Source organism: Actinocrispum sp. NPDC049592 (assembly GCF_040675465.1).
In the GTDB taxonomy this organism is placed as follows: Bacteria; Actinomycetota; Actinomycetes; order Mycobacteriales; family Pseudonocardiaceae; genus Kibdelosporangium.
The window spans coordinates 112,235-165,117 of the sequence record NZ_JBFAPA010000027.1; the positions used below are offsets into that span (position 1 = coordinate 112,235).

The 52,883-nt window shown below is 68.8% G+C and carries 53 protein-coding genes and 1 pseudogene; 24 read left to right on the forward strand and 30 right to left on the reverse strand.

The features are described from left to right. The coding region (locus AB0J95_RS47540) for a hypothetical protein (RefSeq protein WP_364773076.1) at positions 1-299 on the forward strand (299 nt) is incomplete at its 5' end. On the opposite strand, the gene AB0J95_RS47545 is transcribed toward AB0J95_RS47540, so the two are convergent. Next, positions 296-940: a response regulator transcription factor gene (locus tag AB0J95_RS47545; protein WP_364772982.1), complete on the reverse strand. Its 645-nt coding sequence runs from the start codon at positions 938-940 to the stop codon at positions 296-298. The two genes, AB0J95_RS47540 and AB0J95_RS47545, sit on opposite strands and share 4 nt — an antisense overlap. After that, positions 937-2,052, reverse strand: a complete 1,116-nt coding sequence (locus AB0J95_RS47550; RefSeq protein ID WP_364772983.1) for a sensor histidine kinase — start codon at positions 2,050-2,052, stop codon at positions 937-939. The genes AB0J95_RS47545 and AB0J95_RS47550 overlap by 4 nt, the downstream gene beginning before the upstream one ends. Before the next feature lie 133 nt (positions 2,053-2,185). Between AB0J95_RS47550 and AB0J95_RS47555 the strand changes: the two genes are divergently transcribed. After that, positions 2,186-3,229 carry an alpha/beta hydrolase gene (locus AB0J95_RS47555; RefSeq protein ID WP_364772985.1) on the forward strand — a complete coding sequence of 348 codons (1,044 nt, stop codon included), beginning with the start codon at positions 2,186-2,188 and terminating at the stop codon, positions 3,227-3,229. 71 nt (positions 3,230-3,300) lie between these two features. Continuing rightward, a pseudogene (locus AB0J95_RS47560) lies at positions 3,301-4,282 on the forward strand (acyltransferase). Here the strand turns inward: AB0J95_RS47560 and AB0J95_RS47565 are convergent. The 3 genes from AB0J95_RS47565 to AB0J95_RS47575 form a co-directional block, all read right to left on the reverse strand. After that, positions 4,255-5,289, reverse strand: coding sequence for a Gfo/Idh/MocA family oxidoreductase (locus AB0J95_RS47565; RefSeq protein WP_364772987.1), 1,035 nt, complete (start codon positions 5,287-5,289; stop codon positions 4,255-4,257). The pseudogene AB0J95_RS47560 and the gene AB0J95_RS47565 sit on opposite strands and share 28 nt — an antisense overlap. A gap of 41 nt (positions 5,290-5,330) precedes the next feature. After that, on the reverse strand, positions 5,331-5,882 hold the full coding sequence (locus AB0J95_RS47570) for a hypothetical protein (protein WP_364772989.1): 552 nt from the start codon (positions 5,880-5,882) through the stop codon (positions 5,331-5,333). 145 nt (positions 5,883-6,027) lie between these two features. Further along, a complete protein-coding gene (locus AB0J95_RS47575) occupies positions 6,028-6,840 on the reverse strand; it encodes an NTP transferase domain-containing protein (protein ID WP_364772991.1) in 813 nt (270 codons plus the stop codon). 151 nt (positions 6,841-6,991) lie between these two features. Between AB0J95_RS47575 and AB0J95_RS47580 the strand changes: the two genes are divergently transcribed. Together AB0J95_RS47580 and AB0J95_RS47585 are read left to right on the forward strand one after the other, a co-directional pair. After that, complete coding sequence (locus AB0J95_RS47580; RefSeq protein WP_364772993.1) at positions 6,992-8,101, forward strand: phosphotransferase; 1,110 nt, start codon at positions 6,992-6,994, stop codon at positions 8,099-8,101. Positions 8,102-8,126: 25 nt separating this feature from the next. Next, positions 8,127-8,630: a hypothetical protein gene (locus tag AB0J95_RS47585; protein ID WP_364772995.1), complete on the forward strand. Its 504-nt coding sequence runs from the start codon at positions 8,127-8,129 to the stop codon at positions 8,628-8,630. Position 8,631: 1 nt separating this feature from the next. Here AB0J95_RS47585 and AB0J95_RS47590 read toward each other — a convergent pair whose 3' ends face one another. After that, on the reverse strand, positions 8,632-9,945 hold the full coding sequence (locus tag AB0J95_RS47590; RefSeq protein ID WP_364772997.1) for an NlpC/P60 family protein: 1,314 nt from the start codon (positions 9,943-9,945) through the stop codon (positions 8,632-8,634). Between the two features lie 125 nt (positions 9,946-10,070). On the opposite strand from AB0J95_RS47590, the gene AB0J95_RS47595 reads away from it, so the two are divergent. Further along, the gene (locus AB0J95_RS47595) at positions 10,071-10,517 is read left to right on the forward strand and encodes a hypothetical protein (RefSeq protein ID WP_364772999.1); all 447 of its coding nucleotides are present in this window, start codon (positions 10,071-10,073) and stop codon (positions 10,515-10,517) included. After that, the gene (locus AB0J95_RS47600) at positions 10,514-11,959 is read left to right on the forward strand and encodes a flagellar basal body protein FliL (RefSeq protein ID WP_364773000.1); all 1,446 of its coding nucleotides are present in this window, start codon (positions 10,514-10,516) and stop codon (positions 11,957-11,959) included. The genes AB0J95_RS47595 and AB0J95_RS47600 overlap by 4 nt, the downstream gene beginning before the upstream one ends. On the opposite strand, the gene AB0J95_RS47605 is transcribed toward AB0J95_RS47600, so the two are convergent. After that, positions 11,956-12,321, reverse strand: a complete 366-nt coding sequence (locus AB0J95_RS47605) for a VOC family protein (RefSeq protein ID WP_364773002.1) — start codon at positions 12,319-12,321, stop codon at positions 11,956-11,958. The genes AB0J95_RS47600 and AB0J95_RS47605 overlap by 4 nt on opposite strands. A 160-nt stretch (positions 12,322-12,481) precedes the next feature. Here AB0J95_RS47605 and AB0J95_RS47610 point away from each other — a divergent pair, with 160 nt between their 5' ends. Next, positions 12,482-15,331, forward strand: coding sequence for an aconitate hydratase (locus AB0J95_RS47610; RefSeq protein WP_364773004.1), 2,850 nt, complete (start codon positions 12,482-12,484; stop codon positions 15,329-15,331). Positions 15,332-15,383: 52 nt separating this feature from the next. Here the strand turns inward: AB0J95_RS47610 and AB0J95_RS47615 are convergent, their stop codons facing one another. Both AB0J95_RS47615 and AB0J95_RS47620 read right to left on the reverse strand, forming a co-directional pair. After that, entirely contained in the window at positions 15,384-16,184 is an 801-nt protein-coding gene (locus tag AB0J95_RS47615) for a hypothetical protein (protein ID WP_364773005.1), read from the reverse strand. Further along, positions 16,177-16,518, reverse strand: a complete 342-nt coding sequence (locus AB0J95_RS47620) for a hypothetical protein (protein WP_364773006.1) — start codon at positions 16,516-16,518, stop codon at positions 16,177-16,179. The genes AB0J95_RS47615 and AB0J95_RS47620 overlap by 8 nt, the downstream gene beginning before the upstream one ends. A 353-nt stretch (positions 16,519-16,871) precedes the next feature. On the opposite strand from AB0J95_RS47620, the gene AB0J95_RS47625 reads away from it, so the two are divergent. Further along, positions 16,872-17,480: a hypothetical protein gene (locus AB0J95_RS47625; RefSeq protein WP_364773008.1), complete on the forward strand. Its 609-nt coding sequence runs from the start codon at positions 16,872-16,874 to the stop codon at positions 17,478-17,480. A 70-nt stretch (positions 17,481-17,550) separates the two neighbouring features. Beyond that, positions 17,551-20,379 carry an alpha-L-fucosidase gene (locus AB0J95_RS47630; protein ID WP_364773009.1) on the forward strand — a complete coding sequence of 943 codons (2,829 nt, stop codon included), beginning with the start codon at positions 17,551-17,553 and terminating at the stop codon, positions 20,377-20,379. Here the strand turns inward: AB0J95_RS47630 and AB0J95_RS47635 are convergent. The 7 genes from AB0J95_RS47635 to AB0J95_RS47665 form a co-directional block, all read right to left on the reverse strand. Next, a complete protein-coding gene (locus AB0J95_RS47635; RefSeq protein ID WP_364773011.1) occupies positions 20,376-20,579 on the reverse strand; it encodes a hypothetical protein in 204 nt (67 codons plus the stop codon). The two genes, AB0J95_RS47630 and AB0J95_RS47635, sit on opposite strands and share 4 nt — an antisense overlap. 357 nt (positions 20,580-20,936) lie before the next feature. Beyond that, positions 20,937-21,203, reverse strand: coding sequence for a hypothetical protein (locus tag AB0J95_RS47640; RefSeq protein ID WP_364773013.1), 267 nt, complete (start codon positions 21,201-21,203; stop codon positions 20,937-20,939). Between the two features lie 10 nt (positions 21,204-21,213). Next, positions 21,214-21,369, reverse strand: coding sequence for a hypothetical protein (locus tag AB0J95_RS47645; protein ID WP_364773014.1), 156 nt, complete (start codon positions 21,367-21,369; stop codon positions 21,214-21,216). 72 nt (positions 21,370-21,441) lie between these two features. After that, complete coding sequence (locus tag AB0J95_RS47650) at positions 21,442-22,011, reverse strand: hypothetical protein (RefSeq protein WP_364773016.1); 570 nt, start codon at positions 22,009-22,011, stop codon at positions 21,442-21,444. Positions 22,012-22,102: 91 nt separating this feature from the next. Continuing rightward, positions 22,103-22,561: a helix-turn-helix domain-containing protein gene (locus tag AB0J95_RS47655; protein ID WP_364773018.1), complete on the reverse strand. Its 459-nt coding sequence runs from the start codon at positions 22,559-22,561 to the stop codon at positions 22,103-22,105. Next, positions 22,558-23,556, reverse strand: coding sequence for an NADP-dependent oxidoreductase (locus AB0J95_RS47660; protein ID WP_364773020.1), 999 nt, complete (start codon positions 23,554-23,556; stop codon positions 22,558-22,560). The genes AB0J95_RS47655 and AB0J95_RS47660 overlap by 4 nt, the downstream gene beginning before the upstream one ends. Positions 23,557-23,563: 7 nt before the next feature. Next, positions 23,564-24,721 carry an acyl-CoA dehydrogenase family protein gene (locus tag AB0J95_RS47665; RefSeq protein WP_364773021.1) on the reverse strand — a complete coding sequence of 386 codons (1,158 nt, stop codon included), beginning with the start codon at positions 24,719-24,721 and terminating at the stop codon, positions 23,564-23,566. A gap of 104 nt (positions 24,722-24,825) precedes the next feature. On the opposite strand from AB0J95_RS47665, the gene AB0J95_RS47670 reads away from it, so the two are divergent. Next, positions 24,826-25,221, forward strand: coding sequence for a VOC family protein (locus tag AB0J95_RS47670; protein WP_364773023.1), 396 nt, complete (start codon positions 24,826-24,828; stop codon positions 25,219-25,221). A gap of 189 nt (positions 25,222-25,410) precedes the next feature. Here AB0J95_RS47670 and AB0J95_RS47675 read toward each other — a convergent pair whose 3' ends face one another. Further along, on the reverse strand, positions 25,411-26,397 hold the full coding sequence (locus AB0J95_RS47675) for a zinc-binding alcohol dehydrogenase family protein (protein ID WP_364773024.1): 987 nt from the start codon (positions 26,395-26,397) through the stop codon (positions 25,411-25,413). Between the two features lie 87 nt (positions 26,398-26,484). On the opposite strand from AB0J95_RS47675, the gene AB0J95_RS47680 reads away from it, so the two are divergent. From AB0J95_RS47680 to AB0J95_RS47690, 3 genes are all read left to right on the forward strand, one after another. After that, positions 26,485-27,810 carry a GAF domain-containing protein gene (locus AB0J95_RS47680; RefSeq protein ID WP_364773025.1) on the forward strand — a complete coding sequence of 442 codons (1,326 nt, stop codon included), beginning with the start codon at positions 26,485-26,487 and terminating at the stop codon, positions 27,808-27,810. Between the two features lie 332 nt (positions 27,811-28,142). Next, the gene (locus AB0J95_RS47685) at positions 28,143-28,547 is read left to right on the forward strand and encodes a pyridoxamine 5'-phosphate oxidase family protein (RefSeq protein ID WP_364773027.1); all 405 of its coding nucleotides are present in this window, start codon (positions 28,143-28,145) and stop codon (positions 28,545-28,547) included. Between the two features lie 376 nt (positions 28,548-28,923). Next, the gene (locus AB0J95_RS47690) at positions 28,924-29,781 is read left to right on the forward strand and encodes an NADP-dependent oxidoreductase (RefSeq protein WP_364773029.1); all 858 of its coding nucleotides are present in this window, start codon (positions 28,924-28,926) and stop codon (positions 29,779-29,781) included. On the opposite strand, the gene AB0J95_RS47695 is transcribed toward AB0J95_RS47690, so the two are convergent. The 6 genes from AB0J95_RS47695 to AB0J95_RS47720 form a co-directional block, all read right to left on the reverse strand. Continuing rightward, entirely contained in the window at positions 29,757-30,338 is a 582-nt protein-coding gene (locus AB0J95_RS47695) for a TetR/AcrR family transcriptional regulator (RefSeq protein WP_364773031.1), read from the reverse strand. The genes AB0J95_RS47690 and AB0J95_RS47695 overlap by 25 nt on opposite strands. A gap of 95 nt (positions 30,339-30,433) precedes the next feature. After that, positions 30,434-31,405, reverse strand: a complete 972-nt coding sequence (gene egtD / locus AB0J95_RS47700) for an L-histidine N(alpha)-methyltransferase (protein WP_364773033.1) — start codon at positions 31,403-31,405, stop codon at positions 30,434-30,436. Beyond that, complete coding sequence (gene egtC / locus AB0J95_RS47705; protein ID WP_364773035.1) at positions 31,398-32,171, reverse strand: ergothioneine biosynthesis protein EgtC; 774 nt, start codon at positions 32,169-32,171, stop codon at positions 31,398-31,400. The genes egtD and egtC overlap by 8 nt, the downstream gene beginning before the upstream one ends. A gap of 3 nt (positions 32,172-32,174) precedes the next feature. Next, positions 32,175-33,515, reverse strand: coding sequence for an ergothioneine biosynthesis protein EgtB (gene egtB, locus AB0J95_RS47710; protein ID WP_364773037.1), 1,341 nt, complete (start codon positions 33,513-33,515; stop codon positions 32,175-32,177). Beyond that, positions 33,512-34,720 (reverse strand): ergothioneine biosynthesis glutamate--cysteine ligase EgtA, encoded by a 1,209-nt coding sequence (gene egtA / locus AB0J95_RS47715; protein WP_364773073.1) that lies wholly within the window; start codon positions 34,718-34,720, stop codon positions 33,512-33,514. Before egtA ends, egtB begins: the two co-directional genes overlap by 4 nt. Before the next feature lie 110 nt (positions 34,721-34,830). Then, entirely contained in the window at positions 34,831-35,247 is a 417-nt protein-coding gene (locus tag AB0J95_RS47720; RefSeq protein ID WP_364773039.1) for an FAD-dependent monooxygenase, read from the reverse strand. A 309-nt stretch (positions 35,248-35,556) separates the two neighbouring features. Here AB0J95_RS47720 and AB0J95_RS47725 point away from each other — a divergent pair, with 309 nt between their 5' ends. The 6 genes from AB0J95_RS47725 to AB0J95_RS47750 all read left to right on the forward strand — a co-directional run bounded on the left by AB0J95_RS47725 (position 35,557) and on the right by AB0J95_RS47750 (position 39,699). Next, on the forward strand, positions 35,557-36,123 hold the full coding sequence (locus AB0J95_RS47725; protein ID WP_364773041.1) for a TetR family transcriptional regulator: 567 nt from the start codon (positions 35,557-35,559) through the stop codon (positions 36,121-36,123). Positions 36,124-36,156: 33 nt separating this feature from the next. After that, on the forward strand, positions 36,157-36,528 hold the full coding sequence (locus AB0J95_RS47730; protein WP_364773042.1) for a metalloregulator ArsR/SmtB family transcription factor: 372 nt from the start codon (positions 36,157-36,159) through the stop codon (positions 36,526-36,528). Between the two features lie 118 nt (positions 36,529-36,646). Then, complete coding sequence (locus AB0J95_RS47735) at positions 36,647-37,180, forward strand: SRPBCC family protein (protein WP_364773044.1); 534 nt, start codon at positions 36,647-36,649, stop codon at positions 37,178-37,180. 51 nt (positions 37,181-37,231) lie between these two features. Continuing rightward, a complete protein-coding gene (locus tag AB0J95_RS47740) occupies positions 37,232-37,870 on the forward strand; it encodes a cytidylate kinase family protein (protein ID WP_364773045.1) in 639 nt (212 codons plus the stop codon). Next, the gene (locus AB0J95_RS47745; RefSeq protein ID WP_364773075.1) at positions 37,870-38,340 is read left to right on the forward strand and encodes an NUDIX hydrolase; all 471 of its coding nucleotides are present in this window, start codon (positions 37,870-37,872) and stop codon (positions 38,338-38,340) included. Before AB0J95_RS47740 ends, AB0J95_RS47745 begins: the two co-directional genes overlap by 1 nt. A 15-nt stretch (positions 38,341-38,355) precedes the next feature. Continuing rightward, complete coding sequence (locus AB0J95_RS47750; RefSeq protein ID WP_364773047.1) at positions 38,356-39,699, forward strand: coproporphyrinogen-III oxidase family protein; 1,344 nt, start codon at positions 38,356-38,358, stop codon at positions 39,697-39,699. On the opposite strand, the gene AB0J95_RS47755 is transcribed toward AB0J95_RS47750, so the two are convergent. Then, positions 39,683-40,303 carry a hypothetical protein gene (locus AB0J95_RS47755; RefSeq protein ID WP_364773049.1) on the reverse strand — a complete coding sequence of 207 codons (621 nt, stop codon included), beginning with the start codon at positions 40,301-40,303 and terminating at the stop codon, positions 39,683-39,685. The two genes, AB0J95_RS47750 and AB0J95_RS47755, sit on opposite strands and share 17 nt — an antisense overlap. A 76-nt stretch (positions 40,304-40,379) precedes the next feature. Here AB0J95_RS47755 and AB0J95_RS47760 point away from each other — a divergent pair, with 76 nt between their 5' ends. Further along, positions 40,380-40,967, forward strand: coding sequence for a DUF4406 domain-containing protein (locus AB0J95_RS47760; RefSeq protein WP_364773050.1), 588 nt, complete (start codon positions 40,380-40,382; stop codon positions 40,965-40,967). Here AB0J95_RS47760 and AB0J95_RS47765 read toward each other — a convergent pair. Then, positions 40,923-43,325 carry a hypothetical protein gene (locus tag AB0J95_RS47765; RefSeq protein ID WP_364773052.1) on the reverse strand — a complete coding sequence of 801 codons (2,403 nt, stop codon included), beginning with the start codon at positions 43,323-43,325 and terminating at the stop codon, positions 40,923-40,925. The two genes, AB0J95_RS47760 and AB0J95_RS47765, sit on opposite strands and share 45 nt — an antisense overlap. Before the next feature lie 152 nt (positions 43,326-43,477). Next, a complete protein-coding gene (locus tag AB0J95_RS47770; RefSeq protein WP_364773053.1) occupies positions 43,478-46,390 on the reverse strand; it encodes a PQQ-dependent sugar dehydrogenase in 2,913 nt (970 codons plus the stop codon). 250 nt (positions 46,391-46,640) lie between these two features. Here AB0J95_RS47770 and AB0J95_RS47775 point away from each other — a divergent pair, with 250 nt between their 5' ends. Next, complete coding sequence (locus tag AB0J95_RS47775; protein WP_364773055.1) at positions 46,641-47,222, forward strand: helix-turn-helix domain-containing protein; 582 nt, start codon at positions 46,641-46,643, stop codon at positions 47,220-47,222. Here AB0J95_RS47775 and AB0J95_RS47780 read toward each other — a convergent pair. The 4 genes from AB0J95_RS47780 to AB0J95_RS47795 all read right to left on the reverse strand — a co-directional run bounded on the left by AB0J95_RS47780 (position 47,219) and on the right by AB0J95_RS47795 (position 51,640). Beyond that, entirely contained in the window at positions 47,219-49,441 is a 2,223-nt protein-coding gene (locus AB0J95_RS47780; RefSeq protein WP_364773057.1) for a molybdopterin oxidoreductase family protein, read from the reverse strand. The two genes, AB0J95_RS47775 and AB0J95_RS47780, sit on opposite strands and share 4 nt — an antisense overlap. Before the next feature lie 112 nt (positions 49,442-49,553). Further along, positions 49,554-50,393, reverse strand: a complete 840-nt coding sequence (locus AB0J95_RS47785; RefSeq protein ID WP_364773058.1) for a MerR family transcriptional regulator — start codon at positions 50,391-50,393, stop codon at positions 49,554-49,556. Between the two features lie 269 nt (positions 50,394-50,662). Beyond that, positions 50,663-51,229 (reverse strand): TIGR03086 family metal-binding protein, encoded by a 567-nt coding sequence (locus AB0J95_RS47790; RefSeq protein ID WP_364773059.1) that lies wholly within the window; start codon positions 51,227-51,229, stop codon positions 50,663-50,665. Between the two features lie 36 nt (positions 51,230-51,265). Continuing rightward, positions 51,266-51,640: a cupin domain-containing protein gene (locus tag AB0J95_RS47795; protein ID WP_364773060.1), complete on the reverse strand. Its 375-nt coding sequence runs from the start codon at positions 51,638-51,640 to the stop codon at positions 51,266-51,268. 82 nt (positions 51,641-51,722) lie between these two features. On the opposite strand from AB0J95_RS47795, the gene AB0J95_RS47800 reads away from it, so the two are divergent. Further along, the gene (locus AB0J95_RS47800; RefSeq protein WP_364773062.1) at positions 51,723-52,181 is read left to right on the forward strand and encodes a MarR family winged helix-turn-helix transcriptional regulator; all 459 of its coding nucleotides are present in this window, start codon (positions 51,723-51,725) and stop codon (positions 52,179-52,181) included. 45 nt (positions 52,182-52,226) lie between these two features. Further along, on the forward strand, positions 52,227-52,772 hold the full coding sequence (locus AB0J95_RS47805) for a DUF1707 domain-containing protein (protein WP_364773064.1): 546 nt from the start codon (positions 52,227-52,229) through the stop codon (positions 52,770-52,772). Positions 52,773-52,883: the final 111 nt, after the last annotated feature.

Consider the following 52,883-nt stretch of genomic DNA (forward strand, 5'->3'; position numbering starts at 1 on the left):
CCGCGCAGCCGACCGGGCGGTTGGGCATCACCATCGTCCAGCCGGTGACCGACTCGATCGGGTTCGACGTTCGCGAGGCCGATGTGCACCGTGGTCAGATTCGGGCCGAGCAGGCAGGCGATGCGGGCCGGTCCCCATCGTCGGACCCGCCGGACCTTGATGATCCGTCACTCAGCGCGCCCTTCCGGGGCACTGGTGCGGATATCGCAATCCACTCTGGACCAGGGCGCTCCTTCCGCATTCCAAGATCATCGATCACGTGTCGCAACGTTCACTTTCTTTCAGGGCAGTACACCTAACCGACCAAGCCCATCTCGTAGGCGATGATCACGAGGTGGACGCGGTCGCGGGCGTCTAGTTTGGTGAACAGCCGCGCCACATGCGCCTTCGCGGTCGCCACCGTGATGTACAACTCGGCCGCGATCTCGCTGTTGGACCGGCCGAGGCCGACGAGGGTCAGCACCTCGGTTTCCCGTTCGGTGATGCCGTCGGTCGAACGCCTGGCGGTCTTGGCGGGGCGGCCGACGAAGTCCGCGATCAGGCGCCGCGTGACGCTCGGCGCGATCAGCGCGTCCCCGGCGGCGACCACGCGGATCGCGCCCAGGATGTCCTCCAGGGCCATGTCCTTCACCAGGAACCCACTCGCCCCGGCCTGCAGTGCGCCATACACGTACTCGTCCTCGTCAAAAGTCGTCAGCACCAGCACGTGCGGCGGTTCGGGGGCCGCGACGATCTTCTGCGTTGCCTCGATGCCGTTCACGCCGGGCATCCGGACGTCCATCACCACCACATCAGGCCGGAGGTCCTGGACGAGCTGGATCGCCTCGGCGCCGTTCGAGGCCTCACCGACCACTTCGAGGTCGTCGGTGTCGGCGATGAGCACACGCAGGCCGTTGCGGATCAACGGCTGGTCGTCGGCGAGAACGATGCGGACCGTCACCGCACCCCCATCGGCACCGGGATGCGGGCGGACACCTTGAACCCGCCCTCCGGCCTGGGCCCGGCGGAGAAGTCGCCGTCGAGCAGGGCGACCCGTTCGCGCATCCCGGGAATGCCATACCCGGCGCCCTCGCTGCCGCCCCGGCCCTCGTCGGTCACCTCGATCAACACCTCCTCGTCCCGCTGGTCGATGAGCACGTCACATCTTGACGTGCCCGCGTGCCGCACCACGTTGGTCACGGCTTCCTGGATGATCCGGAACGCCGACAGGTCGATGTCCGGCAGGAGCGGGCGTCGGTCGCCACGCCACTCGATGTCGACCTTCACGCCCGCTTGCCGGGAGCGCGCGACCAGACCGTCGAGATCGGCCAAGCCCACCGCGGCCGGCACGGGGTCGTCGCGGCGCAGTGCGGTGAGCATCCGGCGGAGCCCAGCGAGGGTGTCCCGGCTGGTCTCCTCGATGGCGCGTAAGGCATTGCGGGCCTCGGCGGGCTGGGTGTCGATCACCCGGCCGCCCATCCCGGCCTGGAACGCGATCACGCCGATGCTGTGCGCGATCATGTCGTGCAGCTCCCGCGCGATCCGCAGCCGCTCGGCCTGCACCGCCTGGATCTCGGCCTGTTCCCGCTGGGCGTCGCGGTACTGGCGGCGCAGGCGGATCGCGGTCCCGGTCAGCCACATCGTGATCATCAGCAGACCGATGGAGGTCGCCACACTGCTGGTGTTGCCCGGGTCCTTGACGGCGGACACGGTGAGCTGGGCGGCGAACGTCAGGACCGCGGCCGGGATCGACACGCGTGGCCGGACCCGGGCCGTGATGGTGGCCACGACCAGGTCCATCGTCATCATCTGGACGTACCGGAGGTTGGCGTCGGCCCCGGGCACGGACGCCACCGCGACCAGCAGCAACTCGGCGAACTGCACGCCCAGCACGACCCACGGCCAGCGGCGCAGACCGAAGAACGGCAGCACCAGCGCCACCAGGAACAGCAGGTACGGCGTGCCGTCGAACGCGATCGGCACGGCCAGCGCGACCGGCGAGAGCGCGACCGTGATCCCTGCTGTCACGGTCCGCACCTGTGCCGGGATTCTGCTGGTCAACGAGGCGGACATGCGGCGATCGTAACGAGGCGGCCGGCGGCCGGGCATCGGCTCGCGGACGTACGCCCACGGGCTACATCCGGCCCTGGCCAATGTGATCGCCGGGCCGATGATTCGCCGGCCACGAACCGGCAGTGTTTTCGCCGTGATCAAACGACGCCGACTGCTGACCGCCCTTGCCGCCGCCATGGTGACCGCGGCTCCGGCGGCGGCCACCGTACTGGCCGCGCCGGGCGATGTGCTGCTGACGCCACCCACCGGAACCGCCGGGTGGCTGGCCGACCGCCGGCATCTGCCCGATCCTTCGTCGGCCGATCCCGTTGCGGTGTCGGGGTTTCTGACGGCCGCGGGGGAGGCCGAGCAACGCGATCTGGTCACCGCTTACCCAGGGGTCGTAGGCGCGTTGGACGGCGCTCCGCCTGCGTTGCGGTACGAGGCGAACCGGCGGGCGATGCAGGCGGCCGGGGCGCCGTACGACCAGCAGGCCGGGCAGTTCCTGCTGTTCGACCCGCGCGGTGATGGCTTGGTGGCGCAGGTGTTCGGCGACCTGTCCACGGCCGACCGGATCGCCGTCCTGGTGCCCGGGGTGAGCACCAGGGCGGTCGACTTCTGGACGGGTTTAGGCGGCCGGCGCTACCGGTCGTTGGCAGTGCAGGCTTCGGACTTGTACCGGTCGGCCGGTTCGGATCGGTTCGCCGTGATCGCGTGGCTGGGCTACGACACTCCGGATGGATTGGGCCTGGCCGCCGTCCGGGAGGATGTTGCCCGGGCGGGGGCGGTGGCGTTGGAGCGGTTCGTGGCCGGGCTGACCATCATCCGTCCACATGCGACTCTTGCCTTGCTGGGCCATAGTTATGGATCTACCGTGATCGGGCTCGCCGCTTCTCGATTACCCTGGCAGGTGACCGATATCGCGGTGTACGGAAGCCCGGGGATGGGGGTGGTTTCCGCTGCCGGGCTTGGGACCTCGGCGCGGGTGTGGGCGGGCCAGTCCGAGCACGACTGGATCCGGTGGGTGCCCGGCGTGCGGATCTTCGGGCTGGGCCACGGCACCAAACCCGCGGATCCTTCCTTCGGTGCGCGGGTGTTCAGCACGGCGGATGTGACGGACCATGACCACTACCTGAGTCCGGGCACCGACTCACAGGCCAACCTGACCCGGATCGCGCTCGATGGGGAGGCGAAGTGACATCCCGGGACCAGTCGGTGGACGCGCTGCGGGCGTTCGCGATCGGCGGTGTCGTGCTCGGGCACTGGCTGGTGTCGGCCGTGGTGAGCGACCCCTACCAGCCCACGGCGCTGCATCTGGAGAGTCCCTTATCGACTGCGCATTTCCTTGTGCCGGTGACATGGGTATTGGAGACACTTGGGTTGTTCTTCTTCGCGGGTGGGTTCGCATCGACCCGGAGTTCTTCGCGACTTGACGCCTTGCCGTGGCTGATGTCCCGGCTGTCCCGCTTCCTCAAACCGGTCCTGGCGCTCGGCTTGCTCTGGGCGGCGGCACTGTTCTTGCTGGCCCGGATCCACGCTCCTGCCACCACTCAGGATCTGGTGTGGGCGTTGGTGTCGCAGCCGATGTGGTTCCTGCTGGTACCTGGTGCTGACCTTGCTCACGCCCTGGCTCCGCGCGATCTTTGTCCGATGTGGACTCTGGACGGTGCCGGCTGCGGTGGCCGTTGTCGCGGCGGCGGATGTCTTTCGGCCGTTGCCTTCCTGGTTACAGCTTCTGGTCGTGCCGGTGGGGTGGGCGGTGCCGTACCTGTTGGGGATCGCGCTGGCCGAGGACCGGCTGCCGCGCAGGGCTGGCATTGCGCTGCTCGTGGTGGGCGTTGTCGCTGGGGCTGCTTTGGTTCTGGTGGCTGGATATCCGGCCAGCGCGGTCGGGGTGCCTGGGGATCCTTGGTCGAACCTGTCTCCGCCGTCGCTGTTCGCGCTGGCTCTGGCCGTGGCCCAGATCGGCGCTTTCCTTCTGCTGCGGCCATGGTTGACCGCGCGGTGGACGCCGGTAGCCGTGCTCAACCGGTCCGCGATGACGGTGTACTGCTGGCATCAGACGGCGTTGCTGCTGGTCACGTTCTCGGGCCTGTTGTTCGGCCGTGTGCCTGGCCTGCTCGACCCGCCGACCGGCGCCTGGCCTTTACACAGGCTGGTCTGGTTACCCGTGTTCGCTTTCGTCCTCGCCTGTTTGGTGCGGGCGTTCCGGCGGATCGAGGTTCAGAACCAGGGCTCGTTGGTGACCTGAACCGCCGTGCCTTCGTCGGCGGCCTGCTCGATGGCGAGGGCGATGCGGTGGTCGTGGATGCCGTCCGCGAGCGGGTAGGGCTCGGGGCCGTCGCCGGTGGCCCAGGCGGCGGTGTCCTTCAGCAACGTGGCGATCGCGATGTCCTCGTCGTTCCAGCGCTTGCCCTGATAGGGGTTGCGGTAGAGGACCGTGTCGCCGAACGTGACGTGGTCGGTATCGAAACCGTCGAGATCCAGGTCGTAGCCGGTCTGCCGGCGCACGATCGGGGTCCGCGCGATCGTCTTGCCGTCCAGGAGCCTGATCACTTCCTGGTCGTGCAGTTCGCCTTTTGTGCCGCGGACCAGGAGCCTGCGGGCCAGCAGCTGGTTGTGCCACTGGTTGTCGGTGAAGTCGTACAGGCCGAAGCCCTGGTCGAACGCGATCGTGGCGATGGTCGTGGTCGCCGGTTTGATCTCGACCGGATCGGCCCAACCTTCGCGGGACAACGGGTCGGCCAGCGGCGCCGTGGTCCGCACCGCCCGGACCTCAGCTGACCCTCGCTGGACGCCGAGGAATGTGCGGATGAGCGAGATCGCGTGGTACTGGTGGGTCGACGAGACGTCCACGCGGGTCGGTTCGCCGATCACACCCCGCCGTACGAGGGTGAGCCGGGCGGCGTGCGCGGGCATGCGGGTGTACTGCTCCGCGACCTGCACCAACCCGCTCTCCCCCACCTTCCGCCACAGCTCCCGCAGCCCATCCACATCCGGCGCGGGCGGCGTCTCCGCAAGCACCCGCACACCCCGCTCCACCAACTCCACGATCAGCCCCGGCGTCACCGCCCATGGCACCGCCGTCACCACGAAGTCCGGCTTCGCGGCCAGGCACTCGTCCAACGACGTGAACACCGGCACCGGCAGGGTCTTCGGGCTGCGCGACACCACGCCAACACACTCCAGCCCGTCCGTTGCCAGGCGCCAGAAGTACTCGGCCCGCCACCCGGAGCCGACGATCGCGAACTTGGTCACGGGACCATCCAACCATCGGCCCATGGGCCCGGGCGCTCGGATCAAACGTGCGGAACGCCCAGGATGATGATGTATCCCAGCGCTCCGATCACCAATCCAAGACAGTACGGCGCCGCCCTGTCCTTGTCGTCCGCCCACAAGTACAAGATGAAGGAGAAACCAGCGGAAAGAACCAGCTCCACAATGGGAATGGAGGTCGACAGGTTGAGCAGTTGCATCATCACCGCACCCACGGCGGCCATACCCAATGTCGCCAGCCACAGCGGCAGCGAATCAACGCTCCTGGCAAGCGCTTTTGCGTCATCGCCGGCCTGGTGATCATTGTCGCCGGTCGTGCCGTCCGTCGCCGTGTTGTCGCGGTCACGGCCAAGCTTCGGCGCGACGACGAAAGTGAGCACCATCAAGGGCAACAGCACTGCGGCGAAGCTACGCAGCCCCGACAGGAACCCGTCCGAGAACGCCCGGGCGACGAAGAACGTCGCCAGTGCGCCAAGAAATCCCGGAGCAACGATGAGGGCCGTCCACATAATGGCGTGAATGATATTTCTGGCCAGGTTGTCGTTCCGGTTCGAAACCGCGTCACCAGAAGTCACGATCGCCTCCATCCATCGCGCGACCACATTTGTGCACAGATCGTCGCAGCGATCAAGAATGTCGTTACCGACGTCATGCGACCGTTATGACATCAATTGCGGACAGCCCGTGAAACAATCTCCAAAGCTCGCGAACATCGTCTATTCATGCCAGATCTTCAGGGGTGTCGACGTCCGCGGTCTCCCCGGCGCGCGCGGGCACTTCGATCAACGGCAGGGCGCCGAGGACGGACTTGAGCGACTTACCCGCCGCGCCGGGCGGGACGGCCTGCCGCAAGGCGGACAGCCGCCAGACGCCGTGCATCCACTGGAGGTAGCCCTCATCGTCGACCAGGATGGCGCCCGCCGCGCCGGGGTTCGCATCCAAAGTGGACCGCAGGCGGGGCACGGTGTCCGTGGCGATACCAATGAGGTCACCGGCGAGGATCGCAACGTGGGTGTCACCGGAGTGGTCGATGGCAACGTGGGTGTCACCGGGGTCTTCGACGGCGACCTGGGTGTCACCGGCGTCGTCAACGACAAGGTGAACCTCGCCGGGGTCGTCAACGGCCACCTGGATGTCGCCGGGATCGCCAACGGCAACGTGGGCGTCACCGGGGGCATCAACCGCAACGTCGGTGTCACCGGGGTCGTCGACGACAACGTCGGTGTGGCCGGAGTCGTCAACGGCAACGTGAACCTCGCCGGGGTCGTCTATGGCGATATGGGGCTTGTCGAGGGCGGCGAGGCCAGCGGCGAGGGCGGCGAGTGGGCCGGCGCCGGGTGGGTCTTCGCGGACCCAGACGACCGGCGCCTGGATGTCGCGGCGGGGGCCGACTACGACGATCGGGTCGGCGCCGGTCACCGCGTCCAGCGACCTTTCCAGCAGCGTCTGGCCGTTGACCCTGAGCATGACCTTGTCCACGCCGCCCAATCGGGTGGCTTTCCCACCCGCGAAGATGATCGCCGCGAACCGCACCCCCGCATTGTCCTCGACGGCCGCGCGGCGCTATCTTCGGTCCAGCGCGTTGGGTACGCGCCGCGACTCGCCGGAAGGCTCGAAGCCACCCCGTTGGTGTCAGGTTGCCGCGCCCCCGCCTGTGCGAGTCCGGGTGGTGAGCGAGGTCCCGATGAAGACGCTGCCCGACAACCCCCATCTCGACCACCTGCGCCGCCAGGCCAAGGACCTGCTGGCGGGTCTGCGTGACTCCGACCCGGCCGCGTCGCTGGCCGACGCGCAGGCGTCCTTGGCCGAGCAGTATGGGTTCCGGACCTGGGCGGAGCTGAAGGCCGAGGTGGACCGTCTGCAGGGCGGCGCCGAGACGGCCGATCCCACGCTGGCCGCGCAGATCGCCGCCCGGTTCGAGCTGGGCGCCCCGACCGGGCCGATGCGCTCGCTGTCCCGCCCGGACGAGATCGGCCGCCGTTGGCTGCTGGAGACCGTCCGTGGCCGCTGGGCTGCGCGCACAGTCGACGACGTCTACCCGGTGACCGACGGCGAACACAACACCCGCTTCCAGGAAGCCGCCGCGCGAGCGGACGTCCACCTGCCGGCTCCGATCCGCAGCCGCACGGGCGCGGGGGTGGAGACCATCGGCGGCAACCGGTGGCGCGTCTACGAATGGCTGCGCACCGGTCCCCCGCTGGCGGCTCCGGTCAGCGCTGCCATCACCCGTCAGGTCGGCGAAATCCTTGCCACGCTGCACGCTGTGCGCTTCCCCGCGGACGGCATCTGCCCGTGGAACGCCCGGCTGCTCGGACCGATCGAGCAGTTGCCCGGACCGGTCCGCGAGCCGGCGTCCATTGGGGACGGTGCACCCGCCACAGAACCCGTGCTGTGCCACAACAATCTCAACCCCGGAAACGTCCGCGTTGGCGCGGGCGGGCGGCTGGTCGTCACCGGTTGGGAACACGCGAGCGGCCTGCCACCCGAGTGGGAACTGGCCGCCGCCCTTGCCTCCTGGACCATCAACCCCAACGGCGGCGTCAACACGACCGGCGCCCGCGCCCTCATCGACGGCTACCGAACCCGCGCCGGCATCCTGCCCCCGTTGTCCCTCAACGCATTCCGCGGCGCCGCGATCGGCCTGCTGAACTACGTCACCGGCCAGCTCCAGCTCGCCCGAACCGCCACCACGCTCGAAGACCGCCGCTTCGCGGACCGCAACACCCACCACCTCCTCACCCACCTGCCCACCCGAGCGACCTACGAACAGGTCCTCGCCGCAGCACTGGAATGAACCCCGGGCTGGAAGAATCGGCGCCGTGGTGGGAACAACCGTCGCGGCGCTGATCGCCGCCGCAGCAGCGATCCTTGGCGGCGTGCTGACCGCATTCGCCACGCGGTCGGTCGAGCGGCTGCGCCAGCACGCGGCCATGGTGGAGAAGGCCGAGGAGCGCCGGCTGGCCGCGATCGAGACCTTCATCCTGGCCACCACCACCTGGCTGGACTGGCTCGACTACATCCGCCAGGACGGCTGGCGGGACAAGCACGACGAGCTGAGCGCGCGGGTACGCGTCCGCGACGAGGCCTACCGCCGGCTGTTGCTGCTGGCGCCGGACGACCTGCATCAGTGGCTGAAAACCGTATACCTGCCGCTGGAGTTGCAGGTCCGCGAAACGTATGTCCACGAACTGCGCGCCGATCCCGAACCCCGCGTCAGCGAGGAGGCGCTGGCCGTCCGCCGTGAGTTCAGCACGTTCCTGCGCAACGAACTGGTGGACCGGATGCGGCCGGAGGTCAAGCGGCTGCGCGACCCGCTCGGCTAGCTCACAGCAGCCGGGTGGCGTAGGGGACGATGCCGCCGTAGCGGACCGGGGCGATGCGGACGCGGGAGCCGGAGTAGGGAGCCTCGATCATCTGGCCGTTGCCGATGTAGAGGGCGACGTGGTGGATCCGGCCGCCGGTGGCCCAGAACAGCATGTCGCCGGGGGCCATCTGGGACAGCGGGACCCGGCGGCCCGCAGTGGCCTGGTAGCCGCTGTAGTGCGGGAGGCCGATACCGACACCGGCGAAGGCGTAGATCATCAGGCCGGAGCAGTCGAAGCCGATCTTGTTGTAGTCGCCGAACAGGTCCGCCACGCCGCCGTCGCGGATGCCTCGGGTGGGCCCGTTCGCGTTGCCGCCGCCCCACGCGTAGGGCATGCCGAGCTGGGCCAACGCGCGCGCGATGACGATCTGGGCCGCGTTGCTGCCCGCCGCGGGACGGCCGATGACGGGACGACTGGGGCGGCCCGGCCGGTTCCCAGCAGCAGCGGCTGCCGCGGCTGCCGCGGCGGCTTTGGCGCGTTCCTCGTCTTCCTTCTGTTTGGCGGCCTGCCACTCGCGGTACCGCTGCAGCTGCGACTCCAGGTCACCGACCTTGGCCTGCGCTTCGGCCAGCAGCTGCTCGGTGTTCTCCTTGTCCTCCATGATCTGCTTGGCCTGCGACGCCTGGGAACGGCGGGCTTCCTCGGCTGCGGCCGTCGCGGCGTCGGCGACGCGCTTGGCGTCCTCGGCTTGGGCCTGTTTGGCGTTGGCGACGTTGACCGCCGCGCGCGCCAGGGAGTCCTTGTTGGCCTGTTCGACGCGGGCGCGTTGCATCCGGTCGAGGGCGTCGAGCTGGCTGCCGCTCACCGCGTTCAACAGGGCCGCCCGGTCGAGGATGTCCTGCGGGCTGCGGGCGCCGATGAACGCGGTCATCGAGCCGATCGTGCTGCCCTGCCGGAAGCTGGCCGCCGCGAAGTCGTCGACCTCCTGGTGGATCCGGTCGATCGCGGCCTGGGCGGCGTCCGCCTCCTGCCGGGTCGCGGCGGCCTCGGCCTTGGCCTTGTTCGCCGCCGCCCGGGCGGTGTCGAGGTCGACGAGGGCCTTGTTGGCGTCCTCCATCTTCAGCTCGACGTTGGCCTGCAGGTCGGTCAGCTTGGTCTCGGCCGCCGCCAGCTGGTTGGCCAGCTCGCCGACCCGGCCCGCCTTGCTGTCCCGGTCGTTCTTGCTCGCCTGAACCTCCTGGTCGGAGGGCTTCGGCGGGGGAGGCGGCACAGCCAGCGCCGGCTGGGCGGTGGCGAGCAGCAGCGCGAGCGCCACAAGGGCCCTAGGAAGCACGACCACCCCTTCCGCCACATTGGAAACTTAGTTACCGTGCCTCACAAAATCCTCTTTGGACACCCATGACGTGCGAAAACAACCCGATCGAGGGACCCGAGGGGTCAGCAGGCAGGATGTCGGGCATGCGCAAGTGGATGGGGGCCGCGGTCGGCGCCGCGGGCTTGGTCGTCCTGGTAGCCGGAACGTTCCTGCCCTGGTCAAGGTCCGGAATGACCTACCGTGACAGCTATGAGTCGCTGGGCGTGCTGCGAGAGCTCGGGTTCATCGGGAACGTCGTGACCGTGTGGGTGGCTATGATCCCGGTCGCCGCCGTCACGATCGCGCTGTTCGCCCTCGGACTGCGCCGGTCGGCCGCTATCGTCGCGGCCATCTTGTCGATAATCGTGGGAACGATCTCGGGGGTGGCCGCCGTCCAAGGGGCGGACGAGGGCGATCTGATCGGCATAGCGAGCTCCGGACCGGCCACCACAACGGCCGGGTCGGCGCTGGCGCTGCTGGGGGCCGTGATCGTGCTCGCAACCCGGCGCACACGCGTCGCACAGCAAAGAACAGCAGGAGGGGAACCGTGACCTACCCGCCACAAGGCGGCCAGTGGCAGCCGAACGATCCGAACCAGCAGTACCCCCAGCAGCCATACCCAGGCCAGCCGAGCGTTCCCTTCCCCGCCCAGGGCCAGCAGTACCCCCAGCAACAGCCCTACCCCCAGCAGCAGCCGTACCAGCAACAACAGCCCTACCAGCAGCCGATGTACGACCAGTACGGCCAGCCGATGCAGCAGGGCTACGGCTATCCGCCGCCGCCGAAGCGCAAGCGCACCGGCCTGATCGTCGGCTCGGCGATCGCCGCCGTCGCGGTCGCGGCCGGAGCGGTCGTCGCCGTGGTCGCGCTCAACCAGAGCCAGGTGAACGAGGGCTCGGCCAACCCGCAGGACGCGGCGCTGAAGCTGGTCAGCGCGGTGGGCAGCGCGGACGTCGCGGGCGTGCTGACCTCGTTGCCGCCGGCCGAGAGCGCCCTGCTGCGCGACCTGAACTCGCAGGCCACCGAGGAGTTCAAGCGCCTGGAGGTCTACAAGAAGGACGCCGACCCGGACAAGGTCGCCGGCCTGGACATCAAGACCAGCAACCTGCGCTTCGACGACGCGCAGAAGCAAGAGGTCAACGACCACCTGACGATCACCAAGCTGGTCGACGGCCAGATCGAGGTCAACTCGGACCTGAGCAAGCTGCCGTTCACCGACAAGTTCCTGGACATGGCGTTCCCCAAGGGCGCGCCGAGCACGTCCAAGACGCAGAAGATCGACATCGGCAAGCAGGTGCAGCGCTCGAAGAAGCCGATCCGGATCGCCACGGTCAAGGTCGGCGGCGAGTGGTACCCGAGCCTCTTCTACACGATCGCCGACTACGCCCTGCAGGACGCGAAGAAGCCGTGGCCCAAGACCCCCGTCGCGGCCAAGGGTGCGGGCAGCCCGGGTGAGGCCGTGCGCGGTGTCGCCGACGCGGCCCTCGACGCCGACCTCGAGCGCGTGATCGAACTGATGCCGCCGGACGAGCTGGGCGCGTTGCACGACGCCGGCCCGGTCCTGCTGCAGGCCATCGCGGGCAGGACCAAGCCGACCGGCGCGAAGATCACCAAGCTGGAGACCGACACCAGCTCGGTCACCGGCGGCACCAAGGTCACCCTGCGCGAGCTGGAGGTCACCGCCGACGGCGAGACCGTCCACATTGTCCGCAAGGGCGACTGCTACGAGGGCACCGCCGACGGCAAGACCGACCAGCTGTGCGCGGCCGACGCGGTGAAGGAGTTCGGCGGGAAGAAGATGCCCGCGGGCGCCAAGCAGGCGCTGACCCACCTCACCGAGGGCCTGTTCAAGAACGGTCTCGGCGTGGTCACCACCGAGGTCGACGGCAAGTGGTATGTCTCGCCTGGCCGCAGCTTCTTCGAGGTCGTGCTGACCGCGTTGCGCAGCCTGCAGCCGTCGGACATCGAGGCCCTCGCCAAGGGTGGCCGCTAACCGTCGATGAACTCGACGCGGTTGCCCACCGGGTCGTAGGTGTGGAAACGCCTGCGGCCCGGGATCTCGGCCGGGTCGGGCCACACAACCTCATATCCCGCCCCTGACAGGGCGGAAGCGACAAGATCAAGGTCCACCACGAACGCGGGGTGGGCCTTTCTTGCCGGCCGGAAGTCCGCCTCCACGCCGACGTGCAGCTCCCCGTCCGGGCCGCCGCGGCCGGGCACCTGGAACCAGCAGCCCCCACGCGCGGCCAGCAACGGCGGCTTCGCCAGCTCCGGCCAGCCGAGCAACCCGTGGTAGAACTCCCGAAGTCGATCTTCGCTGCCCGCCGGACACGCGACCTGTACATGGTGAATCATGTCTCGTCACCCCCACCTTGAGCCCTAATACAGGACAAGCGTACTGTTAAGCGCAAGAGGGGTTGCGTCTGCGGACCCGGGCGGGGTGCGCGAGACTCGGCCCAACCCTGAACTGACTTGCTGCCACCCGTTCACTGGCGCGCGAGATGGAGTTGTTGACGTGACAGGTTTTAGCCAGCCCCCTGCGGGGGCGCCCACCCCCACCGGACCTGCGAGCAAGGACAGCTTCGGTGCCCGCGGCACGCTGACCGTCGGCGACACCTCCTACGAGGTGTTCCGGCTGAACGCTGTCGACGGCGCCGAGCGCCTGCCGTACAGCCTGAAGATCCTGCTGGAGAACCTGCTGCGCACCGAGGACGGTGCGAACATCACCGCCGGCCACGTGCGCGCTCTGGCCGGCTGGGACCCGACCGCGGAGCCCGCCACCGAGATCCAGTTCACCCCCGCCCGGGTGGTGATGCAGGACTTCACCGGTGTGCCGTGCATCGTCGACCTGGCCACCATGCGCGAGGCCGTCACCCAGCTGGGCGGCGACCCGGACAAGGTCAACCCGCTCGCCCCGGCCGAGCTGGTCATCGACCACTCGGTGATCGCCGACATCTTCGGCCGCCCGGACGCGTTCGAGCGCAACGTCGACCTGGAGTACGAGCGCAACAAGGAGCGCTACCAGTTCCTGCGCTGGGGCCAGACCGCGTTCTCCGAGTTCAAGGTCGTCCCGCCGGGCACCGGCATCGTGCACCAGGTGAACATCGAGCACCTGGCCCGCGTTGTCATGACCCGCAACGGTCAGGCGTACCCGGACACCCTCGTCGGTACCGACTCGCACACCACCATGGTCAACGGCATCGGCGTGCTCGGCTGGGGTGTCGGCGGGATCGAGGCCGAGGCCGCCATGCTGGGCCAGCCGGTGTCGATGCTGATCCCGCGGGTGGTCGGGTTCAAGCTGCACGGTGAGCTGCCCGCCGGCGCCACCGCGACCGACCTGGTGCTGACCATCACCGAGATGCTGCGCAAGCACGGTGTGGTCGGCAAGTTCGTCGAGTTCTACGGCACCGGCGTTTCGGCTGTGCCGCTCGCGAACCGGGCCACCATCGGCAACATGAGCCCGGAGTTCGGTTCCACCTGCGCGATCTTCCCGATCGACAGCGAGACCGTGGACTACCTGCGGCTGACCGGCCGGTCCGAGGAGCAGCTGGCCCTGGTCGAGGCGTACGCCAAGGAGCAGGGCATGTGGCACGACCCGTCGGTCGAGGCCGCGTACTCCGAGACCCTCGAGCTGGACCTGTCCACTGTGGTCCCGTCGATCGCCGGCCCGAAGCGCCCGCAGGACCGGATCGAGCTGGCGACCGCGAAGCCCGCGTTCCGTGCCGCGCTGGGCAGCTACGTGTCGCACACCGACGCCCCTCCGGCGTCCGCTGTGGACGAGGCCGTCGAGGAGACCTTCCCGGCCAGCGACCCGATCGCGGTGCACGAGGGTGAGAACGGCGGCGGCAAGCCGGTGCACTCGGCCGCGACCGGCAGCGAGGGCCGCCCGTCCGCGCCGACCACGGTCACCGTGGACGGCAACACCTTCGAGCTGGACCACGGTGCCGTGGCGATCGCCGCGATCACGTCCTGCACCAACACGTCCAACCCGTCGGTGATGATCGGCGCCGCCCTGCTGGCCCGCAACGCCGTGAACAAGGGCCTGGAGCGCAAGCCGTGGGTGAAGACCACCCTGGCGCCGGGTTCCAAGGTCGTCATGGACTACTACGAGCGCGCGGGCCTGCTGCCCTACCTGGAGAAGCTCGGCTTCCACCTGGTCGGCTACGGCTGCACCACGTGCATCGGCAACTCCGGCCCGCTGCAGGACGAGATCTCGCAGGCCGCGCAGGACCAGGACCTCGCGCTGGTGTCGGTGCTGTCCGGCAACCGGAACTTCGAGGGCCGGATCAACCCGGACATCAAGATGAACTACCTGGCCAGCCCGCCGCTGGTGGTGGCGTACGCGCTGGCCGGGTCGATGGACCTGGACATCGTCAACGAGCCGATCGGCACGGGTTCGGACGGCAAGCCGGTGTTCCTGGCCGACATCTGGCCGTCGCCGCAGGAGGTCCAGGACGTGGTGTCCTCGGCGATCTCCTCGGAGATGTTCACCAACGACTACGCCGACGTGTTCAAGGGCGACGACCGGTGGCGTTCGCTGCCGACGCCGACCGGCAACACCTTCGAGTGGGACGCCGACTCGACCTACGTGCGCAAGCCCCCGTACTTCGAGGGCATGCGGAACGAGCCGTCGCCGGTCACCGACATCGCCGGTGCGCGGGTGCTGGCCCTGCTGGGCGACTCGGTCACCACCGACCACATCTCCCCGGCGGGTTCGATCAAGGCCGACTCCCCCGCGGGCAAGTACCTCACCGAGCACGGCGTGGAGCGCAAGGACTTCAACTCCTACGGTTCCCGCCGCGGCAACCACGAGGTGATGATCCGCGGCACCTTCGCCAACATCCGGCTGCGCAACCTGCTGCTGGACGACGTGCAGGGCGGCTTCACCCGCGACTTCCTGACCGAGGGTGCCCCGCAGACCACCATCTACGACGCCTCGGTGGCCTACGCCGAGGCCGGTGTGCCGCTGGTTGTGTTGGCGGGCAAGGAGTACGGCTCCGGCTCGTCGCGTGACTGGGCCGCCAAGGGCACTTCGCTGCTGGGCGTGCGCGCGGTGATCGCCGAGTCGTTCGAGCGCATCCACCGGTCCAACCTGATCGGCATGGGCGTGCTGCCGCTGCAGTTCCCCGAGGGCGAGACCGCCGCCTCCGTGGGCCTCGACGGCACCGAGACGTTCGACATCAGCGGGATCACCGAGCTGAACTCCGGCTCGACCCCGCGCACCGTCAAGGTGGTCGCGACCAAGGCCGACGGCGGCAAGGTCGAGTTCGACGCCGTCGTGCGCATCGACACGCCTGGTGAGGCGGACTACTACCGCAACGGCGGCATCATGCAGTACGTGCTGCGCAAGATGGTCCGTTCCTGAGGTTGGCGTTGAAGGCGCCGCCGGGACTCGTTCCCGGCGGCGCTTTCGCTCGTCAGGACACAGTTGCGGAATTGACGAAGCCGTCGAAGAGCCTGTCGGTGGTGACGTCCCAGGTCCTGGATGGAGCTGACAGTGACACGTAGTACACGGTCGAGTTCTGCTGCCAGTACAAGATCCGGGTACGACGGCTGACATCAAGGCGGAGGTCCTGGAAGTCCCAAAGCACGGCAGGGTGAGATCTGAAGGTCTGTGCCGCCAAGAGAATCCGGGTATATCCCGGCCTGTTCGCAGCAGCGGCATCCGCAGCCTGTCTGTCGGCCAGCAGGTCGGAGCCCGTCGCCTGCCCCCCACCCAGCCGCAGGATCGCCTCACCAGGGCCGCGCGCCTCGGTGACCGCTCCGGTCTGGGTGGTGGCGGTCCAGCCCGGCGGCAGCAGCGTGGACAGGCCAAGCGGGGCCGCGATCGGCATGGGCGGTGGCGATGCCTCGCTCGCTGTCGGCGCCGACTGGGGCACGGGCGACGGGCCGCCGGTGGCGCGGCCCGAGTTGTTGTCCGCTGGTTGTTCCGCCGTCGGCTGGGCCGTAGGCGGCACGCGGGTCACGTCGGCCACCTGCTGGGCGCCGGTCCTCGAGTACTGGATCGCGACGACGGTTCCGACCAGCAGCACCGAGAACGCCATCCCGATCGCGAGGACCAGCCGCGGCCGGAAGATCTTTTGTGGGCGTTCTTCCAGGCGTTTCGCGATTCTTTTCGGGATCTCCAGTTCCGGGCGGACCGGATTGGTGATCGAGAACATCGGCGTGGTCCGGAAGAACGCGTTCTTCAGGTCCGCCCGGAACTTTGTGTCAGGCACCGGGGCCTCCGGCGGGGACCGGTTCGGCCTCGTCGTTCCGCGGGATCGCGGGGCGCATTCTGGCACCGATCTGGTTGATGATCACCGGCGCGCACACGCCGACCGCGATCGCCCCCATCGGGCCGCTGACCTGCTCGGACATCCCCGCGGCGGCGGCCAGACCCGCGCCGAGCAGAACCCTGAGCACCACCGAGAACACAATCGCGCCAAGACCCGGTTCACCCGGGATCTTCCACGGCAATGTGTTCGCTCGTTGATAGGCGATCAACAGATGCGACGCCTCCACGCCGAACCCGCCGAACGCCCCCCACCACAGCCCCTCGATGAAGGTCACCAGGTCCTCGATCCACCCATAGCACCGGTATCCGTGTCCGGATATCGGCAGTGAATCGAGCGGGCGTTAGCTTTGCCGGGAAATCACCCGAAGGGGGCCGCCGCGTGGCCGGAGCGGTGTCGAGCTGTATCCCCGACAGCTCGCCAGGTCCGGCCGCACGGCGGCGCTACCTCCGACCCTACGCGTCATCGGCCGGGCAAGCTCGGGCACATGGCCCATTCGGGCGATCCCGGGTCGCAGACCTGCGACGAGGGGCGTGGCAAGCCGTCCGCGCTCGCGCGTGTCTGGATACGTAACGGTTCCCTAATGTGCGCGACCGGTCCGTGCGGCGGGCGCGAGGCTACGGTCGCCGGGTGTCACGTTCGCAATGGCTCCGGGCCGCTCTGCTGGCCGCGCCGGGGCTGATCCTGGCCGGGTTCGGTGTGTTCCACCCGGCGCCGCTCGAGGTGGACACCGCTCAGTGGTGGACGACCTTGCACGTGTTGCTGCTACCGGTGTTCCCGCTGCTGGCCGCGGCGCAGTGGGTTCTGCTGACGGGTGCGCCAATGGTGTTGCGGTGGGCTGGGCGGGTGGCGGCGTTCGGGTTCGCGGCGTTCTACGGCGGGCTCGACGCGGTCGCCGGGATCGCCGCCGGAACCGTGGCGCACACCCAGCACGTGGTCGGCCCGGTCACCTTCGCCGTGTTCGGCATCGGTGACACGCTCGGCTACATCGGCGCGGCCTGCTTCCTGGCCGCGAACGCCGTCATCGTGGCCGCGATCGCGCTGCGCGTGGGCTGGCGGGTGCTGCCTGGGGCCGTGTTGCTGCTGGCCGCGAGCGTCTCGTTCCTCGACAGCCACATCTTCTGGCCGCGGGGCGTGGTCACGATGGTCGCGGTCGCCGCCGGGATGTTCCTGCTATCGGTGTACGTCACGGCTAGTCCTCGGATGTCTGTTCGGCAAACTTCCTTCGGGCAGCCTTGACCAACGTTTACAGCCCTGTAATGATCGGATGTCCTTCCGCCGCCTGGACCACGATGAGAGGCGATGGGGCATGCGGTTTCGATGGCGGCTGGTGTGGATTTTCGTGATCCTGGCCGGCCTGCTCAGCGCTCCGGTGAGCGCGGAGGTGCAAAACCCGAGACAGGCCTGGTTACGGGCGTCGACGGCCGGGCTTTTCCTGCACTGGGGCATGTTCACCGCGCCGCGGCACCTGGACTGCGCGGCCTGGGAACACGACGTGACGGCGGGCGGGTGGACGCCGGACTACTGGGTGGACGAGGCGCGCAAGCTCGGCGCGTCCTACATCGTGCTGGCGACGTTCCACAGCCGCCTCGGGTACGCGCGGCCGTGGCCGTCGGCGATCCCGGGCAGCTGCTCGACCCAGCGTGACCTGCTCGGTGAGCTGGTCACCGCGGGCAAGGCGAAGGGCGTCAAGGTCATCCTCTACATGACCGACGACCCGCAGTGGCACAACGAGGCGGGCATCGAGACGCTGAACTCGGCCGCGTACTCGGCCTACAAGGGCCACCAGGTCGACCTGACCACCCGGCGCGGCTTCGGCGAGTACAGCTACGACCTGTTCTTCGAGGTCATGAAGCGGTACGACGACCTCGCCGGGTTCTGGATCGACAACGACAACGAGTACTGGGAGGACAACCACCTCTACGAGCAGATCCGCCAGATCCGGCCGTCCTGGTTGCTGAGCAACAACAACGAGGACACGCCGATCATGGACACGGTCAGCAACGAGCAGAAGACCGGCATGACCCCGGCCTACGACTACCCGCAGGCCGCGTGGACGCCGATGCCCCGGCTGGTCGAGGCGGACTACAAGCTGCCGACCGTCGGCGACTGGTGGTACGACGGCGCCGACCACCCGGTCGACTTCCGGCTGTCCACCGGGCGCTACATCACCAACGCGGGCTCGTCGATGAAGTCGCTGATGGCCGAGACCCCGATGGTGAACGGGAAGTTCCCGCCCAGCCAGGAGGAGTTCAACAACTTCATGGCCTCCTGGGTGCCGCCGATCGAGAAGTCGCTGGGCGGCACCGAAGGCGGCGGGTACATGTACGGCGGCATGGCGCCCGGGTTCTGGAACGACGGTGCGCACGGCGTGATCACCGTCAAGCCGGGCACCCGGACCCAGTACGTGCACGTCGTCACGAGACCCCGTACTGACATGCTTCGCTTGCGGGACAACGGGTACCTGGTGGACAGGGTGACCGACCTGCGGACCGGGCAGCGGATGCGGTTCGCCCAGTCCGGCGGCTATCTGTCCATCTTGGACATCAAGAACTGGGACACCTACGACACCGTGTTCCAGGTGGACACCCTCGGCCAGGCCTTCTACTACGACAACGTCAAGGCCACGGCGTCCTCGGCGAAGGACGGGTTCCCGGCGAGCAATCTGACCGACGGCAGCTACGAGAAGTACTGGGACGCCAACGGCCAGTTCCCGGCGTCGATCACGCTGGACCTCAAGGACCGCAAGGATGCCACGTATCTCGCGGTGAACCAGCGGGAATGGTCGCCGACCTACTCGCGGTCGTCGTTCGGCCGGCCCGAGGACTCCGCGCGGATCAAGGACTACCGGGTGTCCACAAGCGACGACGGCCAGCACTGGACCGCGGTGCGAAGTGGAGCGATGCCCAGCGCCCGGGGTACCCAGTTCATCGACCTCGGCGAGCAGCATGCCCGTTACATCAAACTGGACGTGCTCAACACCTGGGCCGGACCGCAAGCGCCGCTTTACGTCAACCGGTTGCTGATCGACGAGATCAAGGTGGCGCACGGCTATCCGTGGTCACCGTTCACCGCCGTGCCGCTGGAGGCCGAGTCGGCGCACCGCGAGGGCAGGCTGGACCTGTGCCGGTACTGCTCCGGCAACCTCCAGGTCCTCGGCGGGGCGACGTACACCAACGCGACCGTGGCTGAGGCTGGCGACTACCGGTTGGAGTTGAACACAACCGCCGACCGCGCCACCTCGATGTCGGTGCGGGTCAACGATGGCGCGCCGATCACCGTGCCCATCGCCGCTTCGCCGGCACCTTCGCCGACCGCGATCCCGGTGACGTTGAAGGCGGGCGCGAACAAGATCTCGGTCACCGGACAAGCGGGCCTCGACCGGATCGCGATCTCGCCGCTGCCCCCGGCTTCGTACACCCCGACGACCACGCTGACGGTCGAACCCCATGGCATCCAATGGGTCGCGCCCGGCCAGCAGTCGATGAAGGTGACCGCGAAGCTCCGGCTCGACGTGGACGACCCGATCACCAACATCACCCTCGCCCCGACCGTGCCCGCGGGCTGGACGGTCACCGGGAACCCGGTCACCGCACAGACCTTGCGGCTCGGCCAGACGGTGTCCGGCGAGTGGACGCTCACCTCACCGCCGGGCGTGGACATCGGTTCGGCCACCGCGCCGGTGTCGGCGGCGTTCCAGTTCCTGGGCCGGGCCAAGAAGGTCTCGACCAACATCCAGGTCAGGACCCGCCCTGCCGACCGGGTGTTCATGCGCGAGGCCGAGGACTCCAGCAACAACATCGGCAACGCCGGTCTGACCAGCTGTGGCCCGTGTTCCGGTGGCGAGAAGGTGCGCAACATCGGCGGCGCACCGGATGCCTTCGTCCAGTTCGACAATGTCGTTGTGGACACTGCCAAGCAGTACACGTTGTACATCGACTTCACGGTCAACGGGCCGCGGTCGTACTTCGTGTCCGTGAACGGCGGGACGCCGGTGAAGGTCTCCGTGGACGGTCAAGGCAACAACACGCCTTACACCACAACGGTTCCGGTCACGTTGAACGCCGGAGCCAACTCCATCAAGATCTTCAACGACCAGGAGGGGGCGCCGGACCTGGACCGGATCTCCCTGGGTTAAGCGGCAGGCGTGGGAGATGCTGGCAGCCCCAGCATCTCCCGCGCGCTGGCCATCGCCCGTTCGATCCGCTCACGCTGCGCCTGAATGAGCGGGTAGCAGACCAAGGTCAACGCGCCGAAGAAGCCCATCGCGATCGCGGCCACCACCGACTGGTCGACTACCACGTAGACGAACACCGCCGCCGCCAGCAACAGGATCATCAGGCACAGCGTGGTGGCCGCCGAAAGCGGCTTGAGGCGCCGACGGCCGTAGTGGTCGACCGCGCGCCAGCTCCGGCCGGAACTCGGTCCGGCCGCGCAACACGATCTGCTGGACCTCCACCATGTCCGGCGGCGTCAGCCCGGCCGGGAACCTGTTGTGCTCGGCCCGCACGCTCACGACGTTCGGCCAGAGCATCGCCACCGCTGCGATAACCGGCCTCATCAGGAAGTCCGACAGTGTCAGCTCCCGGTCCATCAGCCCTCAGAACAACGCCAGCAGCGGCGCTTCGACGGCACTCAGCACCACCGCTACCAGAACCGGGTGCTCGAGTTGCTTCCGCGCGAATGACGAACCGATCATCTCTGCCCCAAGGGTGCTACAACCGGCGTTGCCAGTAGCTCCTGCGCGTTCTTCAACGCCGTCTGCTGCCGTCTGCGAGCCTTCAGCGCGGACGGACAGCACGCGAACGTCCCCGCGGCGAAGACCAGCATCACGATCAGCTGCCGGGTCGCGGGCATCTCCGGCACCGGCAGCAGACCAAGCACCACCAGCGCGGCCCCCAGGACCGGCAGGAGGATGTCCGGGCGCTTGTTGAGCAGACGCTCGCTGTAGTGGATCACCACGGGCGCCAGGTCACGCCGCCCAACCTGCCTGCCCAGCCAGTGTGAGTGTGGTCGAGGTCGCCAGCCAGACCCCGGCCGACACCACCGGCGCGATGGCGAAGGCCATGCCGAAAGCCATCAGCACCGGCCGGGCCAGCTGTTCCTCGAGAATCCTCAGGCCGATCATCTTCTCCCCCAAAGCTCACATTCCCGCCAGACCAGACAGCGGTTCTTGCTGTTTTCTTGTGGTCCGGCACCACTAGGAGTTCCGGACCATCTCCTCGGCCCTCTTCAGCGCCTCGCCATGACGTTTACGTGCCTTGCGGACGGCCGGGTAGTAGGCGAAGGTGACCGCGGCGAACAGCAGGGCCAGCCCGACGAACCAGACCTTGGCCGGGCCGGGCACGGTCTTGGGCCCGACGATGGCCACCAGCAGCAGGACGCAGCCGCCCACCAGCATGAAGATGTCCGAGCGCTTGCGCATCAGGCGCTGGCTGTAGAGGATCGCGGCGAACGCCAGCCGGGGCCGGGCCAGTTCCGTGCCCAGCCACACCGTCCGGCGGACCTCGTCGGCCTCCTCGTCGGTCAGCACCTCCGGCATCAGCTTGCTGTCCATGCGCGCGGACACCACGTTGACCCCGGTTACCAGGGCCAGCAAGCCGACCAGCACCGCCAGGTAGTCCTCCAGCGTGACATCCACGCTCAGGCCGAACGTCACCATCAGCGCCAGCAGCGGCGCGAAGATGACCGCGAACGCCAGCGACGTTGAGAACGGCCGCCGGTGCTTCGCCTCGGCGATCACGGCCGTGACCGGCCTTGTCCCCCTCATGACCATGCCTCCCCCACGCACGAGTGAAGGCAAAGGTTGCCACAAGTTGCGGCAAACCCCGTGGCGATTTCCGGATTGGCCCGTTCGGCCCTCAGGTCTGGTAGCCGGGGCCGGGTTCGGGGGTCACCCGGTCAGCGGAAACCTCCTTGCCGCAGTTGCCGCATGCCACGTAGGTCTCGGTGATCTCGCCGCAGTCGTTGTGCCGCAGCAGGATCGGCGGGCCTTCCGGGCCGGCGAGGTACTTGTCGCCCCAGCGCATCAGCGTCGCGATGGCCGGGAACAGGTCCCGGCCGGCCGGGGTCAGCCGGTACTCGTGCCGGTCCGGGTCGGCGGCGTACCGCACGCGGTCCAGCAGGCCCGCCTCGACCAACGTCTTGAGGCGCGCCGAAAGGGTGGGCCTGGGGATGGACAGGTTGCGCGCGAACTCGCCGTAGCGCCGGACCCCGAAGAAGGTCTCCCGCAGGATCAGCAGGGTCCAGCGTTCGCCGACCAGCGCCAGGGTCCGGGCCGCCGAGTCCGCCTCGAAGCGGTGCCGCAGCGCATCTTTCATAGCGCCAGCACGAGTTTGCCGGTGTTGCCGCCCGCGAACATGTCCAGCAGCGCGTCCGGGAACCTCTCGATCCCGCCGGAGACGGTGTGCTCCAACGACTTCAGCCTGCCGTCCGTGAGCCACGCGGCCAGCTGGACCGCGGCCTCACCGAAGCGCTCGGCGTAGTCGGAGAACACGAACCCGGTCATCGACGCCCGGCTCACCAGCAGCTGCATGTAGTTCGACGGGCCCTTCGGCCGGGATTCGGCGTTGTACTGGGACACCGCGCCGCAGAGCACGATCCGCGCGCCGCGGGCCAGCCGGGCCAGCACGTCCTCCAGGATGGTGCCGCCGACGTTGTCGAAGAACACGTCGACGCCCTTGGGCGCCAGCTCCTTGAGCCGGGCGCGGACGTTCTCGGACTTGTAGTCGATGGCCGCGTCGAACCCGAGCTCGTCCAGCAGCACCGCGCTCTTCGCGGCGCCACCGGCGATCCCGATCACGTGGCAGCCCAGGATCTTGGCGATCTGCCCGGCCACGCTGCCCACCGAACCGGCGGCCGCGGACACCACGACGGTGTCGCCTTCCTTGATCTTGCCGACGTCGATCAGTCCAAAGTAGGCGGTGAACCCGCTGACCCCAAGCACGCCAAGGTGAACCGGCGCGGGTGCGAGCGAGGTGTCCACCTTGGACACACCAGTGCCGTCCGAGATCGCGAAGTTCTGCACACCCCAGACGCCGTACAGCGTGTCACCCACGCAGTAGTCCGGGTGCCGGGACTCGATCACCGTGCCGATTCCCGCGGCACGCATGACCTCGCCGATCTCCACCGGCGGCACGTACGAGCGGCCCGCGTTCATCCAGGAGCGCATCGCCGGATCCAGCGACAGGTACTCGACCTTGACCAGGAACTCCCCCTCGGCCGGCCGGCCGACCGGTTCCTCGGTGTACAGCCAGTTCGAGTGCCGGACGGCGCCCTCGGGCCGGGACGCGAGGCGGTACTGCGCGTTGTGCATCGTTCTCCTACAGCTGGTCGGTCCGGGCGCTCAGGCCGAGCAACAGTTTGCCAGGCAGCTCGAAGCTGGCCTGGTTGACCTGGAAGTGGGCGGTGGCAGTGTGCGCGTCGCGGAACCGGCGCTGCAACGGCGAAGTGTCGTAGATCGCGGCGCCACCACCGAGGTCGTACAGGGACCGCACCACATCCGCAGAGGTCTGGACCACGTGGGTGGCCGCCAGCCGGATACCGGCCTTCAGGTCGTCGGACACGGGTTCGGTGCCCTGCGCGGCCCGCCAGGCCTGGTCGATCGAGTGGTACATGAACAGCCGGGCCGCGCGCAGGGCGGCCTCCGCCTCGGCGACCGCGGCCTGGACCTGGGAGCGCTCCGCGAGGGTGCGGCTGGAGCCGAGGGTCTTCTTGCCACCGGCGAGGTCCGCGAAGTCGTCGATCGCGCCGCGCGCGTTGCCCAGGGCGGCCGCGGCGATCGAGAGCGCGAAGTACCCGAAGACCGGGAACCGGTGCAGCGCGGTGGCTCCGGGCGGTGGACCGTCCACAACAGAGAACACCCGGTGGTCGGGAACGAAGACATCCGTTGCCACACAGTCGTGGCTGCCGGTGCCGCGCAGGCCGCTCGTGTACCAGGTGTCCAGCACCTGCAGATCCGTCTTGGGAATCGCGGCCACCCGCAGCTGACCGTCCACAACGAACCCGGCGAACAACCAGTCGGCATGCGGGATCCCGCTGCAGAAAGCCCACCGTCCACTCAGGAGCACGCCGCCGTCGACGACCTCGCCCTGCCCTCGCGGCGCCCACACCCCGGCGGCCACGGTCATCGGGTCGCCGAAGACCTCCTCGGCTCCCTGTGGCGAGATGTAGGCCGACAGCAGGCTGCTCGTCACGGCGATCGACACACACCACCCCGCCGACGCATCCCCGCGCGCCACGGCCTCCGCCGTCTCCAGGCTGACCGCGGGCGGCGCCTCCGGCCCACCCACCCGCCGCGGCACCCCCGACCGCATCAACTCCGCCTTGGCCAGCTTCTCCACCAGCTCCGATGGCAGCGCGCGCCCTCGTTCCGTCTCCGCCGCCAGCTCCCGGGCCAGCACCGCGGCCTCCCGCGCCGCCCGGTGCATCTCCCCGAACTCGCCACCCGCCCCACTCCGGCCGACCACGGACTCCAGCACGCCATCACCTCGGTTCACTTTTCTTACCGGTTCACTATCTTTACCACCTCGCCCACGGCGGGGCAAACCCCTGGCGCCGACTCGCCACTGCCATCGTTGGGGCTATGGCATTCCTGCACCTCACCGCGATCATCGTCGAGGACTACGACGACGCCATCGCGTTCTTCACCCAGGCGCTGGGCTTCGAGCTGGCCGAGGACTCACCGGCCAGTACCAACGACGGCCGCCCGAAGCGCTGGGTGGTGGTCCGTCCGCCGGGCGCGGAGACCGGGATCCTGCTGGCCCGCGCCGACGGCGACGACCAGATCGCCGCGATCGGCAACCAGCACGCCGGCCGGGTCGGTTTCTTCCTCCGCGTCGACGACTTCGACGCCGGCTACCAACGCATGCGGGCCGCCGGGGTCGAGTTCCTCGGCGAGCCCCGGACCGAGCCCTATGGCCGGGTGGTCGTCTTCCGCGACATCGCCGGAAACCTCTGGGACCTGCTCGGCGACGGCTAGTGCTGTGACCGGATAGGTTCACCGACTCGACGGCCCAGCTTTGCGGTGACATCCAACAGCGCTGACCGCACGGCCGAAAGGCCCAAGTACAACCCGGTACGAGGACCTTCCGGCCGCACGCCCGTGCTGATCAACCCCGGCTGAAAACCTGGATCCGCCGATAACACGGCAAACCCATCCGGCCAAGCACTAGGGAACCAGCACGGCCGCGCCGTTCACCTTGTCCGCGGCCAGATCCGCGAGCGCCTGGTCGGCCTTGTCCAAGGGGTACGGCGTCGTGGTCACGTGCAGGCGGTGCCGTTCGGCGAACGCCAGGAACTCGCGGCCGTCGTCCCGGGTGTTCGCGGTGACGCTGCGGATCTCGCGTTCCTGGAAGAGGTGCTCCTGGTAGTTCAGCACCGGGACGTCGCTGAGGTGGATTCCGGCGATGGCCAGGATTCCGCCTCGGTCGAGGGCCGCCAAGGCCGGCGGGACGAGGGTGCCGACGGGGGCGAACAGGATCGCGGCGTCCAGCGGTTCGGGTGGGACGGAGGCGGCGGAGGCGGCGCCGAGGGACAAGGCGAGCTCGCGGGCGGCGGCGCTGCGGGTGACCACGTGCACGGTGGCGCCCTCGGCGAGCGCGACCTGGGCGGCGAGGTGTGCGCTGGCGCCGAACCCGTAGATCCCCAACCGCCCGCCCGGAGGCAGCGCGGCCCGGCGGAGGGCGCGGTAGCCGATGATCCCGGCGCACAGGAACGGCGCCAGCTCCTGATCGGAGTACCCGCCCGGCAGGCGGTAGGCGTATGCGGCCGGGACCGTGGCGTAGTCCGCGTACCCGCCATCCGCGTCCCAGCCGGTGTATCGCGAGGATGGGCAAAGGTTCTCCGCGCCGCGCAGGCAGAACTTGCAGGAACCGCAGGTGTGCCGCAGCCAGGCGATACCGACCCGATCACCTACCGCGAATCCGTCCACAGCGGACACGACTTCGCCGACCACTTCGTGTCCAGGTGTCACTTCGGCGCGATGCACCGGCAGATCGCCTTCGGTCACGTGCAGGTCCGTCCGGCACACCCCGCACGCCAGCACCCGGACCAGCAGCTCACCGGGTCCGGGCGACGGCAGGGGTTCACGTGACCGCCGCAGCGGAGAGGTGCTCACCGGCCCCGGTTGGCGCACTCGCCAGACCCTCGACTCCATGAACTCAGTTTGGCCCACCCCGGCTGGCGGTCGCCTTCTGGTGTTGAAAGGTTTAACCTCTTGAGCCGGTCACTCACGGAGGTGCGTGTGCGGGACGACGCGGGCGAACTCCTCGACGCGGTGGTATCCGTGGCGAGTCACCTCTCCCTGCCCGACGTCCTGCGCCGGATCGTTCAGTCCTCGATGGACCTGACCGGCGCCCGCCGTGGCGCGATGGGCGTGCTCGGCCCGGACGGTGCGACCATGCAGGACTTCATCGACCTAGGCGCCGATCCCGGCGACCTGCCGGAGGGCCGGACCCTCGCCGTGCCGGTCCGGGTCCGCGGCGCGGTGTTCGGAAACCTGTACCTCGCCGAGAAATCGTCCGGCGAACCGTTCACCGCCGACGACGAGGCGGTGGTCGTCGCGCTGGCCACGGCCGCGGGCATGGCGATCGAGAACGCGCGGCTGTTCGAGCAGACGCAGCAACGCGAGACGTGGCTGCGCGCGTCCACCGAGCTGACCGGTTCGCTGCTGGCCGACCAGACCGTCTCGGGCGCGTTGAAGCTGGTCGCCGAGCGGGCCGCGAAGGTGTCCGGGGCGCCGTTCGTCGCGGTCGCGTTGCCCAGTGACGAAGGGCTCGACGTCGAGGTGGTCGGCGACCCGGCGACCGCCGGCCGGATCCGCCAGGGCATCACGATGAGCAACAGCCTGATCGGCTCCGTGTACACGTCCGGCGAGCCGCGCGTGATCGCCGACGTCTGGGAGGTGGCCAAGGACCGCTCGGGCGACCTGCCGGCCGCGCTGAAGGAGCTCGGGTCGGCGATCATCGTGCCGTTGCAGGCGGGTCAGCGAACCTTGGGCGTGCTCACGATCGCCCGCAGCCGCGGCCAGGCCGTGTTCGCCGACCTCGACCTGCAGATGGTGCAGACCTTCGCCGCGCACGCCGCGCTGGCCGTCGAGTTCGCCCGGGTGCAGGAGGACCGGCGGCGGATCGCGGTGGTCTCCGACCGCGACCGGATCGCCCGCGACCTGCAGGACCTGGTGATCCAGCGGCTGTTCTCGATCGGCCTCGGCCTGCAGGGCCTGACCCGGCTGGTCGGTGGCCGCGAGGTGGTGCAGCGGGTGGGCAGGTTCGTCGACGAGGTCGACCAGACCATCCGCGAGATCCGCCGCAGCATCTTCCCGCTGCAGGAGACCCGTGAAAGCCTGCGCGCCCAGCTCCTGCGCCTCACGCCCGCCACCGTCACCCTGGACAGCGCCCTGGACGCGCTGCCCGACCCGGTTCACCCCGAGGTCGTGGCCGCCGTCCGCGAACTGCTGTCCGACGACGCCACCGCCCTCACCGTCCGCGTCGAGGGCACGAGCCTGCGGGTCACTGTGGACGGTCCGGCGCCGGTGACCCGGACCGTGGAGCTACCGGCTCAGGACTAGGTCGCCCTTTCAACTCCACCGCGCCACGGCACACGCGGATGTCCACTGTGCTCAGTTCAGGGTCGTTCCACCGCCCCGGGGCCTGAGGCGGTGGAACGACGCTCAGCGGGGACCGAGCCGGTCCCATTCCAACGGCGGTCACGTGTTCACCACGAATCATGGCCCGCCGCGGAGGCCGCGCACATGAGTCGTCGGTCAATTCCACAGCCGTCGAAAGTCCCGGCCAGTCAAGGGCTTTCGGCCCATCGGCTGATCGGAAAGAGGTCTTTGGACCCTGTACTGCGCAGCGGCCAGGCAGGACCGTTGGGGGCGTGTTGAGGCGAGGTGACATGGTGGATTCCGCGGGACTCGAGGTGCTCTCCGAGGAGGAGTGCCTCCGGCTGCTGGCGAAGGTGCCGGTGGGCCGGATCGTGTTCACCGACCGCGCTCTGCCCGCCGTGCAGCCGGTCGCCTTCGCCGTGGACGGGCAGTCGGTGTTCATCCTGACCTCGCCGCGCAGCCGCCTCGCGCTGGCCGCGACCGGGACCGTGGTGGCCTTCGAGGCCGACGAGTTCAGCGGCACGCTGGTCCGGAGTGGCTGGAGCGTCGTGGCCGTGGGGCAGGCGCGCCGGGTGGTCCGGGAGACCGAGCTGGCCCAGGCCCGCCGATTAGGGCTGCGCCCGTGGGCGCCGGACGCGCAGGAGTACTACCTGCAGATCGGGATCGAGATCATCTCCGGGCGGCGGCTGCTGGGCTGAGAGGGACCCGACGAGCGAGAGATGGCCACCGGGCGTGGGTGCCCGGTGGCCATCTCGCCGATTCGGGACGGCTGCATGTCCCTCATCGCCTGGCGAGGGCAGGACGACCGGTTCCGCACTCGCGGCCAGGCCCCGACCCTGCCGCTGCGCCCGTCCGTGCGGGCCTCGCGTGAAACCGGTCATCCCGTCCTCCCGGACACCACCCCGCCAGCTCGAAAACTAAGCCATCCGCCGCACCCCCTCCAGGGCCGGAAGTCCCGGACGGCCATGGCCAATAGCCACCTACCGGTGGGTTGTCACCGTCGGTAACGTGACCGTTGCGGACGATGCCGGGCCGCCCGCAGGGCCGAATGGCGGATAGTTCATGATCATCAGCATGAAGGCGATTCGGATTCACGTTCCCGGCGGCCCGCTGGCCGTCGAGGAGGCGCCCTACCCGAAGACCGGGGTGGGCGATGTGGTCGTCGAGGTGCGGGCGGCGAGCTTCACGCCGGACGAGCTCGACTGGCCCTCGACGTGGACGGACCGGGCCGGCCGCGACCGGACGCCGTCAGTGCCGGGGCACGAGGTCGCCGGGGTGGTGGTGGAGGTCGGGTACGGCACCACCGGGCTCGAAGCGGGCGACCGGGTGTTCGGGCTGACCGACCCGCACCGGGACGGCGGCGCCGCCCAGTACGTCGCGGCCGAGGCGCGGGACCTGGCGAAACTGCCGGAGGAGATCGACTTCGTGACCGGGGCAGCACTGGTGATGCCGGGACTGACGGCGTGGCAGGCGTTGTTCGTGCACGGCAAGCTCAGGCGCGGGCGGACGGTCGTGGTCCACGGCGCCGCAGGCGGGGTGGGCAGCCTGGCCGTGCAGCTGGCGAAGGACGCGGGCGCGCACGTCATCGGCACCGGCCGCGCCGAGACGGCGGACCTCATCCGGGAGCTGGGCGCGGACGAGTTCGCGCCGGTCGACCAAGCGCCCCAAGCGGATCTGGTGTTCGACACGATCGGTGTGGACCTGCCGGAGGCGGGGTTGTTCGTGTCGGTCACCAAGCCCCAGGGCCGGTACTTCATCGTCGAACCCAACCGCGACCAGCTCAGCGCGCTGGCCCAGCTGGTCGTCCAGGGCAGGCTCAAGCCGCGGATCGGCGCCGTCTACCCGCTCGACCAGGCAGCCGAGGCGTTCCAGGCCAAGCAGGGCACCGCGGGCAAGACGGTGCTGGTTCAGTCGGAGATGTCCAGCAAGTAGGCCCGCAGCACGCGCTTGAGCTCACGCGTGTACTCCAGCTGTTCGCGCCCGGTGGTGGCCAGGATCTGCGGCAGCACCGCGGCGAAGATCCGGACGGTCACGGTCGCGATCAGCCGGCGTCTGCTCGGATCAATCTCGGGAACCCGCCGGGCGATGATGTCGTCGACGCGTTCGACGACCGCCGTCCGCAGCCGGTCCGACCACGAGAACAACGGCTCGAACCCGGGGTTGGCCAGGCAGATCTCGATCGCCGGGTCGACCATCCGGTTGATCACGTCGTCCAGCGGCACGCCGAGCACCTCGGCGCCCTCGCCGCGCGCCTGGGCCACGCTCAACGCGTCCAGGTACTGCTCGGCCAGCGCCTCGGCCATCGACTCCTTGTTGGGAAAGAACTGGTAGAGCGTGCCCGGGGACACCTCGGCGGCCGCGGCGACCGCGTTCATCGTCGCCGCCACGTACCCCTCGGCGGCGAACACCTTCGCCGCCGCGTCCAGCAACTGCGCGATTCTGCGCTCGCCGCGGGCCTGCCGGCGGCGGGGCTTCACTGTCTCGACCACGGCACCTCCAACGGGGTGAAAGGCGAGCACTCACTCGCCTCGCACCCTAGCCACGAGATCAACCCCTGGCGAATATGTCGGAGGTTTGGACAGCCCTAGACAGCTCTGGACAAGGACAGCCCGAAACGGTTCTGGGTGTCGGTCCACCATCGGGACAGCTCGAACCCGGCCTCGGCCAGCTCACCGGTGATGCCCTCGCGGCGGAACTTCGCGGAGATCTCGGTCCGCAGCTCCTCGCCGTCCTCGAACGACACCGTCATGCCGAGCTTGGGGACGTGCACCCGCATCGCCCGCGTGGCCCGCAGGCGCATCTCGATCCACTCCTGCCCCGCGTCCCACAGGGCCACGTGGTCGAACGCGTCCACGTCGAAGTCCGCGCCCAGCTCCCGGTTGAGCACGTGCAGGACGTTCTTGTTGAACTCGGCCGTCACGCCCGCCGAGTCGTCGTACGCCACCCGCACGGTCTCGGCGTCCTTCACCAGGTCGGTGCCCAGCAGCAGCCACTCCCCCGGCTCCAGCACGTCCCGCAGCGAGGAGAGGAACTTCGCGCGTTCCGCGGGCAGCAGGTTGCCGATCGTGCCACCGAGGAACGCGACCACCCGGGGAGCCTCGCCCGGCAGCAGGGCGAGGTGTTCGGTGAAGTCGCCGACCACCCCGTGCACGAGCAGCGACGGGTAGTCCTCGGCCAACGCCGCCGCCGCGTCCCGCAACGCGCTGCCGGACACGTCGAGCGGCACGAACTGGTGCAGCGTGCCCGCGTCCCGCAACGCGTCCAGCAGCAGCCTGGTCTTCTCCGAGGAGCCGGACCCCAGCTCCACCAACGTGTGCGCCTGGCTGGTCGCGGCGATCTCACCGGCCCGCGCGTGCAGGATCTCCCGCTCCGCGCGGGTCGGGTAGTACTCCGGCAGCCGGGTGATCTGCTCGAACAGCTCGCTGCCCCGGGCGTCGTAGAACCACTTGGGCGGCAAGGACTTCGGCGATGCGGACAGGCCTGCGCGGGCGTCCGAGGCCAGGGCGCGGGCGGCGTGGTCTTCGGCCAGGTGGACGTCCACCACCGGTTCAGTCATGGGTTCCCTGTTCGTAGGCGCCGAGCGGGTGCACGGCGAGTGAGGGCGGGCCACTTGTGATGGCCGCCGTGACGATGTGGCGATCCGGCACCGGCGTCCAGCGCGGATCGGGGTCCCACGGCTCCGACGCGACCACCACGGAGTCCGCGGTGAGCAGCGTCGACAGCGAGTGGGTCCAGGCGGTCGCGACCAGCGAGCGCCCATCGGTGAGCATCAGGTTCAGGCGTGATCCGGGTGCGGCGGCCTCGACGTCCAGCACGACCGAGCCGACAGCGTCCACAGCGGACTGTCCATCCCGGAGCCGGGCGCGGACCAACGCCCACAGCAGGGCCGCGTCGGTGGGCGCGTCCAATGTCATCAGGTCGGTCACCGGCAGCTTCCCGGCCAGCGACGCCACCGAGTCCGGCCAGCCGCGGACCACCCCGTTGTGGCTGAACAACCAGAGCCCGTCGGTGAACGGCGCCGCGGCCGTCTCGACCACCGGCATGCCGGCCGTGGCCGACCGGACCGCGGCGAGCACACCGGTGGCGGACACCGGCCGCAGCAGGCCGTCCAGCGCCGGGTCCGTCCACATGGGACTCGCCCGGCGATAGACCACCGGTGCGGCACCGGCGAACCAGCCGACGCCGAACCCGTCGGCGTTGATCGTCCCGCCCGCCCGCATGTCGGCGGGCGCCCAGCTCTGCCGCAGCAGCGAGTGCGGCGGGTCGAGCACCAGCCCGGCGACGGGCACGGCGGGGCCGAGGTAGCCCAGATGGCGGCACATCGGCTAGCGGACCTCGTCCGGCCGCGGATCCCGCGCGAGCCGCAGCCCGCTGAAGATCTGCCGCCGGATCGGGTAGTCCCAGTTGCGGAACGTGCCCCGGCAGGCCGCCTGGTCCACGCCGAACGCACCTCCACGCAGCATCTTGTAGTCCGGCCCGAAGAACACCTCGGAGTACTCCCGGTACGGGAACGGCACGAACCCCGGGTAGGCGAGGAAGTCGCTGGACGTCCACTCCCACACGTCGCCGATCAGCTGCGCCACGCCCAGCGGCGACTCACCGGCCGGGTACGCGCCGATCCGGGCCGGGCGCAGGTGCCGCTGGCCGAGGTTGGCCCGCTCCGGCGTGGGATCGTCGTCGCCCCAGGGGTATCGGCGGGACCGGCCGGTCGCCGGGTCCCAGCGGGCCGCCTTCTCCCACTCCGCCTCGGTCGGCAACCGCTTGCCCGCCCAGGCCGCGAACGCCTCCGCCTCGTAGAAGCACACGTGCACAACGGGTTCGTCCGGCACGATCGGCTCGACCACGCCGAACCCGTTGCGCAGCCAGCGATCCCCGTCGCGGATCCAGAACCGCGGCCTCGCCAGGTTCGCCTTCTGCCGGTACGCCCAGCCCGTGTCCGACCACCACTGCTGCTGGTCGTACCCGCCCGCGGCGATGAACTCGGCGTACATCGCGTTGGTGACCGGGTACTTGTCGATCACGAACGCGTCGACGTGCACCTGGTGCGCCGGGCGTTCGTTGTCCAGCGCCCACGGCTCGACCGACGTACCCATGGTGAACGGACCGCCCGGCACCAGGATCTCGCGGTTGAGCACCGGGCCTGCCGGGTCCGGCGGCGCGGGCGCGTGCAGCACCGGGTCGCCGGCCCGAAGCTGGTGCGTGGCCAGCATGGTCTCGTTGTGCTGCTGCTCGTGCTGCACGATCATGCCGAACGCGAACGCGTCCTCGACCAGCCGCCGCCCCTCGAGCCGGGTGCTGGCCAGGACATCCATCACCTTGTCGCGGACTTCCCTGACGTACGAACGGGTCTCCGTCGGTGACAGCAGCGGCAGCGCGGGCCGGTCGGCCCTCGGGTGCTGGAACGCGTCGTACATCTCGTCGATGTCCTGGCGGACCGGTTCGCGGCCGCCGACATCGCGCACCAGCCACAGCTCCTCCTGGTTGGCGATGTGCGCGAAGTCCCAGACCAGCGGCGACATCAGCTTGGAGTGCTGCTTGACCAGATCGTCGTCGTCCACCGCGTCGGTCAGCGCGGTGCTGCGGGCGCGCGAACGGGCCAGGTGCCCGGCCACGCGGTCGCGCAAAGCCTCGATATCCTCTGTGCCGATTTCCTTAGGCGTGGTCATGCCCTGGCCTTCCGAAGTCTGTCCTCGATGTCGCCGGTCACCGCGGCCGTCTCGGCAGCGGGCAGGTCGAGCGCGGCCAGCCCCATGGCAGCCACCTCCTCGACCACCCTGGCGAGCTTCTCGTCCCGCAACCCGTGCCGGGCCGCGCCCTCCCAGCAGTCGGCGACCGGTGCGCACACGTCGAGCACGCGAGCCACCGTGTCCGAAGTGGACAGCAGGGCGAGCAGCAGCGCCGCGGGCGCGAGCCACCGGTCGCCGGGCTGCGCGTCGATGTACCGGACCTCCAGGTAGCCCTGCGCGCGCACCGGCGGGAACAGGGTGGAGATGTGGTAGTCCAGGTCGTCGAGAGTGGGCGCCCGGTCCAGCGCGCCGGCGATCCAGTCCGCGAAGGTGACGCCCGCGGGCGCCTCCCAGCAGGAGTCGCCCGGTCTTCGCAGGCAGAGCAACGGGGTGTCCAGCACACGTCTGGCCCAGCTCGCGGCCGGGTCGTCGTCGCACACGCTGGGGAAGCTGCGCACCGGGTCGGTGTTGAGCACAGCGCGCGACCGGTTGGACGCCCAGCCGGTGTCCCGGCCGAGCATCACGGGCGAGTTGGCGAACAGGGCGATCATCGGCGGGCCGAGCGCGTGCACCGCCGCCCAGCGGGCCGCCATCTGGCCGGCCTCACCCGCGTCGACGCACACCTGGAACCCGGCCGTGTTGCACATCATGGTGACGCCGTGCGTGCCGAGCGGCGCGAACGCCTTCTCCATCGCGGAATAGCGCGGCGTGTCCAGCACACGCCGCGGGGTCCGGAATGGATCGATCGCGCTCGTACCCAGCGCGAGGCCATGAGTGGCCAGCAGATCGCTGAGATAGCGGGTGTCCGCGGCGGCAGTGGCGTGAAGACCGGCCAGGGAATCCTGCGGCAGCGCCGAGATCTCGACCTGGCCTCCCGGCTCCATGCTGAGCGGGGAGCCACCGGGAAGGACTTCTTGGGGACTTTCGGGACTGAGCGTTCGTGGAGCGTGCGGCCCGAGTGCGGTGCTGAGCACCTCGGCCGTCAGCGGGCGGGACGGGTCGTCGACGTGGTGGACTGTCCATTCGAGCTCCACGCCGACCAGCCGCGGTGGCCCGTGCTTGAAACACACCGAGGCCACATAGGCCTCGGCCTCGACCCGGTCGCGAAGCCGGTGGCCCGGCTCGTCGACGGGTGTGTCATGCATAATCGTCACGGTTCGATCTCCTTCGCCGGAACCGCGATCGACGCTACCCTCGCCCACCGACATTTTCATTGCGGGGAACTTACGGCCGCCCTTGGTCCAGGGGCGATCACTCAGCGCAGCAGGAAAGCGCCCGCTCGGAGCAGTCCATCGCGCACAGCGGCCGGTCCTGGGCGCATGGTGGGCAATCCGGCCTGCCGAGCGGCCCGGGCCACCCCCTGGAAAGGCTTGCGGCGCAGCAGGTCGTAGCGGGAAAACGCCTCCTCGCGGCGATGTTTCGCCAGCCAGTCACCGAGAGTGGCACCGTCGACCAGCGCCCGGCACGCGCCCTGCCCGAGGTCCGGTGTCACAGCGTGAGCCGCATCACCAACCAGGGCCACACGTCCGCGCACGAATGTGCGTAAAGATGGCCCGGTGAAATACAAGTCGTGACGGAGAATGTCCGTTTCCGCGGCCCGCCGCCACTCCGGGTGCTGCCTGCACTCGGGCGCCCACAGTGGCGCGAACCAGTTGGCCCGGCCGCCCTCCATCCCGGTGATGCCGGACTTCCTGCCCCGGCCCAGAATCTCGCCCAGCGGGCCGTACCCCGCCGGGCAGATGTCCGCGCCACGCCTTGTATCGGCGAGTAGCGCGGTGGCGCGGTGCCGAAGACCTGCTGCCGCACCACGCTGTTGATGCCGTCCGCGCCGCCCACCGTACCGGCGTCAATGGAGTCCACATCGGACACTTCGACACCGGTCCGGACGGCACCGTCCGGGACGGCCCCGAGCCCATGATGACCGTTCCGTCCTACGGCGAGGCTACTACGGGAATAGTTCGGCTCGTAGTACTCTGCACCGGTGCCTACTCGCCGGAACGAGATCCTGATCGGTGCGGTGTCCGTCCTCGCCCGGGGCGGCCCGCGCGCGCTGACCCACCTGTCCGTGGACGCCGCCGCCGAGCTGCCCAAGGGCAGCACCTCCAACCACTTCCGCACCCGGGACGCGCTGATCCAGGGCGTCCTGGGGCACCTGGTGAAGACCGAGCAGTCGCTGCTGGGCGACCTGCTGGGCAAGGTCGAGGGTGTGGTCGACCGCGACGCGTTCGCCCGGCGGCTGACCGACATGGTGCTGTACATGACCGACCAGGAGCGGGAACTCACCCTCGCGCGGCGGGCGATCTTCCTCGAGGCGGCCTGGCGCCCGGAGATCCGCGACGCGGTGCTGGGCTGGTCGGTGCGCTACTGGCAGCTCGGCGGGCGCTGGCTGGACCGGCTGGGCTCGCCCGACCCCGAGGGCCACGCCCGGATCCTGCTGGCCTGCCTGGACGGCCTGATCACCGAGGTGCTCACCCGCCCGGTCCCCGCGCTGGACGTGCAGCGTTCGGTCCGGCTGGTGCTGGACGGGCTGCTGAGCGAGAGCGCTTGACGGGATGCGTAACCGATGGGTTACGCTTCCGGCGTGGACGACGTGGCCGGCGCGATCGCCGATCCGGTGCGACGCGAGATCCTGGTGATGCTGCGCGCCGGGCGGCTGTCGGCCGGGCAGATCGCGGACCGGTTCGAGATCAGCCGGCCCGCGGTCAGCCGTCACCTGCGCGTGCTCAGGGAGGCCGGCCTCGTCCGCGACGACCTCGTTGGCCGGCAACGGTTCTACCTGCTCGTGCCGGACCGGCTCGGCGAGCTGGAGCGGTGGCTGGCGCAGTTCAGCCGGGCGTCCGGCTGGGAGCACCGGCTCGACGCGCTGGAGACCGAGGTCTACCGGACCCGCCGCGAGCACCGCGTCCGACATGAAGAGACCCAAGCAGCTCAACGAAAGGACGAGACGGCATGACCCCCTCCCAACCGCACCCAAGGGGAACGGGACGCAACCCAGTCACCGGCACGTACCGAACTGGACCATGCCCGCCCAACGCAACCAAGAGGGATGAGTCCGGGGAGGCGGAACAGTCATGAGCCCGATCCCCACCGGACGGCTGTTCCCGACCAGTACAGGCGCGGATCTGGTGCTCACCAGAACGTTCCGCGCGCCCGTCGAGGACGTCTGGGCCAGCCTCACCGAGTCCGAGCGCACCGCCCGCTGGTTCGGCCCGTGGACCGGCGAGCCCGGCCCGGGCCGGGTCATCAAGGTCCAGATGGTGTTCGAGGAGGGCGAACCCAAGATGGACCTGCGCATCGACGCCTGCGAACCGCCGGCCCGGCTGGCCGTGTCGACCGCGGAGGGCGAGGAGATCTGGCACCTCGAAGCGCTGCTTCAGGAGACCGGCGGCGTCACCGAGCTGCGGCTCGTGCACCACCTCGACGACCCGTCCAAGGCCAGCGACGCCGGCCCGGGCTGGGAGTACTACCTCGACGTGTTCGTGGCCGCCCGCGAGGACACCGCCAAGCCCGACTTCTTCGCGGACTACTACCCCGCGATGAAACCGTATTTCGACGGGATCATCGCCGAGCTCACCGACTCTGCGTCAGCCGACACTGCCGACTGAGCCCCCACGGAATAGCCTCTAGTGTGATGTCACTGGAGGTCGGGGTCCGGCATGAACATCACCATCTCGGGCTTGACGGCAGCGGGCAAGACAACGCACGCGCTGCTGGTGGCCCGCCGGCTGGGATTCGGATATGTCTCGGCCAGTGCGCTGATGTTCGGCCGCCTGGGAATCGCGAACCGGGAAAGCAACACGCTCTGGCAGTCCCGCTTCGGCGAGGTGGAGAAACTGCGTGACGAGCGGCCGGTCGACGAGGAGCTCAACGCCCATCTCGAGCACCTGCTGAAAACGCGCGACAACACCGTGTTCGACTCGTGGTCGGCGCCGTGGTTACCCGATGTGGCCAATTGCCTACGGATCTTCATCGAGTCGGACATCCGGTCGCGCACGCTCAAGGTCCGCGTTTCCCAGGAACCCCACGGCCCGTTCCTGTCGCTGCCGGAATGCCGCCGGCTGCTCGAACGGAAGGACACCGCGGCGGCAGAACGGCTCGGCGGGCTGCTGAACGCCGACATCATGACCGACCGGAGCCCTTATGACCTGGTCCTGGACAACTCGGAGCTGATCTCACGGGCGTCCATCGCCGATGCGCGCAGAGGTATCGCGGTCTTCCACGAACGGTTGCTGAAGGCTGTCTTCGATCACCAGGACAGGTCTCGTCGTGTTCACGATGGCGTGAACGTGTCGTGATGCCGTACCAGTGCGTCTTTCAGCTTCGGGAAAGCCGCTACCATCCCGGGTCCATGCGGGAAATCCGTCTGGCCGGTTGTGTGATCACCGATGCGAAGAACCGCGTCCTGCTGTTGCACCGGAACACGGCGACGTTGAAGCAATGGGAGATCCCGGGCGGCAAGCTGGAGCACACCGAAACCGCCGAGGCCGCCGCGACCCGGGAACTGTACGAGGAAATGGGCGTCGAGGTCCTGGTGCACAAGGAGCTGGGCACCCGCAGTTTCGTGCAGGACGGCTGCCGGATGGTGTACACCTGGTTTCTCGCGCGCATTCTGGCCGGCGACCCGCAGGTGATCGAGCTCGACACGCACGACATGGCCGAATACCACGCCATCGAAGATCTGATGCACCGGCACGATCTCTCGCCGAACACCCGCAACTTCCTCGAAGAACTCAAAGGCGGTCGCTTCACCCTGCAGAGCCAATGAGCTAATGGAGGTCCCTTGCGTTTACTCGCGAAACGAACCGGGCTCCTCGGCCATCTCATCGCCCGCCAGGACCACGCGGACTACGTGTACATGTACCCGCCGCGCCAGGCCTACCGTCCCTTCGACCGCGGCACGAACTTACCCGGCCTGATCTCCCGTTCCCTGCACCGTTTCGATGACCTGAACCTGTACGTGCACGTCCCGTTCTGCCGGCAGATCTGCCGGTTCTGCAACCTTTACGCGGTCGGCGCCGCGCACAACGATCTCGACGGCTATGTCGACGCCGTCATCGCGGAAGCCCAGCAGTACGCCGGACTGACCGACCGCAAGGCCATCGCCACGCTCTACCTCGGCGGTGGCACGCCTTCTTTGCTTGCCCCAGCGCAGCTCGAACTCCTGGTGACGAAGCTGCTCGGCCTGTTCGCGGTCAACCCCGGCGACTTCCCCGAGGAGACGGCGCTGGAGGTCGATCCGGCCACAGTGGACAGTGTGAAGCTGAGGGATATCAAGGCAAGCGGCATCAACCGGATCAACCTCGGCTACCAGTCGATGGCCGGCGACGAGGTCCGGCACCTCGGCCGCGACCGCCCGGACAGCGCCGGGCTGACGCTGCTCGAGGACGCCTTGAGGACCGGGTTCGCCAACGTCTGCGTGGACCTGATCTACGGCCTGGACGGCCAGACCGACGAAAGCTGGCAGCGCTCGGTGGAACAGGTCGCGGCCGTCGGGCCGCCGACCATCTGCGCCTACTCGCTGACCCTGCGGCCGTTCACCGGTTACAGCAGACGTGGGTACTCCACAATAGACGGTGCCACGCTGTACCGGCGCTACGAGCTGGCCGACCAGATCCTGCGGGACGCCGGCTACCGGCAGGAGACCCATGTCCGCTGGGTTCGCGACGGCGGCGGGTATGTGCAGAAGGTCAACCACTGGGGAATGCGCAATGTGCTCGGGCTCGGCGCGGGCGCCCGCAGCTATCTCTGGAACCTCGATTTCCGCAACGGCTATTCGGTGCGCTCGCGGAAGTCGACCCTGGCCGACTACCACCGGCATGTGGGTGAAGGACGGTCTCCGATCACCGACGGATATGTGATGACCGCACGGGAACGGGTGCACAAACTCACCGCGCTCAACCTGATGTCGCTCGACCGGGCCTGGTGCCGGACGCTGACCGGTTACGACCCGGTCGAGGAGTTCGCGGACGAGTTCCGGGAATTCGCCGACCTCGGTCTGTGCGCCGTGAATCCGGACCGCGTCACTCTCACAAAAGCCGGGGTCAGGTATCGCGATCTGATGTCCCAGACTCTGTTCAGCGAGGAGGTGGCCACCAGGATCAACGAATTCAGCTACGACGAATAGTCCAGCGGACCACCGGTTCGATCTCGGCGAGCAGTTCGGCGACCGGGCGATTGGTGTCGAGGATCATCGACGGCAGGATCGGCTCCCGCCGCAGTCGTGCGCGGGCGGCCCGGTCCGCCTGGACCAGGAATTCGCGCCGGGAATCGTCACACGAGCCGTCCCGCCGGATCAGCCGGTCGACCAGTACATCGACCGGCGCGGTCAGATAAATCGTCAGCGCGGGCGGCGGGAGGAACGCGAAAACGGCATCCAGCAGCCGACGGGCCGCGGCCGGCTCGTACCGACTGGAAAGCACGACCTCCTGGTAGGCGTATTTGCTCAGATAACCACGGTCGCTGATCACCGGTTCACCGTCACGCACCCGGGGCGCGACGGCGGACGAGTACACCTCGAAGAAATCGCCGAGAAAGACCAGCGACTGCCCGGCCGGACTGGTCGATATGTAGTGCGGGGAACTGCGCACCGCCGACTTGAGCGCCTGCCCGAACGGCGCCGAAGAGAACTCCGGCGCCGCGGAGATCGACAACGCGGCGGCCAACGCACCGGTGATCGTGGTCTTACCGACGCCGTCGACACCGTCGACACAAATCCATGGTTCACCCATTGGCTTGAAATTCGGGGAAGTGGCGTCCGTGCGTGCAACGATGGGCCGACCATAGCGCAGAGGGGAGAACCGACTGGTGCGCACACAGGCATTGGAAGCGGCAATGCAGGCCCTGGCCGCGATCGATCTTTGCGACGCCGTGTACGTCGCCTGCCCGGTGAGTTCGGGTATTCGCGAGCTGGAGCTGATGCGGCAGCTGTCGCGATTCGACCGGAATGATCTCCGCCGGGACTACGCGGACGAATGGCGGCTCAAGGTGCTGGAACCGAACAAGGCCGACGCCCGCGCCGCGGCCGCGGACACCCGCCGCCGGTTCGCCGGCCGCAGCGTGATCGACCCGTCCACGTTCCAGCTCGACGGCCTGGACCAGCACGACTACGACGAGCTGTGCGAGCGCATCATCAGGCGGCATGTCGGCACCCTCGTCCTGGCCGATGGCTGGCGCTACAGCCGGGGCGCGCGCGTGGAGGCCGTGCTCGCACTGACCCTCGGACTGCCGATCGAGGACAGCGCCGGGCGGAAGCTGACCGAGCAGTGGGTTCTGGGCGCCTTGGACAGCGTGCACGACACGTTGCACGGCTTCCCGCCCGGCCTGCTCGGTGAGCTGTTCCCGGAGTTGTCACTGGGGACAGACCACAGCGTGCATGGCCTGCAGTTCCAGTAGCAGCGAGCCCTCCACCCGCGGGTCGGCCCACAGCGCGGCCAGCGAGTCCCGGGCCACCCGCGCGGCCGCCCCGGACAGCAGCTCGCCCCGCCAGACCGCGTAGTCGTACAGGATGTACAGGTCCAGGTACCGGCGCTGGGCCGGGATCTGTTCCTGGTAACCGTTCGCGGACATCAGCGCGATCGACCGCTCGCGGGTGCGGCCCCAGCCGCGGTCTCTGTCGGTGTCCACGTAAGGCGGATCGGTCCGGCGGTCGATGTCCCCGTAGTAGTACATCAGGTAGCCCCGGTTCCACGCCCGCCATTGGGCCGAGGCCCGCATCTCCCGGACGAACCTGGTCAGCGCCTCGTCATCACCGAGATGGCACAGGCCCCACAACAAGGATTGCTGCAGGAACATGTCGGTCTCGCGTGCTGCCAGCCGTTGCAAGGTCGCATGCCCGTCGTGAACCGCGCGGGACAACAGGTACGCGATGAGGTTCCCGGTCGTGCGGACCCGGGAGAGGTCCGCGTTCGACGACCACAGCCGCAGATAGGCCTGTTCGAGTGCCTCGGCGAGACCGGGCACCGGGGCCAGCCGCAGCTCGTCCACCACGAAATGCCGGATCTCCGGCGAGGGATCCAGCGACAGGCACTCGATCAGCTCGGAGGTGGTCGCGGCCCGGTTGAGCCGGCGCACGTACTGGCGGCTGACCAGGTACTCGAAGAACGAGTAGTGCACGAACCGGCCCCACACCCGCCCCGCACCCCGCCACTGGTCGCAGACCTGGCTCAACGCCCGCGCCAGGCAGCGCTCGGACGCGCCGGTCCGCTCGGCGACCAGGGCGACGACCGAGTCGAAGCCGAACCGGTCCTCGTGCAGCATGCCCCGCGAGTAGATCTGCCAGGCCGCCTCGATCCAGATCTCGTTCGAGGACACCGGCATCCGGCAGCCCGCGCGGACCAGCGACGCGTCGCTGGCGGTGGCGAGCGCGTCGATGTACTCGCCGTACAGCGACGAAACGTCAGTGACGGCAGGCAGTTTGTCCTTGCCCAGGAACGTGAGCATCCGCGCGTACAGCGGCCGCGTGACCATCCGCGCGAGGCCGGGCGACCGCTCGATCATCGCCAGCAGGGCCGGCCCGTCCAGCAGCCCGGCCGTGATCAGCCGGGTGACGAACTCGGTGAACTGGCCGTCGAACGTCCACGGGTCGATGGCGACGATCCGGTGGAACGCGCCGCTTTCCATGGAGTGCGCCAGGTTGTCCTCGAACTCCCGGCGGCGGCAGGTCACCACGATCACGAAGTTCTCGCTGAGCTGGTGCAGCAGATCGGACAGGTCCGCCGCCGACCCGAACTCCCCCAGCGTCTCGTCCAGACCGTCGATCACCAGCACCGAGCGCGGGTGTTCGCCGTACAGGGCGGCGGCGAGCGGGGCGTTGACGGCGACCCCGTCCAGCACCCGCCGCAGCTCGGTCATCCGCACGGCGATCGCGGGCGTGTGCTCGCGCAGCCGCCGAAGCAACGCATAGCTGGCAACGCTTTTGCCGCTGCCCGGTTCGCCCAGGATCAGCACCGACGACCCGGCCTCGACCTCGGCGACGATGTCCTCGACCGACGCGCTCTCCGCGCCACGAGTCAGGTTCGAGAACGTCGCGGGCACATAGAGTCCGCGCGTGTGCAGCTCGGCGATGCTCAGGTCCAATGGGTACGCCGTGCGGCGCGCACCCAGCCGTCGCGCCGACTCGTCCGACGCTGTCCACTGTGGACCTGATGGTTGTGGACGGTGGTCACTGCCGCCGTCGGCGACCCGGATCCACGCGGTGGTGTCGGTTTCCTTGACGTGCACCCGAACCGGCCGGTACGAGGTGGCGTCCACGGTCATGCTGTGCAGGACAACCTCCTCGTAGAACCACTTCGACGCGATGAGCGCCAGCGCGTTCGCCGACTCGGTCAGAACCGCCTTGAGCACAGGGGAATCGATCAACCGGTAGGCGAGGTTCACGGCGTGGCCGACCACTCCGTGCGCGTCGTAGTAGATCTCCCCGGCGTGCACGGCCATCCGCAGCCGGATCTGCTCGCCGGGGCCGTGCGTGGCGTTGTGCTCGTCGAGCAGCTCGGTGAGCTCGCCGGGCAGGTGTTCCACGAACAGGCTTTTGGCAACTTCCGGTGGGACAAGGACAAGAACGCCGTCGCCGCGGTCCTCGTGGTGGCAGTCCGCCCAGCCGATGCCGTACTTGGCGAACGCCGACCGCAGGATCCGGTACAGCGCCTCGCGCACGGTCAGCCGGTGCGGGTTGGTGCGGCTGTGGTCGGAGAACCGTTCCACGTCCACGACCAGCACGGTCCGGTGCACGGCCGGCGGTATGTCGGGATCCATGCGGCAGCCCCTCGTGTGTCCTCTCCCTGCAGGGAAAGTACCCACGAGGGTCCGGGTTATCAGCGCCCGTTGGGGGGATCGATACCTTGGGTTGGATGCCCGGGTGGCCGGATCGCCGCCAGTTGTCCGGCCACCCGGGCGGCTTGGGTGGGTTACCCCGCCTTTGCGTTGGAGTTACCCGCCAGCACGGTGTTGCCCGTGCTGGCATTCTTGATCGCGGTCTCGATCTGGGCCATCGAGGAGCTCGACGTCAGGCCCGGCACCGTGGCCGTGTTCAGCGCGTAGAGCGTGAACCGGTAAAGGTGGTTCGAGCCGCCGGGGCAGGGACCGAAGAACTTCTGCGAGTTCGCCCCGCTGCCCATCGCCTTCTGTTTGGCACCAGTGATTCCAGGCACATTGAACCCCGCGCCGAGGTTCTCCGGCAAGGAGGTCACCGGCACGTCCCAGATGGCCCAGTGCAGGTTTCCGTTCGCGGTGTCGGTGAACACGATGCCGTACGACTTCGCGTTCGTGTTGCCGGCACCCCACGAGAGCGGTGGGGACGGGTCCTGACCGGCGGACCCGTCACCCGCGCAGGTGTACTTCGCCGGGATGTTGCCGTTGTTGGCGAACGCGGTGCTGGACAGCTTGAACTCGCCAGGCTGTTCGCCCCCGGAGTACACGATGTCCACCAGGAGGATCCGGTCGTTGTTCGGGGTACCGTCCTTGTCGGTCGTGGTGGTCAGCCAGATGTCGCCATCGTGGTCGACTTCCACTGTGCGCAGACGGTTGTAGGTGCTCTGGAAGTAGGTCTGCTGCTCGACCAGGTTGGAGTTCTGGTCGATCCGCATCCGGTACACCCGCTGGCCCACGGTCGTCGCGACGAACACGTAGTCGTTGATGATCGTCAGGCCACTGGGCGAGGCGGAGCTGGTGGACCAGGTCTTCTTCGGCGCGATGAAGCCCGAGCAGCTGCCCTGCGTGCCCTCGCAGTTCGGCCAGCCGTAGTTGCCGCCGCGCTGGATCAGGTTCACCTCGTCCTGGCTGCTGTCGCCGAACTCGGCCTCCCACAGCCGTCCCTGCGAGTCGAAGTCCAGGCCCTGCGGGTTGCGGTGGCCCTTGCTCCAGACCGCGTTGCCGAACGGGTTGTCCGACGGGATGCTGCCGTCCGGGTTGATCCGCAGGATCTTGCCGTTCAGCGAGTTGTTGTTCTGCGGGTTGCCGTCCGGGTTCTCCGCGTCACCGACCGAGGCGTACAGCTTGCCGTCCGGCCCGAAGCGCAGCCGCCCGCCGTTGTGGAACCGGCTCTTGGCGATGCCCTGGATCAGGATCTGGTACGTATTCTGGACCAGCGCCCCGTTCTCGTACTTGATCCGGATGACCCGGTTGCCCTCGGAAGCCGTGTGGTAGACGTACAACCAGTGGTCGGTGGCGAAGTTCGGGCCGACCTCGAGGCCGAGCAGGCCGCCCTCGCCGCCGGTGCCGACCGCCTGGCTGATCTTGCCCGCCAGGGTCTTCTGGCCGGACTTGGTCAGCCGGGTGATGTTGAAGTTGTTGCGCTCACTGTACAACGCGGAGCCGTCCGGCAGGAACACCACGCCCCAAGCCACATCCACGCCACTGGCCAATGTGGACACAGTGCCCGGGTTCGGCACGCCCGCCGGGCCGCCCGCGGCCGGGGTGACCGCGATCTCGTTGGTGAAGCCGGAGAGGTTGCCGGCCTTGTCCCGGGCACGGACCTTGAACTTGTACTCCTTGCCCGTGGTCAGACCGGCCACAGTGGTCGTTGTCGCGCTACCGTCGGCACTTCCGGACTGGGCACCGTCGGTGAAGATGTCGTACCCGGTCACCTTCACGTTGTCGGTCGACGCGCCCCACTTGAGGTCCACAGTGGTCGCCGTCTTGCCCGTGGAGCTCAGCGTGCCCGGCGTGGTCGGGGCCTCGTTGTCCGGCGGTGCCGGATCGGTGTGCACGTTGATGACGTTGCTCGGCTCGGAGACGTTGTTGGCCGCGTCCTTGGCGAGCACGTACCAGTCGTAGTCGGTGTCGGAGTCCAGGCCGTCGATGGTGGTGGTCAGGACGTTGCCCGCCACGCTGCCCTTGTGCTGGCCATGCGTGTAGATGTCGTACCCGGTGACGCCCACGTTGTCGCTCGCCGCGTCCCAGGCCAGGCTGACGCCGCTCGCGGTGTGACCGGTGGAGCGCAGGTTCTGCGGCGGCGTCGGCCGCTCGTTGTCGGTGCTGTTGACGGTCAGCTTGTCGGCGTTCGGGCCGCCGTTGGCCGTCGTGGCCGTGGCGCGGAACTTGTTGGCTCCGGCGGCAAGCGTCACGCGGGTGGTCGTGGTGGCCCAGGTGTCCCAGCTGCCGGTGCCGTTGTAGGCGACGTTGCTCGCCACGACGGTTCCGTTGAGCGAGAGGTTCATCGGGCGGTTGACCGTGGTTCCGTTGGCGTAGCGCAGAACCAGGTCGGCCGTGCCCGGGCCGTTGATCGTCCACTCGACGAAGCTGCCGGTCACGTTGTCGTAGTTGACGAAGCCGCGGCCGGAGAAGCCGGTGTGGTTGGACTCCACCACACCCTGGCCGATCGTGGCGTCCTCGGCCTCGAGGTCGTTGCCGGTCGGCGGCGCGGAGACGGCCTCGACGGTCAGGTAGTCCAGGTTCGGGCCGCCGTTGGCGGTGGTGGCGGTCGCCTTGACCTTGTTGTCCCCCGCGGTGAGCGCGGCGGTGATGGTGGCGTCCTGCCAGGTGTCCCAGGTGGTGGTGCTGCCGAAGTTGTGAGCCGCGGCCACGACCGTGCCGTTCACCGAGATGTCCATCGGGCGGTCGACCGTGGTGCCGTTGGAGTATCGGAGCACCAGGCTCGCGTTGCCTGCCTGGGCGGCGGTCACGGTGAACTCGACACTGCTGCCAACAACGTTGTCACCGTTGACGAAACCGGTTCCGGAGAAGCCCGTGTGGTTGGACTCCACGACACCCTGACTGATCGTCGCGCCTTCGGCCTCGTACTTCACGGGGGCGGCGTTGGCGACGGAACTCGAGACAGGGATGAGCGCCAGCACGGTGATACCTGCGGCGGCGTAGGACATGAGTCCACGCCAGCGGGATCGGGGTGCCACTAAAAGCCTCCTCGCAGGGATGAGTGGGGCGGAGGTTGAGTGCGGCGCTTACGGGGTCTCAACTCGGGTTCGAATTAGATAAGAAACTTTCCTATCTATGGGGCAGATCACACACCCACAGACGGGTTCGTGTCAATCCCCGTCCCGATCCGTTACTCTGTGTGCAGCCCAGGGGTTATCAATCCGTACGTACGGATTGCAGTCCTGCTAGAATTCCCGGATGCCACGCGTCAGCCAGGACCACCTCGACGCCCGCCGCCGCCAGATCCTGGACGGCGCGCGGACCTGTTTCGCCCGGTTCGGCTACGAGGGCGCCACCGTCCGCCGGCTCGAGGAGGCCACCGGTCTCTCGCGGGGCGCGATCTTCCACCACTTCCGGGACAAGGAGTCGCTGTTCCTGGCGCTGGCCGAGGACGAGGCGCGCCGGATGGCCGACGTGGTGGCCGAGCAGGGTCTCGTCCAGGTGATGCGCGACCTGCTGTCGGCACCGGAGGGCGAGGAGAGCCCGGCGGACTGGCTGGGCACGCGCCTGGAGGTCTCGCGGCGGCTGCGCACCGACCCGGAGTTCCGCGGCCGCTGGGCCGAACGCTCGGAGGCCCTCACCGAGGCCACCCGCCGGCGTCTGCTCCGCCAGCGCGAAGCGGGCAACCTCCGCGACGACATCGACGTGAACGTGCTCACGGCCTACCTGGAGCTGGTCCTGGAAGGCCTGGTCTCCCACCTGGCCATGGGCCTGCCCGCCGAACACCTGGAACCAGTGCTCACCCTGGTCGAGCAAAGCGTCCGGCGGCATCGCCCCTAAGCCGTCTTGATCTCCACCGGGACGCCGTTGAACACGGCCGTGCCCGATAGAACGTCCACAATGGACTCGTCGGTCACGGCGTTCACGTTGACACCAGCGGACTTCTGCGCCACCGCCATCTTCGTGTCCGGCGCGGAGTGGCCCCAGCCGTGCGGCAGGCTCACCACGCCGGGCATGATCTTGTCGGTGAAGTCGACCGGGACCTCGATCGTGCCGGTCCGCGAGATCAGCTGAACCTTCTGGCCCGCGGTCAGTTCCAGGCGTTCGGCGTCGGCGGGGTTGATGTGCAGCGTGCACTTGTTGGTGCCGCTGACCAACGCCGGGATGTTGTGCATCCAGCTGTTGTTCGAGCGCAGGTGCCGGCGGCCGATCAGCACGAACCCCGGCTTGCGCTGGGCCAGTGACGCTTCCAGGCGTGGGACGTCCGCGGCGAACTCGGGCGGGCACAGCTGGACCTTGCCATCCGCGGTGCACAACGCCTCGGCCAGCCGCGGTTGCAGCGCGCCGAGGTCGATGCCGTGCGGGTTGTCCTTGAGGACCTCGAGGGTGAGGCCGCCGGGGTTCGCGCCGAACCCGTCGCCGTACCGGCCGAGCCGGACCATCAGGTCGGTCCAGCGCTCCAGCGGGGTGTCCCCGTCGAGCAGCGGCCGGATCTCGGCGGCCTCGCGGCCTTCCACCGGGGATCCAGGCGCGGCAACGGCTTTGGCCAGGATGCCGCCGATCATCGTCTCCTCGACGCCCCGGATGTCCCCGTCGGCGGGCTGACCGGCGGCGATCAGAATGAGCCGCATCAGGATCTCGGCCTCGCTCGGCCGCCCAGCGGGCAACGGCAGGACGGCCGGTGAGTAGTTCGCGAAGTTGCGCACACCCAGGCTGTGGAAGGCCCAGTCGAAGTGAGGCGCCTGCAGCACGCGCGGCGGCGGCAGGATCACGGTGGCGTGCCGGGTGGTCTCGTTGAGGTACGGGTCGACGCTGACCATGAAGTCCAGGCCCGCCAACGCCTCGCCGATCCGCGGGCCGTTCGGCGCGGACAGCACGGGGTTGCCCGCGACGGTGAACAGGCCGTGGATCTGGCCCTCCCCCGGTTCGGTGATCTCGTCGGCGAGGGTGGCCACCGGCAGTTCGCCGAGCACCTCGGGCAGCTCGCGCACGCGGCTCTGCCAGCGGCCGGTGCGGAAGGGGCGCTTACGGACATAAGCCGCACGCGTGACGGCGGCCGGGAACATCGCGCCGCCGGGGCGGTCCAGGTTGCCGGTCAACGCGTTCAGCGCGTCCACCAGCCAGCTGGCGATCGTGCCGAACTCGGCGACTGTGGTGCCGATCCGGCCGTACACCGCCGCGGTGGGCGCGGCCGCGAGGTCGCGAGCGATCTGGCGGATGGTCGTTGCGTCGATCCCGCAGGCGTCCGCCACCGTCTCCGGTGCGAACTTCCCAGCCAGCTCCCGGAGTTCGTCGACCCCAGTGACCAGCGGGTGCACCTCGCCCACGAGGTTCTCGGCGAAAACGGTGTGGATCAACGCGAACAGCAGCAGCGAGTCGGTGCCCGGCCGGATGAACAGGTGCTGGTCGGCCATGTCCGCGGTCCGCGTGCGGCGCGGGTCCACCACGACGACCCGCCCACCCCTGGAGCGGATCTTCTTGAGCCGGCCGGGGAAATCGGGTGCCGTGCACAGGCTTCCGTTGGACTCCAACGGGTTCGCGCCCAGTATCAGCAGGTAGTCGGTGCGGTCCAGGTCCGGCACGGGAATCGCCAACGGGTCGCCGAACATGTACCCACACGACACGTGCTTGGGCATCTGGTCACTGGTGCTCGCGCTGAAGATGTTGCGCGTCCCCAACGTCTTCGCGAGCACCCCGTTGTAGACCGGCCCGGACATCGTGTGCACACCCGGGTTGCCCAGATACAACGCCATCGCGCCCGGCCCATACGTCTCCCGGACGTGCTTCAGCCCGCGCTCCACCTCCGCGAACGCCTCTGCCCACGAAACCTCGACGAACACCCCATCCCGCTTCACCAACGGCGCCCGCAGCCGGTCCGGGTCCTCATCGAGATCCCCCAGCTTCGCCCCCTTCGGGCAGATGAACCCCAGACTGAACACATCCTCACGGTCGCCACGCACATCCGTGACGTGGTCGCCATCCAACGTGATGCGCAGCCCGCAGGTCGCCTCACACAACGGGCAGGTCCGGAACGCGGTCTTCACCGACTCAGCGGGCATTCCCGCAACATACCCGCCCCATGTGACAAAAGTCGATTATGTCTCAGGTAGCTGATTCGGTTCAGTACTCCACAAGCGACCCACACGGGAACTTCGGCACGCGGGGTACACATCAACGAGGCCGTGCCGGTTCGCGGCTCCCCGTCGGACACTGCCAGGTCGCCGTGTCCGGGTCGATCCCGTGAGCGCGAGCAGCCTCGTCGATGATCTGCCGGAACCAGGAGGCCAGCCCGGCGCGAATGCCGTCGTAGTACGCCGCGAAGCCCTGGTCGGACTCGAACATTCGCCCCAAACACACCTGCATCTGGCGGGTGAGCGGGAAGAGGTTCGAGAAGACCTCGCGGTGGCGTTCGACGAGCGCGTTCGCCTCCGGACTGCCCGCAACCATGCCCTGGTCCAGCGCATCGCCCAGGTCACGTTGGAGCGTGGACATCGCCTCGGAGACAGACCGCCACTGTTCGCGCGTGCGGGAGGCGGAGCGTTCGGCGAACTGTGCCCACTGCGGGAAGTCTCCCCACAAGACGCGAGCCTGCCCAGATCCGCGCGGGTCCCAGTTCGGGCCGAACGTTGCCGACTGTTCTTCGTCGCTCAGCAGGATTCCGTGTTCGTGTGCCTCGGTCATCCGTTCCAGGCGTTCGTCGAGCTGTTGCAGGTCGTGGATCCGCTCGGCGAGCTGGGCGCGTTGCTCACGCAGGGTAGCGCCGATCTCGGTGGTCGCGTCGTCGAGAACCGCGCGGATCGCGTCCAGTCCGAGGCCGGTCTCTCGATAAGCGACGATCCGGTGCAGTCGCTGCAGGTCCGCGTCGGTGTAGCGGCGGTACCCGGCTGTGGTGCGGACTGACGGCGACGCCAAGCCGATCTTGTCCCAGTGATGCAACGTGCGGACGGTCACCCCCAGAAGCTCGGCGGTCGAGCCCACTGTGCGACCGTCGTCGAGCTCGGGATCAACCATGAACGTCATTGTCGCCCCCAACCGTTGATGCCGGGGCGACGATCTCGACCGGCTGATCGATCTCACCTAGGACGCGCGCGAAGTCGCTCATGCACCGCATCGTCCAACCTCACGCAACGTGAGGGTCAACCCCAGCGGCGTCCACCGCGAACACGACAAGGTCGAAGTTCACGCGACTGTCATCTCAGTCACCGAAATCGTCACTGATCGATCGACGCTCTGCCGAGCCGGGAACACGGTCGCCACGTCAAGCCAGCCGGAAGGGTCTGCTAGGGCTTTCGGCCGAGCATGCCCAGGAGGCGGGCGGGGGCGCCGGCATCAGCCGAGACCAGCACGGGTGGGGCGAAGATGCCGGTGCCCTGCCAGCGCCAGACCTCCGGCTCGAACACCTGCAGCAGGGCCTCCGCGAGGTCGTCGTGCAGGGGTGAGGCCTCGCCGATGCCCTGGGCCAGGTCCCAGCCGTGCACGGCCAGGTCCAGGGTGGTCTGCCAGCCGTACTCGGTCGCCGGGACCTGGCCGTAGCTCAGCTCGACGCGGGCCTGCAGCGCGCCCGGCCGCAGCCAGGCCTCGCGGGCGTTGGTGGCCGCCTCGGTCCACGCGCCCAGCGGGTCGAGGCCCAGCACGTCGTCGTGATCGAACTGGTCGCCGATCTCGTCCATGCTCAGCCCCGCCAGCAGCGGCGGGACCCACAGCAGTTCCCGCACGAGGTGGGTGAGCAGGTCGTACACGGTCCAGTCGGTGCACGGCGTCGGCTCGAACCAGTCGCCCGGTCCGATCGCCTTGACCAGCCAGTCACACCCGCTCAGGGCGCTGGCCTGTGCCTCCAGCAGCTCCATCTGATCAGTTCACCACCGCTGGAGGCCAGATGCACGCTAGAGCGACCAGGGTGGCGGGAAGGTGTTCCCGTCCATCGTCGCCTGCATACCGACGGTAGTCGTGACCGTCAGCGACGCCGGGTCACTGACCGACGCGTTCCGCAGTTCGAACGGCTCCTGAGCGGGGACGATGATGGCGTCGCCCGGGCCAGCCTCGACCGTCTCGGCGCCGACCGTGGCGGTCATCCGGCCGCTGGTGACGATGAAGATCACTTCATGTGAGTGGTGGTGTGCGGGGCTGCTGGCGCCCGGCGCGGCCCGCAGCGCCCAGCTCGCGATCTCCTTGCTGCCACGCGAGGGCACGGCCAACGGGTGAAACGTGTAGTCGCCGACAGTGAACTCGGGTGCGTCGGCGCGCGTTGCCAAAGTCACAGCTTCTCCTAGATGGTCAACTTGGTTGACCACATCGTAGAGCCAGGTTGACGAGATAGGCAACTAGGTTGACCATAGTTCGGTGAGCGAACCCGTGCCGCTGCTGTTTGCGATGACCTACCGGGCCATGACCGACCAGATGCACGACCGGCTGCAGGAGCTGGGCCGGGAGCCGCTGCGGCCCGCGCACGGGTACGTGTTCCGCTACCTGATCGAGACGCCCGAGGCGGTGACCATCGTCGAGCTGGCGTCCCGGCTGGATGTGACCAAGCAGGCGGCCTCGAAGACCGTGGCCGAGCTGGTCGGCTGGGGGTACATCGAGCGCTGCCCGCATCCCACCGACCGCCGGGCGCAGGTCCTGGCGTTGACCGCGCGGGGCCGGGACTACGTCCGGCTCGCCGACCAGATCTGGACCGAGGTGGAGCAGTACTGGGCCGGGATCGTGGGGCAGGACCGGATCGAGGCCATCCGGCAGGACCTCTCCGCCTACCTCGACTCCCGGTACGGCGACGAACGCGTCAAGATGCGGCCCGTCTGGTGAGAAAGAGTCTCTTCAGCTAAGATACCTCTCGATATAAGATAATCGTTGACTGAGGGGGTTCTGATGTCCGGTGACCTGGCGATGCGGTTGTCCGACGACGAACGGTGGGAGGCGACGCGGGTCCTCGACGCCGCGGTGGCCGACGGGCGGATCACCTGGGAGGAGCACGCCGAGCGCAGCAACCGCGTGTGGGCCGCGCGCACCCGGGGCGAACTGGAACCGCAGCTCAACGACCTCGGCGTCACCGCCGCCGCCCCACCCGCCCTCGAGGTCGAGGCCTCGTTCAGCAAGATCATCCGCACCGCCGAAGGCGTCCGCGAGGTGCACATCCGCTCGTTCTTCGGCGCCGTGATCCTCGATCTGACCGGAATGCAGGCCGGCGAACAGGTCCACGTCGTGGCCGAGGCGTTCTGCGGGAAGGTGCAGATCAACGTGCCGCATGACGCCGTGGTGATCGATGACGGGACGGTGGCTTTGGGCAAGCGCAAGGTGTTCGGCTCGACCGAGCACCGGGGTGGGCCCCTCGTGCGCATCAGCGGCAACATCACCATGGGGAACATCAAGGTGTTCCGGGGCTCGTCCTGGTACTGAGTTCGCTCCGGTGAGCGGTTAGACATCCCAGGGCCGTGGCTTGTCAAGCGGCGGTTTGGTGATCTTGGGTGCGGTGGGCCCAGGCGGTGTGTTCGTCATAGCAGGTGTGGT

Bases quoted from the DNA above. Each gene is read 5' to 3' on its own strand.
- AB0J95_RS47550 (WP_364772983.1), bottom strand. From the start codon at position 2,052: ATGTCCGCCTCGTTGACCAGCAGAATCCCGGCACAGGTGCGGACCGTG.
- AB0J95_RS47580 (WP_364772993.1), top strand. From the start codon at position 6,992: ATGAAGACGCTGCCCGACAACCCCCATCTCGACCACCTGCGCCGCCAG.
- AB0J95_RS47595 (WP_364772999.1), top strand. From the start codon at position 10,071: ATGCGCAAGTGGATGGGGGCCGCGGTCGGCGCCGCGGGCTTGGTCGTC.
- AB0J95_RS47605 (WP_364773002.1), bottom strand. From the start codon at position 12,321: ATGATTCACCATGTACAGGTCGCGTGTCCGGCGGGCAGCGAAGATCGA.
- AB0J95_RS47630 (WP_364773009.1), top strand. From the start codon at position 17,551: ATGCGGTTTCGATGGCGGCTGGTGTGGATTTTCGTGATCCTGGCCGGC.
- AB0J95_RS47635 (WP_364773011.1), bottom strand. From the start codon at position 20,579: ATGATCCTGTTGCTGGCGGCGGCGGTGTTCGTCTACGTGGTAGTCGAC.
- AB0J95_RS47645 (WP_364773014.1), bottom strand. From the start codon at position 21,369: ATGATCGGCCTGAGGATTCTCGAGGAACAGCTGGCCCGGCCGGTGCTG.
- AB0J95_RS47650 (WP_364773016.1), bottom strand. From the start codon at position 22,011: ATGAGGGGGACAAGGCCGGTCACGGCCGTGATCGCCGAGGCGAAGCAC.
- AB0J95_RS47655 (WP_364773018.1), bottom strand. From the start codon at position 22,561: ATGAAAGATGCGCTGCGGCACCGCTTCGAGGCGGACTCGGCGGCCCGG.
- AB0J95_RS47660 (WP_364773020.1), bottom strand. From the start codon at position 23,556: ATGCACAACGCGCAGTACCGCCTCGCGTCCCGGCCCGAGGGCGCCGTC.
- AB0J95_RS47670 (WP_364773023.1), top strand. From the start codon at position 24,826: ATGGCATTCCTGCACCTCACCGCGATCATCGTCGAGGACTACGACGAC.
- AB0J95_RS47675 (WP_364773024.1), bottom strand. From the start codon at position 26,397: ATGGAGTCGAGGGTCTGGCGAGTGCGCCAACCGGGGCCGGTGAGCACC.
- AB0J95_RS47690 (WP_364773029.1), top strand. From the start codon at position 28,924: ATGAAGGCGATTCGGATTCACGTTCCCGGCGGCCCGCTGGCCGTCGAG.
- egtD (WP_364773033.1), bottom strand. From the start codon at position 31,405: ATGACTGAACCGGTGGTGGACGTCCACCTGGCCGAAGACCACGCCGCC.
- egtC (WP_364773035.1), bottom strand. From the start codon at position 32,171: ATGTGCCGCCATCTGGGCTACCTCGGCCCCGCCGTGCCCGTCGCCGGG.
- egtB (WP_364773037.1), bottom strand. From the start codon at position 33,515: ATGACCACGCCTAAGGAAATCGGCACAGAGGATATCGAGGCTTTGCGC.
- egtA (WP_364773073.1), bottom strand. From the start codon at position 34,720: ATGCATGACACACCCGTCGACGAGCCGGGCCACCGGCTTCGCGACCGG.
- AB0J95_RS47720 (WP_364773039.1), bottom strand. From the start codon at position 35,247: ATGGAGGGCGGCCGGGCCAACTGGTTCGCGCCACTGTGGGCGCCCGAG.
- AB0J95_RS47735 (WP_364773044.1), top strand. From the start codon at position 36,647: ATGAGCCCGATCCCCACCGGACGGCTGTTCCCGACCAGTACAGGCGCG.
- AB0J95_RS47740 (WP_364773045.1), top strand. From the start codon at position 37,232: ATGAACATCACCATCTCGGGCTTGACGGCAGCGGGCAAGACAACGCAC.
- AB0J95_RS47745 (WP_364773075.1), top strand. From the start codon at position 37,870: ATGCCGTACCAGTGCGTCTTTCAGCTTCGGGAAAGCCGCTACCATCCC.
- AB0J95_RS47755 (WP_364773049.1), bottom strand. From the start codon at position 40,303: ATGGGTGAACCATGGATTTGTGTCGACGGTGTCGACGGCGTCGGTAAG.
- AB0J95_RS47765 (WP_364773052.1), bottom strand. From the start codon at position 43,325: ATGGATCCCGACATACCGCCGGCCGTGCACCGGACCGTGCTGGTCGTG.
- AB0J95_RS47770 (WP_364773053.1), bottom strand. From the start codon at position 46,390: ATGTCCTACGCCGCCGCAGGTATCACCGTGCTGGCGCTCATCCCTGTC.
- AB0J95_RS47775 (WP_364773055.1), top strand. From the start codon at position 46,641: ATGCCACGCGTCAGCCAGGACCACCTCGACGCCCGCCGCCGCCAGATC.
- AB0J95_RS47780 (WP_364773057.1), bottom strand. From the start codon at position 49,441: ATGCCCGCTGAGTCGGTGAAGACCGCGTTCCGGACCTGCCCGTTGTGT.
- AB0J95_RS47785 (WP_364773058.1), bottom strand. From the start codon at position 50,393: ATGGTTGATCCCGAGCTCGACGACGGTCGCACAGTGGGCTCGACCGCC.
- AB0J95_RS47790 (WP_364773059.1), bottom strand. From the start codon at position 51,229: ATGGAGCTGCTGGAGGCACAGGCCAGCGCCCTGAGCGGGTGTGACTGG.